The sequence below is a fragment of the Saccharopolyspora rhizosphaerae genome (genome assembly GCF_003931915.1).
Taxonomy (GTDB): domain Bacteria; phylum Actinomycetota; class Actinomycetes; order Mycobacteriales; family Pseudonocardiaceae; genus Saccharopolyspora; species Saccharopolyspora rhizosphaerae.
The window spans coordinates 285590-341628 of record NZ_RSAA01000017.1 but is presented as its reverse complement, the minus strand read 5'-3'; the positions used below and the strand labels follow the sequence as shown (position 1 = coordinate 341628).

55 protein-coding genes and 2 pseudogenes (2 of these 57 running past the window's edge) are annotated in these 56039 nt (G+C 70.8%); 28 read left to right on the top strand and 29 right to left on the bottom strand.

The features are described from left to right. On the top strand, positions 1-569 hold the 3' end of the coding sequence (locus tag EIL87_RS19715) for a bifunctional [glutamine synthetase] adenylyltransferase/[glutamine synthetase]-adenylyl-L-tyrosine phosphorylase (RefSeq protein ID WP_125092028.1). Its footprint begins 2473 nt before the window's first position; the window shows 569 of its 3042 coding nt (coding positions 2474-3042); its start codon lies off the left edge, out of view; its stop codon occupies positions 567-569. 150 nt (positions 570-719) lie between these two features. Next, positions 720-1580: an SMP-30/gluconolactonase/LRE family protein gene (locus EIL87_RS19710; RefSeq protein WP_125092027.1), complete on the top strand. Its 861-nt coding sequence runs from the start codon at positions 720-722 to the stop codon at positions 1578-1580. 258 nt (positions 1581-1838) lie between these two features. Here the strand turns inward: EIL87_RS19710 and glnA are convergent, their stop codons facing one another. After that, complete coding sequence (gene glnA / locus EIL87_RS19705; RefSeq protein WP_125092026.1) at positions 1839-3263, bottom strand: type I glutamate--ammonia ligase; 1425 nt, start codon at positions 3261-3263, stop codon at positions 1839-1841. A 263-nt stretch (positions 3264-3526) separates the two neighbouring features. Here glnA and EIL87_RS19700 point away from each other — a divergent pair, with 263 nt between their 5' ends. Then, entirely contained in the window at positions 3527-3952 is a 426-nt protein-coding gene (locus EIL87_RS19700) for an RDD family protein (RefSeq protein WP_233576387.1), read from the top strand. Positions 3953-4018: 66 nt separating this feature from the next. Here the strand turns inward: EIL87_RS19700 and EIL87_RS19695 are convergent, their stop codons facing one another. Continuing rightward, complete coding sequence (locus EIL87_RS19695) at positions 4019-4747, bottom strand: DUF4191 domain-containing protein (protein ID WP_125092024.1); 729 nt, start codon at positions 4745-4747, stop codon at positions 4019-4021. Positions 4748-5105: 358 nt separating this feature from the next. Continuing rightward, positions 5106-6110 (bottom strand): lipoyl synthase, encoded by a 1005-nt coding sequence (gene lipA / locus EIL87_RS19690; protein ID WP_125092023.1) that lies wholly within the window; start codon positions 6108-6110, stop codon positions 5106-5108. A 202-nt stretch (positions 6111-6312) separates the two neighbouring features. On the opposite strand from lipA, the gene EIL87_RS19685 reads away from it, so the two are divergent. Then, positions 6313-7071: a hypothetical protein gene (locus tag EIL87_RS19685; RefSeq protein ID WP_125092022.1), complete on the top strand. Its 759-nt coding sequence runs from the start codon at positions 6313-6315 to the stop codon at positions 7069-7071. A 30-nt stretch (positions 7072-7101) separates the two neighbouring features. Here EIL87_RS19685 and EIL87_RS19680 read toward each other — a convergent pair whose 3' ends face one another. Then, positions 7102-7593 carry a hypothetical protein gene (locus tag EIL87_RS19680; protein ID WP_125092021.1) on the bottom strand — a complete coding sequence of 164 codons (492 nt, stop codon included), beginning with the start codon at positions 7591-7593 and terminating at the stop codon, positions 7102-7104. A gap of 110 nt (positions 7594-7703) precedes the next feature. On the opposite strand from EIL87_RS19680, the gene EIL87_RS19675 reads away from it, so the two are divergent. From EIL87_RS19675 to EIL87_RS19665, 3 genes are all read left to right on the top strand, one after another. Beyond that, complete coding sequence (locus EIL87_RS19675) at positions 7704-8306, top strand: TetR/AcrR family transcriptional regulator (protein WP_125092020.1); 603 nt, start codon at positions 7704-7706, stop codon at positions 8304-8306. Positions 8307-8414: 108 nt separating this feature from the next. Continuing rightward, on the top strand, positions 8415-9359 hold the full coding sequence (locus EIL87_RS19670) for an LLM class F420-dependent oxidoreductase (RefSeq protein WP_125092019.1): 945 nt from the start codon (positions 8415-8417) through the stop codon (positions 9357-9359). 200 nt (positions 9360-9559) lie between these two features. Continuing rightward, positions 9560-12400, top strand: coding sequence for an FAD-binding and (Fe-S)-binding domain-containing protein (locus EIL87_RS19665; protein WP_199740518.1), 2841 nt, complete (start codon positions 9560-9562; stop codon positions 12398-12400). 138 nt (positions 12401-12538) lie between these two features. Here the strand turns inward: EIL87_RS19665 and EIL87_RS19660 are convergent, their stop codons facing one another. The 6 genes from EIL87_RS19660 to lpdA form a co-directional block, all read right to left on the bottom strand. After that, on the bottom strand, positions 12539-13003 hold the full coding sequence (locus tag EIL87_RS19660) for an ArsR/SmtB family transcription factor (RefSeq protein ID WP_199740509.1): 465 nt from the start codon (positions 13001-13003) through the stop codon (positions 12539-12541). 14 nt (positions 13004-13017) lie between these two features. Further along, the gene (locus tag EIL87_RS19655) at positions 13018-14100 is read right to left on the bottom strand and encodes a serine hydrolase (RefSeq protein WP_125092017.1); all 1083 of its coding nucleotides are present in this window, start codon (positions 14098-14100) and stop codon (positions 13018-13020) included. A 56-nt stretch (positions 14101-14156) separates the two neighbouring features. Beyond that, positions 14157-14903: a lipoyl(octanoyl) transferase LipB gene (lipB, locus tag EIL87_RS19650; protein WP_125092016.1), complete on the bottom strand. Its 747-nt coding sequence runs from the start codon at positions 14901-14903 to the stop codon at positions 14157-14159. 45 nt (positions 14904-14948) lie between these two features. Further along, positions 14949-15836, bottom strand: a complete 888-nt coding sequence (locus EIL87_RS19645) for a TIGR01777 family oxidoreductase (RefSeq protein ID WP_199740508.1) — start codon at positions 15834-15836, stop codon at positions 14949-14951. 115 nt (positions 15837-15951) lie between these two features. Continuing rightward, positions 15952-17745 (bottom strand): 2-oxoglutarate dehydrogenase, E2 component, dihydrolipoamide succinyltransferase, encoded by a 1794-nt coding sequence (gene sucB / locus EIL87_RS19640; RefSeq protein WP_125092014.1) that lies wholly within the window; start codon positions 17743-17745, stop codon positions 15952-15954. Positions 17746-17806: 61 nt separating this feature from the next. Then, the gene (gene lpdA / locus EIL87_RS19635) at positions 17807-19177 is read right to left on the bottom strand and encodes a dihydrolipoyl dehydrogenase (protein WP_125092013.1); all 1371 of its coding nucleotides are present in this window, start codon (positions 19175-19177) and stop codon (positions 17807-17809) included. A 249-nt stretch (positions 19178-19426) separates the two neighbouring features. Between lpdA and EIL87_RS19630 the strand changes: the two genes are divergently transcribed. Beyond that, on the top strand, positions 19427-19777 hold the full coding sequence (locus EIL87_RS19630; protein WP_125092012.1) for an oxidoreductase: 351 nt from the start codon (positions 19427-19429) through the stop codon (positions 19775-19777). 71 nt (positions 19778-19848) lie between these two features. On the opposite strand, the gene EIL87_RS19625 is transcribed toward EIL87_RS19630, so the two are convergent. Both EIL87_RS19625 and EIL87_RS19620 read right to left on the bottom strand, forming a co-directional pair. Further along, on the bottom strand, positions 19849-20349 hold the full coding sequence (locus tag EIL87_RS19625) for an OsmC family protein (protein ID WP_125092011.1): 501 nt from the start codon (positions 20347-20349) through the stop codon (positions 19849-19851). Between the two features lie 110 nt (positions 20350-20459). Next, complete coding sequence (locus tag EIL87_RS19620) at positions 20460-21947, bottom strand: leucyl aminopeptidase (protein WP_125092010.1); 1488 nt, start codon at positions 21945-21947, stop codon at positions 20460-20462. A 407-nt stretch (positions 21948-22354) separates the two neighbouring features. On the opposite strand from EIL87_RS19620, the gene EIL87_RS19615 reads away from it, so the two are divergent. Together EIL87_RS19615 and EIL87_RS19610 are read left to right on the top strand one after the other, a co-directional pair. Then, positions 22355-23611: an APC family permease gene (locus EIL87_RS19615; RefSeq protein WP_125092009.1), complete on the top strand. Its 1257-nt coding sequence runs from the start codon at positions 22355-22357 to the stop codon at positions 23609-23611. Between the two features lie 7 nt (positions 23612-23618). Continuing rightward, a complete protein-coding gene (locus EIL87_RS19610; protein WP_233576386.1) occupies positions 23619-24284 on the top strand; it encodes a DUF402 domain-containing protein in 666 nt (221 codons plus the stop codon). A gap of 91 nt (positions 24285-24375) precedes the next feature. Here EIL87_RS19610 and EIL87_RS19605 read toward each other — a convergent pair whose 3' ends face one another. Next, the gene (locus EIL87_RS19605; protein ID WP_125092008.1) at positions 24376-24672 is read right to left on the bottom strand and encodes a hypothetical protein; all 297 of its coding nucleotides are present in this window, start codon (positions 24670-24672) and stop codon (positions 24376-24378) included. A gap of 135 nt (positions 24673-24807) precedes the next feature. Here EIL87_RS19605 and EIL87_RS19600 point away from each other — a divergent pair, with 135 nt between their 5' ends. Beyond that, positions 24808-25911 carry a branched-chain amino acid aminotransferase gene (locus tag EIL87_RS19600; RefSeq protein WP_125092007.1) on the top strand — a complete coding sequence of 368 codons (1104 nt, stop codon included), beginning with the start codon at positions 24808-24810 and terminating at the stop codon, positions 25909-25911. 73 nt (positions 25912-25984) lie between these two features. Here the strand turns inward: EIL87_RS19600 and cobS are convergent, their stop codons facing one another. The 3 genes from cobS to cobU are packed head-to-tail and all read right to left on the bottom strand — an operon-like array spanning position 25985 to position 28383. Further along, on the bottom strand, positions 25985-26725 hold the full coding sequence (gene cobS, locus EIL87_RS19595; protein WP_407690559.1) for an adenosylcobinamide-GDP ribazoletransferase: 741 nt from the start codon (positions 26723-26725) through the stop codon (positions 25985-25987). Then, positions 26722-27795: a nicotinate-nucleotide--dimethylbenzimidazole phosphoribosyltransferase gene (cobT, locus tag EIL87_RS19590; RefSeq protein ID WP_125092006.1), complete on the bottom strand. Its 1074-nt coding sequence runs from the start codon at positions 27793-27795 to the stop codon at positions 26722-26724. The genes cobS and cobT overlap by 4 nt, the downstream gene beginning before the upstream one ends. A 48-nt stretch (positions 27796-27843) precedes the next feature. Next, entirely contained in the window at positions 27844-28383 is a 540-nt protein-coding gene (gene cobU, locus EIL87_RS19585; protein ID WP_233576385.1) for a bifunctional adenosylcobinamide kinase/adenosylcobinamide-phosphate guanylyltransferase, read from the bottom strand. Between the two features lie 184 nt (positions 28384-28567). On the opposite strand from cobU, the gene EIL87_RS19580 reads away from it, so the two are divergent. Further along, the gene (locus EIL87_RS19580) at positions 28568-29005 is read left to right on the top strand and encodes a cytidine deaminase (RefSeq protein ID WP_199740507.1); all 438 of its coding nucleotides are present in this window, start codon (positions 28568-28570) and stop codon (positions 29003-29005) included. A 4-nt stretch (positions 29006-29009) separates the two neighbouring features. Here the strand turns inward: EIL87_RS19580 and EIL87_RS19575 are convergent, their stop codons facing one another. Next, a complete protein-coding gene (locus EIL87_RS19575) occupies positions 29010-30155 on the bottom strand; it encodes a glycerol dehydrogenase (RefSeq protein WP_125092003.1) in 1146 nt (381 codons plus the stop codon). A 139-nt stretch (positions 30156-30294) separates the two neighbouring features. Beyond that, on the bottom strand, positions 30295-30933 hold the full coding sequence (locus EIL87_RS19570) for a DUF3043 domain-containing protein (RefSeq protein ID WP_125092002.1): 639 nt from the start codon (positions 30931-30933) through the stop codon (positions 30295-30297). Between the two features lie 211 nt (positions 30934-31144). On the opposite strand from EIL87_RS19570, the gene EIL87_RS19565 reads away from it, so the two are divergent. Then, positions 31145-31507 carry a HesB/IscA family protein gene (locus EIL87_RS19565; RefSeq protein ID WP_125092001.1) on the top strand — a complete coding sequence of 121 codons (363 nt, stop codon included), beginning with the start codon at positions 31145-31147 and terminating at the stop codon, positions 31505-31507. A 78-nt stretch (positions 31508-31585) separates the two neighbouring features. Here EIL87_RS19565 and EIL87_RS19560 read toward each other — a convergent pair whose 3' ends face one another. Then, positions 31586-31801: an RNA-binding S4 domain-containing protein gene (locus EIL87_RS19560; protein ID WP_125092000.1), complete on the bottom strand. Its 216-nt coding sequence runs from the start codon at positions 31799-31801 to the stop codon at positions 31586-31588. 146 nt (positions 31802-31947) lie between these two features. On the opposite strand from EIL87_RS19560, the gene EIL87_RS19555 reads away from it, so the two are divergent. The 3 genes from EIL87_RS19555 to EIL87_RS19545 all read left to right on the top strand — a co-directional run bounded on the left by EIL87_RS19555 (position 31948) and on the right by EIL87_RS19545 (position 35795). Then, positions 31948-32880 carry a carbohydrate kinase family protein gene (locus tag EIL87_RS19555; RefSeq protein ID WP_125092066.1) on the top strand — a complete coding sequence of 311 codons (933 nt, stop codon included), beginning with the start codon at positions 31948-31950 and terminating at the stop codon, positions 32878-32880. A 171-nt stretch (positions 32881-33051) separates the two neighbouring features. Continuing rightward, on the top strand, positions 33052-34500 hold the full coding sequence (locus tag EIL87_RS19550; RefSeq protein WP_125091999.1) for an alpha-amylase: 1449 nt from the start codon (positions 33052-33054) through the stop codon (positions 34498-34500). 122 nt (positions 34501-34622) lie between these two features. Beyond that, positions 34623-35795, top strand: coding sequence for a YncE family protein (locus EIL87_RS19545; protein WP_199740506.1), 1173 nt, complete (start codon positions 34623-34625; stop codon positions 35793-35795). Between the two features lie 270 nt (positions 35796-36065). Here the strand turns inward: EIL87_RS19545 and EIL87_RS19540 are convergent, their stop codons facing one another. The 5 genes from EIL87_RS19540 to EIL87_RS19520 form a co-directional block, all read right to left on the bottom strand. Then, positions 36066-36824 carry a class I SAM-dependent methyltransferase gene (locus EIL87_RS19540; RefSeq protein ID WP_233576384.1) on the bottom strand — a complete coding sequence of 253 codons (759 nt, stop codon included), beginning with the start codon at positions 36822-36824 and terminating at the stop codon, positions 36066-36068. A gap of 82 nt (positions 36825-36906) precedes the next feature. Further along, positions 36907-37800 (bottom strand): homocysteine S-methyltransferase, encoded by an 894-nt coding sequence (gene mmuM, locus EIL87_RS19535; RefSeq protein ID WP_125091997.1) that lies wholly within the window; start codon positions 37798-37800, stop codon positions 36907-36909. A gap of 67 nt (positions 37801-37867) precedes the next feature. Next, complete coding sequence (locus EIL87_RS19530) at positions 37868-38764, bottom strand: sugar ABC transporter permease (protein ID WP_125091996.1); 897 nt, start codon at positions 38762-38764, stop codon at positions 37868-37870. Further along, positions 38764-39681, bottom strand: a complete 918-nt coding sequence (locus tag EIL87_RS19525) for a carbohydrate ABC transporter permease (RefSeq protein ID WP_125091995.1) — start codon at positions 39679-39681, stop codon at positions 38764-38766. Before EIL87_RS19525 ends, EIL87_RS19530 begins: the two co-directional genes overlap by 1 nt. Positions 39682-39683: 2 nt before the next feature. Next, entirely contained in the window at positions 39684-40919 is a 1236-nt protein-coding gene (locus EIL87_RS19520) for an extracellular solute-binding protein (protein WP_125091994.1), read from the bottom strand. 189 nt (positions 40920-41108) lie between these two features. On the opposite strand from EIL87_RS19520, the gene EIL87_RS19515 reads away from it, so the two are divergent. The 3 genes and pseudogenes from EIL87_RS19515 to EIL87_RS19505 form a co-directional block, all read left to right on the top strand. Beyond that, positions 41109-42131, top strand: a complete 1023-nt coding sequence (locus EIL87_RS19515) for a LacI family DNA-binding transcriptional regulator (RefSeq protein WP_125091993.1) — start codon at positions 41109-41111, stop codon at positions 42129-42131. 47 nt (positions 42132-42178) lie between these two features. Then, complete coding sequence (locus EIL87_RS19510) at positions 42179-43735, top strand: glycoside hydrolase family 13 protein (RefSeq protein ID WP_125091992.1); 1557 nt, start codon at positions 42179-42181, stop codon at positions 43733-43735. A gap of 77 nt (positions 43736-43812) precedes the next feature. Beyond that, positions 43813-44322, top strand: a pseudogene (locus EIL87_RS19505) (M23 family metallopeptidase); the annotation flags it as partial. A gap of 112 nt (positions 44323-44434) precedes the next feature. On the opposite strand, the gene asnB reads toward EIL87_RS19505, so the two are convergent. Then, a complete protein-coding gene (asnB, locus tag EIL87_RS19500) occupies positions 44435-46363 on the bottom strand; it encodes an asparagine synthase (glutamine-hydrolyzing) (protein WP_125091990.1) in 1929 nt (642 codons plus the stop codon). Positions 46364-46771: 408 nt separating this feature from the next. Between asnB and ctaC the strand changes: the two genes are divergently transcribed. Then, positions 46772-47710 carry an aa3-type cytochrome oxidase subunit II gene (gene ctaC, locus EIL87_RS19495; protein ID WP_125091989.1) on the top strand — a complete coding sequence of 313 codons (939 nt, stop codon included), beginning with the start codon at positions 46772-46774 and terminating at the stop codon, positions 47708-47710. Positions 47711-47752: 42 nt separating this feature from the next. Further along, on the top strand, positions 47753-48151 hold the full coding sequence (locus EIL87_RS19490; RefSeq protein WP_125091988.1) for a cytochrome c oxidase subunit 4: 399 nt from the start codon (positions 47753-47755) through the stop codon (positions 48149-48151). A gap of 51 nt (positions 48152-48202) precedes the next feature. On the opposite strand, the gene EIL87_RS26875 is transcribed toward EIL87_RS19490, so the two are convergent. Further along, positions 48203-48340, bottom strand: coding sequence for a hypothetical protein (locus EIL87_RS26875; protein WP_158628669.1), 138 nt, complete (start codon positions 48338-48340; stop codon positions 48203-48205). 107 nt (positions 48341-48447) lie between these two features. Between EIL87_RS26875 and EIL87_RS19485 the strand changes: the two are divergent. Both EIL87_RS19485 and EIL87_RS19480 read left to right on the top strand, forming a co-directional pair. Then, positions 48448-48651: pseudogene (locus EIL87_RS19485) on the top strand (helix-turn-helix domain-containing protein); the annotation flags it as partial. A gap of 41 nt (positions 48652-48692) precedes the next feature. Beyond that, positions 48693-48977: an Lrp/AsnC family transcriptional regulator gene (locus EIL87_RS19480; protein ID WP_125091986.1), complete on the top strand. Its 285-nt coding sequence runs from the start codon at positions 48693-48695 to the stop codon at positions 48975-48977. Positions 48978-49023: 46 nt separating this feature from the next. Here EIL87_RS19480 and trpD read toward each other — a convergent pair whose 3' ends face one another. From trpD to EIL87_RS19465, 3 genes are all read right to left on the bottom strand, one after another. Next, positions 49024-50058: an anthranilate phosphoribosyltransferase gene (gene trpD, locus EIL87_RS19475; RefSeq protein WP_407690558.1), complete on the bottom strand. Its 1035-nt coding sequence runs from the start codon at positions 50056-50058 to the stop codon at positions 49024-49026. A gap of 184 nt (positions 50059-50242) precedes the next feature. Next, positions 50243-50650: a hypothetical protein gene (locus tag EIL87_RS19470; RefSeq protein WP_125091984.1), complete on the bottom strand. Its 408-nt coding sequence runs from the start codon at positions 50648-50650 to the stop codon at positions 50243-50245. 119 nt (positions 50651-50769) lie between these two features. Next, positions 50770-51207 carry a hypothetical protein gene (locus EIL87_RS19465; protein ID WP_407690557.1) on the bottom strand — a complete coding sequence of 146 codons (438 nt, stop codon included), beginning with the start codon at positions 51205-51207 and terminating at the stop codon, positions 50770-50772. Positions 51208-51293: 86 nt separating this feature from the next. On the opposite strand from EIL87_RS19465, the gene ctaE reads away from it, so the two are divergent. The 5 genes from ctaE to EIL87_RS19440 all read left to right on the top strand — a co-directional run. Beyond that, entirely contained in the window at positions 51294-51905 is a 612-nt protein-coding gene (gene ctaE / locus EIL87_RS19460; RefSeq protein WP_125091983.1) for an aa3-type cytochrome oxidase subunit III, read from the top strand. 87 nt (positions 51906-51992) lie between these two features. After that, the gene (gene qcrC, locus EIL87_RS19455) at positions 51993-52799 is read left to right on the top strand and encodes a cytochrome bc1 complex diheme cytochrome c subunit (protein ID WP_125091982.1); all 807 of its coding nucleotides are present in this window, start codon (positions 51993-51995) and stop codon (positions 52797-52799) included. Further along, entirely contained in the window at positions 52796-53926 is a 1131-nt protein-coding gene (gene qcrA, locus EIL87_RS19450) for a cytochrome bc1 complex Rieske iron-sulfur subunit (RefSeq protein ID WP_125091981.1), read from the top strand. Before qcrC ends, qcrA begins: the two co-directional genes overlap by 4 nt. Further along, the gene (qcrB, locus tag EIL87_RS19445; protein ID WP_125091980.1) at positions 53923-55578 is read left to right on the top strand and encodes a cytochrome bc1 complex cytochrome b subunit; all 1656 of its coding nucleotides are present in this window, start codon (positions 53923-53925) and stop codon (positions 55576-55578) included. Before qcrA ends, qcrB begins: the two co-directional genes overlap by 4 nt. A gap of 92 nt (positions 55579-55670) precedes the next feature. After that, positions 55671-56039 carry the 5' portion of a PPOX class F420-dependent oxidoreductase gene (locus EIL87_RS19440; protein WP_125091979.1) on the top strand. It continues 57 nt past the right edge of the window, so the window shows 369 of its 426 coding nt (coding positions 1-369); the start codon lies at positions 55671-55673; its stop codon lies off the right edge, out of view.

Genomic DNA, 56039 nt, shown 5'->3' with positions numbered 1-56039 from the left:
AGGCGTTGCTGCGGGCCCGGGCGGTGGCCGGTGACGCGGACCTGGGGGAGCGGTTCTGCCGCGTCATCGACCCGATCCGCTACCCGGAGGGCGGTCTCGACGAGGCCAAGACGCGCGAGATACGCCGGATCAAGGCCCGCGTCGACGCCGAACGACTGCCGCGCGGTGCCGATCCGGCGACCCACACCAAGCTCGGTCGCGGCGGCCTGGCGGACGTGGAGTGGACGCTGCAGCTGCTGCAGCTGCAGCACGCCCACGAAGTCCCGGCTCTGCGCACGACGTCGACGCTGGACGGCCTGCGCGCCGCGGCCGACGCCGGGCTGCTCAGCGAGTCGGACGTCCAGCACCTGATCGACGCGTGGACGCTGGCGACCCGGTTCCGCAACGCGGTGATGCTGGTGCGCGGCAAGCCGGGCGACCAGCTGCCCAAGAACGCGCAGGAGCGCGTCGCGGTGGCCGCCGCCCTCGGACATCCGGCCGACGTCGACACCGGCGAGGTCGTCGACGACTACCTGCGCGTGACCCGGCACGCCAGGAACGTCGTCGAGCAGGTCTTCTACGAGGACTGACCCCGACCTGGGGCCGTGGAACTGGGCCGGTCGAGTGGTTCAGACCTCGATCAGGGCGGGTGGGTGTGGAAACCCGCCGGTCGGCGGTCCCCCGGGCCTCGAACGGGTCCCTAGCCTGATCACGGCACCGCGGTCGGGATGGGGGACGGGATGTCCGAGGACTTCGAGCTGCTCGTCGACCGGCAGGCGCTCTGCGGGACCAGCCCGCTGTGGATGTCCGCCCAGAACTGCGTGTACTGGGTCGATCTTCTGCGCCGCGAACTGCACACCTACTACCGCGGCACCGGTGTCGACGAAGTCCGCGTGCTCCCCGGCAAGGTCACCGCGCTGGGCACCACGCGGCAGGGACAGCTCATCGCCGCGGCCGACGGCGGTTTCTCGCGGGTGCACCTCGGCCGCTCCGGTCTGGAACCGGTCGTGCAGGTGCGCAACGGCGACCGGATGAGCGCCGGAGGCTGCGACCCGGCCGGCCGTTTCGTGGCCTGCACCCTCACCCACTCCTCCGACCTGCGCGCCAGCGGCTGCTACGTCCTGGAGGGCCACCGCGCCCGCCTGCTCTTCGACGGGCTGACCGCGCCCGGTGGGGTGGCGTGGAGCCCGGACGGCAGCCGGATGTACGTGGTGGACCTGCGCACCATCTGGACCTACGACTACGACGCCCAGCGCGCCCGCGCCTACGCCGGGCGCAAGTGGGTCGTCTGCGCGGAGACCGAAGGCAACCCGGAAGGCATCGCGGTGGACTCCGACGGTTGCGTGTGGGCCGCGATGCACTGGTCCGGGCGGATCCACCGCTACTCCCCGAGCGGGGACCTGGAGACGGTCCTGTGGGCACCCACCCGTCGCGTCACCGGCCTGGCCTTCGGCGGTTCGCGGCTGGAGGAGCTGTACGTGACCTCGGCGTGCTTCGGCTACGACGAACCCGCCCTCACCGCGGACCCCTACGCGGGTGCGCTCCTGCGCTTCCGGCCCGGCGCGACCGGAACGCCGCTGACCCCGTGGCAAGGGATGTGACCACCGGCTCCGGTCCGGGTTTGCCTCTCCGTGGCGGGTCGGGTCCGGAAGGCACACCACAGCGGCTCCCGGGACTCCGTGCGCCAGACCCGGTGCACGGAGTCGCGGCGTCCTCGCCACCGAAGCCTGCGGCGGGAGTCCCGCGCCGGGAACAGCGGCTATCGCCGCAGTCGTGGGAACAGCGGTTCATAGCACTGGTGGGCATGAACGACAACGGCCCGCCGGCGAACCGGCGGGCCGTTGTGGCTGGTCATCGACTCACACGTCGAAGTACAGCGCGAACTCGTGCGGGTGCGGGCGGAGGCGGATCGGGTCGATCTCCTCCTCGCGCTTCAACCGGATCCAGGTCTCGACCAGGTCCGGGGTGAACACGCCACCCTCGAGCAGGAAGTCGTGGTCGGCTTCCAGGTTGTCGATCGCCTCGGCCAGCGAGGTCGGGACGGTCGGCACGTTCTTGGCCTCTTCCGGCGGGAGCTCGTAGAGGTCCTTGTCGATCGGCTCAGCCGGCTCGATCTTGTTCTTGATGCCGTCGAGACCGGCCATCATCATCGCGGCGAACGCCAGGTACGGGTTGCCGGACGGGTCCGGGCAGCGGAACTCGACGCGCTTGGCCTTCGGGTTCGAGCCGGTGATCGGGATGCGCATGCAGGCGGAGCGGTTCCGCTGCGAGTACACCAGGTTCACCGGGGCCTCGTAGCCGGGGACCAGGCGGTGGTAGGAGTTCACCGACGGGTTGGTGAAGGCCAGCAGCTTCGGCGCGTGGTGCAGGATGCCGCCGATGTAGTAGCGCGCGGTGTCCGACAGACCGGCGTAACCGGCCTCGTCGTAGAACAGCGGGCTGCCGTCCTTCCACAGCGACTGGTGCGTGTGCATGCCCGAACCGTTGTCCTCGAACAGCGGCTTCGGCATGAACGTCACGGTCTTGCCGTTGTCCCAGGCGGTGTTCTTGATGATGTACTTGAACAGCTGCAAGTCGTCCGCCGCGTGCAGCAGCGTGTTGAACTTGTAGTTGATCTCCGCCTGGCCGCCGGTGCCGACCTCGTGGTGCGCGCGCTCGATGGTGAAGCCCGAGTCCTGCAGCTGCCGCACCATCTTGTCGCGCAGGTCCGCGAAGTGGTCGTACGGGGAGACGGGGAAGTAGCCGCCCTTCATCCGGGTCTTGTAGCCCCGGTTGCCGCCCTCCTCGTCGCGGCCGGTGTTCCACCAACCCTCGACGGAGTCGACCTCGGCGAAGGTCTTGTTCGGGGCCTCCCCGAACTTCACCTCGTCGAAGATGTAGAACTCGGCCTCGGCACCGAAGAACGCGGTGTCCGCCACGCCCGACTCGGCCAGGTACTGCTCGGCCTTGCGCGCGATGTTGCGCGGGTCGCGGCTGTAGGGCTCCAGCGTGAACGGGTCGTGCACGAAGAAGTTGAGGATCAGCGTCTTCTCTTCGCGGAACGGGTCCACTCGCGCGGTGTAGGGGTCCGGCAGCAGCAGCATGTCGGACTCGTGGATCGACTGGAAGCCGCGCACGGAGGAGCCGTCGAAGGCAAGGCCGTTGGTGAAGGCGTCCTCGTCGAACGCGCCGGCGGGCACAGTGAAGTGCTGCATGATGCCCGGCAGGTCGCAGAACCGGACATCGACGAATTTGACGTCCTCATCGGCGATGAAGCGGAGGACCTCGTCTGGATTCTTGAACAAGCTCGGTGGCTCCTTCATGCAGTCGTACAGCTCACCGGTGCCACGTCGTTCAGTCGCCGCCGGCTCGGATCTCACGGTATGTCAGCGGTGTTGCCCCGGCGTCTCCTGAATGTTTCGCGGGCGTTAACTGCCACCCGAACGGGTGGTCCCGGTTACACCCCGCGGCCGAAGTTGATGCTCTGGGCGGGGTGCCGAGAGCGGTGCGTACCCTGGATGACGTGCGAAATGTCCTCGGCTCTTGGCTGGACGGCCCGCGAAGCGCAGTGAACCACGCGCGTGAGCAGGCCAACGATGACAGGCCCGCCTACCGCGGGGAGAAGATCGGGCTCCCCGAGTCCGGGGCCGGCTCGGCCGCGCCGCTCGGCAAGCGGCTGCTGGCCTTCGTGGTGGACCTCGTGCTCGCCGCGATGATCACCGCAGCCTTCACCGCACCGGCCTACCCGGGTGACTGGAGCCTGCTGACCTGGCTGGTCATCACGGTCGTGCCGGTGTCGTTCTTCGGCGCGACGCCCGGTATGGCGCTGTGCAAGATCTGGGTCGCGCGGATGGACTCCACCGGCATGGTCGGTCCGCTGCGCGCTGTCCTGCGCGCCCTGCTGACCGTGCTCGTCGTCCCCGCGGTGATCTGGGACTTCAACGGCCGCTCCTGGCACGACCGGCTCACCGGCACCCTCGTCCTGCGGCGCTGAGCGGCGGAACTGCAACGGGCCCGGGGATGAGGTCCTCGGGCCCGTTCCGTCGTGAGTCGTTCGGCGTCACTTGGCGCGGCGCATCGCGCGCGACACGTTGCGCATCTTGGCGCCCTGCGGCACCGGCCCCTTGGGCATGGCGTTGCCGCGGCTGGCGAGCGCGGACAACCGGCTCTCGATGTTGTCGATCTGCGCGGGTCCGATGTTGCGCGGCAGTTTCATGATCCGCTGCTGCAGCTTCGACAGTGGGATCTGGTCCCCCTCGTTGCCCACCATGATCTCGTAGATCGGCGTGTCACCGACCAGGCGCGCCACGCGCTTCTTCTCCTGGGCGAGCAGGTTCTTCACCCGGCCCGGAGTGCCCTCGCCGACCAGCACGATGCCCGGGCGACCGATGACCCGGTGCACCGCGTCGAGCTGCTGGGTGCCGGCCACAGCCTGGGAGACCACCCAGCGTCCGCGCAGGTTGTCCAACGCCCAACCGGCGGCCCCGGGCTGCCCTTCCGCCTTGCGGAACACCGTCGCCTGGACCCGGCGACCGAAGATGATCACGGCGGCGAGCAGGCCGAAGGCGAGACCCACCGGCAAGAACACCCAGTGCAGGCCCCAGATCATGCCCAGCAGGAAGACCACGACGGTCACACCGACGAACGCCCCGAGCATCAGCGGCAGGAGGAGCTTGTCCTCCCGGCGCTGCATCTTGAACGCCTCGAAGATCTGCTTGACGCGGCCCACGGAAGCCTGACGTCGCTGTTTGGCCGCCTCTTTCTTGGCGGCCTTGTCCTGCTTGGCCATGCCCCTCAGGATACGGCTCTGGTCTGTGGGGTTGTAGGCGCGTCCTCGGTGGCGTGATCGAGATGTGTCCCGGTGGCCGGTGGGTTGAGGTCCGCTGGTGGAGCTCTGCGCTCGTGCTGCGTAGCGGTGCGGGTAGCGGAACCTGACACGCCTTCTGGCTCCGGATCGGCGACCCGAGCACGCCGATGCGCGGCGCTGCGGCCGTCCTCCCAGACGACGTGTCAGAACCCGCGGCGTGCCGGTTGATCAGGTGCGGTGGTGCGGGACCGGCTTCGCCGGTCGCCTGCCCAGGGGGCTGGTGCGCAGGAAGGAGGGGCGCTCCCGCCGGGAGCGCCCCTCCTTGTCCACTGCTGTTCCGTCAGCTGCGGTTGAGGAGGGTGCTGGCCTCTTGGGCTGCTGTGCCGGCTTCGGCGAGGTGGGCCATGTTGTCCGGGAGCGGCATGCCGCGGTGGACCGTGGCCTTGGCGAACAGGCGGCCGGCGCGGTAGCTGGAGCGGACCAGCGGTCCGGCCATGACGCCCGGGAAGCCGATCTCCTCCGCGGCCTGGGTGTGCTCGACGAACTCCTCCGGCTTGACCCAGCGGTCCACCGGATGGTGCCGCGGGCTGGGGCGCAGGTACTGGGTGATCGTGATGATGTCGCAGCCGGCGTCGCGCAGGTCCTGCAGCGCCGGGCGCACCTCGTCGGGCGTCTCGCCCATCCCCAGGATCAGGTTCGACTTGGTGACCAGGCCCGCGTCGCGCGCCAGGGTGATCACCTCGAGCGACCGCTCGTAGCGGAAGCCGGGGCGGATCCGGCGGAACACGCTGGGCACCGTCTCCAGGTTGTGCGCCAGCACCTCCGGCCGGGAGCTGAAGACCTCGTCGAGCTGCTCGCGGTCGGCGTTGAAGTCCGGGATCAGCAGCTCCACACCGGTGCCCGGGTTGAGCTTGTGGATCTGGCGGACCGTCTCGGCGTAGAGCCACGCCCCGCCGTCGTCCAGGTCATCGCGGGCCACACCGGTGACCGTGGAGTACCGCAGGCCCATGGCCTGCACCGACTCGGCGACCTTGCGCGGTTCGGAGGTGTCCAGCGGGGCCGGCTTGCCGGTGTCGATCTGGCAGAAGTCGCAGCGCCGGGTGCACTGGTCACCACCGATGAGGAAGGTGGCCTCGCGGTCTTCCCAGCACTCGAAGATGTTCGGGCAGCCCGCCTCCTCGCAGACGGTGTGCAACCCCTCGCGCTTGACGAGTCCCTTGAGCTCCTTGTACTCGGGACCCATCCGCGCGCGGGTCTTGATCCACGACGGCTTCTTCTCGATCGGAGTCTGGCTGTTGCGGGCCTCCAACCGCAGCAGCTTGCGACCCTCAGGCGCCACAGTCACGGGCCCAGGCTACGCCCTCCACCCCCGGTCGTGGTCAAGGGCGTGGCGGCTGATCAGCGGACATTCGCGCAGGTCGTGATGGCTGTCACCTTCGGGCTGCCGGCTGTGCGGAATGCTGATCGGGCCGGACGCGAACCGGGCATACTGCACAGCCGTGTCGAAGAGCTGGTCTGTGCGCCTCGGGGTCTCACCGTGGACGCGGGTGGTCCGGACGCGGCCGGTGCTGGACCGGTGGCCGCGGCTGAGCGAAGGGCCGGTCTCGATCGCGTTGCGCGGCCTGTGGCTCCCGGTGGCGGTGATCGCGCTGGTGGCCTGCGTCGCGGAGCTGCTCGTGATCGCCGTGGTGCTGCCGTGCGCGCTGGTCGCACGGGCGTCGGGTCTGCGGTGGCGGGTCGAGGTGCGCGGCCGCGGGGAGCTGGTCGCGGTGGTGCGGGTGGCCGGACTGGGCGCCGCGCGGCGGCTCCGGCGTGCACTGCGCGAGCACCTCGACCGCGAGGCCTCGCGGTCGGAGCTGCAGGCGCTGCTGCGCGGTTCCGACGTGACCCGGGTGGAGGTCGGCGACTCCCGGTGGCGGTGGCGCGTGCGGGCGCTGAGCCCCTACGGGCGGCGCAGGTGGTTCCTGTGGCGACGGAAGACGTCGTTCGAGGACGCCCTCGACTCCCTGCCGGACGGCGGCGGCGATGATCCGATCTCGTTCCTCATCGCGGTGCCGTTCCTGCTGTGGGCCGGGTTGTTGCTGCTCCTGGCGCTGCTGGAGGCCGCGGTGCAGCTAGCCCTGTCGCCGGTGGTCCTGCTGCTGCGGCTGGTCCACCTGCTGCCGTGGCCGGTGGAGCTGGTGAGCAGCGGTGTGCCGCACCTGCGCGCTCGGGTGCGGGGCGTGGCTCCGTCGATCCGGGAGCGTCGCGCGCTCACCGCGGACCACGCCCTGCAGTGGAGCAAGCCGGCACTACCGGAGCTGTGACCGCGGGACGAGAAGCGCCCCGCGGAGTGATCAGAAGCTCGGGATGAGCTTGCGGAGCCGGCTGGGTCGGGCCTGCTGCTCCGGATCGGGAGTGGCCCGCAGGAGCTGGAGGAACGCGCGGCCGACGCGAGCGATGTCGTGCGGCGGCTCGTGCTCCTCGGCGAGGCCTGCGGCGACCGCGAGCACCCGGTGCTCGCGCGCGGTGGGCTCGTCCAGCGCGGGGTGGTCGGCGTGGACGTCGAGCGCGGCGCGCAAGCCGGAGTTCTCCTTCGCGGCGTTCCGCCACGCGCGGGTGACCGCTTCGACGCGGTCGCCGTGCGGAGCGCTCTCGGTGTCGGTCAGCGCGACGTCGACCCGCCCGGTCAGCTGCTGCATCCACTTGTGGTGCAGCGCGGCGAGCAGCTCGTCGACGTCGCGGAACGGTCCTGGAACGGTTGCGAAAGCCGCGGCGAGGTCGCGGCGAGCGTTGTCGAGGACCTCGGCCAACGCTTGTTGCCGCTGGTAGAAGTCGTTCCAACTCATGGCGCTCCTCCAGGTTTCGGGGATACCCCAGGTGCGGGACATACTGTCGGTATGTCCCGCACCCACGGTAGCACGGCGTCGTACCGTCGGTATGTCATAAGGTTGTGAACATGCCTACAGCCCGTCCCCGACGCGTCGAGTACTCCGAAGCAACCCGGCAGGCGTTGGTGGATTCGGCTGTGGACCTCTTCACCGAGCACGGGTACTCGCAGACGTCGCTGGACGAGATCGCCAAGCGGGCGCGGGTCACCAAAGGGGCGCTGTACCACCACTTCGGCGGCAAGCAGGCGCTCTTCGAGGCCGCGTTCAGCGCTGTGGAGGCGGGGGTCGTCGCGCGCCTGTCGGAGGTCGTGTCGGACTCCGAAGACCCGTGGGAGGCCACCCGTTCCGGGCTGCGGGCTTTCCTCGAGGTCTGCCTGGAGCCCTCATACCAGCGCGTCGTCGTGCAGGACGGGCCCGCCGTGATGGGCTGGAACCGCTGGCGCGAGGCGGAGGAGGCCTACACCTTCGGGGTGCTGCGCGCGGTCGTCGCCAACCTGGTGTCCTCCGGCGAGATCGGTGATGACCTGCCCGTGGACGCCCTCGCGCGGATCATGTTCGGTGCCCTGTCGGCCGGGGCGACCGCGATCGCCGGTTCCTCCTCGCCGATGCAGGAGCGCGCCGACATCGCGGTGTGCGTCGAGCGGGTGCTCAACGGCCTCCGCCTGTCCTGACCGCCTCGGCGGGGGAGGGCCTCGTGCCGGACGCACGTGCCCGGTGCGCGGCCTCGCGGCGAGCAGTGGCTGCGCCGCATCCGTGCACAGCTTCTACCCTCGGGGGTCGTGACAGCGAACTTCACGTTGCGGATCTTCACCGAGCCCCAGCAGGGCGCGAGCTACGACGACTTGCTGCGCGTCGCCAAGCGCGCCGAGGACACCGGCTACGACGCGTTCTTCCGCTCCGACCACTACCTGAAGATGGGGTCGGTGTCGGGTGAGCCCGGCCCGACGGACGCCTGGGTGACGCTCGGCGGCCTCGCCCGCGAGACCAGCCGCCTCCGGCTGGGAACCCTGATGACGGCGGGCACGTTCCGGCTGCCCGGACCGTTGGCCATCGCCGTCGCGCAGGTCGACCAGATGTCCGGCGGTCGCGTCGAGTTCGGACTGGGCAGCGGTTGGTACGAGGAGGAGCACACCGCCTACGGCATCCCGTTCCCGGCGCTGGGGGAGCGGTTCGACCGCTACGCCGAGCAGCTGGAGATCATCACCGGTCTGTGGGAGACCCCGGAGGGACGGACGTTCTCCTTCGACGGGAAGCACTACCAGCTCACCGACTCCCCGGCGTTGCCCAAGCCTGCCCAGCGCCCGCGCCCGCCGGTGCTGATCGGGGGCGGGGGCAAGAAGCGCACGCCGGCGCTGGCCGCGCGGTTCGCGGACGAGTTCAACGTGCCGTTCGCCGACGTCCACACCGCGGCCGCGCAGTTCGAGCGCGTCGACGCGGCTTGCGAGGAGATCGGCCGCGACAGCGGTGAGATCGTCCGGTCGGCCGCTCTGGTGCTGTGCGTGGGTGAGGACGAGGCCCAGCTCGCCCGCCGTGCGGAAGCGATCGGCCGAGAGGTCGACGAGCTGCGCGCCAACGGTCTGGCCGGAACCCCGGACGAGGTCGTCGACACGATCGGGACCTGGCGGCAGCGCACCGGCATCAGCCGGCTGTACCTGCAAGTTCTCGACCTCACCGACCTCGACCACCTCGACCTCGTCGCCGAGCGGGTCGCCCCGCAGCTGTGAGACCTCCTGCGCGGTGCGCGGTTCCGCCAGGGGCCGCGCACCACACCGGGGGCGCGGGGGTTCCCCGCCTGATGCCGCGAACATAGGGTTCCCGCCGGTGCTCGAGCCTCGGGCTCGAGCGCGCGGTGCAGGTGGTGTCAGCGGTGCAACCGGCGGGGCGGGTCGTCCCGCGGGTGCGGTGGGAGGTCGTGGTGTCGCACGTGGACGCGGGGTCGTTGCAGCGGGAGCTCGGCGCAGCGCTGCCCGGCAAGGTGCGGACCGACCGGACCGCCCTGGCGGCCTACGCCTCCGACGCCTCGATCTACCGGCGGGTGCCGCTCGCGGTCGTCGAGCCCGAGACCGAGGCCGACGTCGCCCTCGTCGTGCGGGCGGCGGCCGACGCCGAAACCCCGGTGACCGCGCGAGGCGGCGGGACGTCGGTGGCGGGCAACGCCATCGGATCCGGTGTGGTGCTGGACTTCTCGCGGCGGATGGACCGCATCCTGGAGATCGACCCGCAGGCCCGGACCGCGCGGGTGCAGCCGGGCGTCGTGCTCGACGACCTGCGAGCCGCCGCCGCGGTGCACGGGCTGACCTTCGCGCCTGATCCCTCCACCCACTCGCGCTGCACGATCGGCGGCATGATCGGCAACAACGCCTGCGGCGCGCACTCGGTCGTGTGGGGCACCACCGCTGACAACGTCGTGGCACTGCGGGTGATCCGCGCGGACGGCTCCGCGATGAGCGCCACCGCGACCGGCAGCGACGACCCGGAGCTGGACGCGCGGTTGCGGGAACTGGTGTCGAGCAACCTCGCGGTGCTGCGCACCGAGCTCGGTCGGTTCAGCCGCCAGGTCTCCGGGTACGGGCTCCAGCACCTGCTGCCGGAACGCGGGTTCGACCTGGCCAAGGCCCTGGTCGGCAGCGAGAGCACCTGCGGGGTCCTCACCGAGGCCACCGTCCGCCTCGTTCCCGTCCCGGCTGCGCGAGCGCTCGCGGTGATCGGCTTCCCGGACGTCTACCGGGCGGCCGCAGTCGCACCCGAACTGGCGGCAGCCGGAGCGCTGACCGTCGAGGGCATGGGTGCAGACCTGCTCGCGGCGCTGCGCTCCCGGCCCGGCCGGGAGGACGCCGACGAGGAACTGCCCCACGGTCACGCGTGGCTGTACTGCGAGGCCGGGGGCGAGACCCAGGAGGAAGCGGAGCGGCGTGCGCACGAGCTGGGGCGGCTGGCGGTCTCGCGGATCGACGGGGCGGACTCACTGGTGGTGACCGACCCCGACCGGACCCGGGAGCTGTGGCGGATCCGGGAAGGTGGCGCGGGCATCGTCACGCGCCTGGCCGACGGCGGTGAAGCGTGGCCCGGGTGGGAGGATTCCGCCGTCCCGCCCGCGAACCTGGCCGCCTACCTGCGAGACCTCTACGCGCTGCTGGACTCCCACGGTCTGCGGGGGGTGCCGTTCGGGCACTTCGGCGAGGGCTGCCTGCACCTGAGGGTGGACTTCCAGCTGGGCACCGAGTCCGGGCTGGACGCGTACCGCTCGTTCATCACCGAAGCCGCCCGGCTGGTCGCTTCCCACGGCGGTTCGGTGTCGGGCGAGCACGGCGACGGGCGGGCGCGCTCAGAACTGCTGCGGCACATGTACTCCCGCGAGGCACGTGCCTGCTTCGACGAGTTCAAGCAGGTCTTCGACCCGCGCGGGGTGCTCAACCCCGAGGTGCTGGTGGATCCGGCGCCGCTCGACGTCGGGGTGCGTCCGGGCCCGGGGCACCGGTCGCTGGAGGTCACCCCGGTGCACGCGCTGAGCCGGGACCGGGGGTCGTTCTCCGCGGCCGTGAACCGGTGCGTCGGCGTCGGCGCCTGCCGCAAGCTCGACACCGGCAGCATGTGCCCGTCGTTCAAGGTGACCCGCGACGAGGTGCACTCGACCCGCGGGCGGGCGCGGGTGCTGGCCGAGATGCTGCGCGGTGAGTCCGTCGTGGACGGTTGGCGCTCGTCGGAGGCCTTGGAGGCGCTCGACCTGTGCCTGTCGTGCAAGGCCTGCGCCACCGACTGCCCGGTCAACGTCGACATGGCCACCTACAAGGCCGAGTTCCTGCACCACCACTACAGCGGCCGGCGGCGGCCGAGGGCGCACTGGTCGATGGGCTGGCTGCCGGTGTGGACCCGGTTGGTGTCGGCGGTTCCCGGCCTTGCTGCGCTGGTGAACCTGCTGCTGGCCATGCGGCCGGTGTTGGCGGTGGTCAAACGACTGGGCGGGATCGAGCCGCGGCGGGACGTCCCCCGCTTCGCGTCCCCGTCGCTGGCCCGTCGGCTGCGGCGCCGTGACGCCCGCGGGGGCGAGACGGTGGTGCTGTGGCCGGACACCTTCACCAACTACCTGAGCCCCGAGGTCGGCGAAGCGGCGGTGGAAGTCCTGGAAGCGCTGGGGTACCGCGTGGTGCTCCCGGACGGGGGCGTCTGCTGCGGTCTGACCTGGCACTCGACCGGTCAGCTCGGCACGGCCCGGGAGGTCCTGGCCCGCTCGCTGGCGTCGCTCGCGCCGCACCTGAACGCCGGCCGCGTCGTGATCGGGCTCGAGCCGTCCTGCACGGTCCAGCTGCGCGAGGAGGCGATCGAGCTGCTGCCCGGGGACTCGCGGGCCGAACGGCTCGCCGCGCAGACCAGCACGTTCGCGGAGTTCGTCGCCGCCCACGGCGGGCCGTTGCCGTTCGAGCGGCTCGACGTCGAGGCGATCGCCCAGGTCCACTGCCACCAGGAGGCCAAGGGCAGCTGGGAGCCCGACCGGTCGCTGCTGGCGCGGCTCGGCGTGGACCCGGACGTCATCTCGGCCGGGTGTTGCGGTCTCGCGGGCAACTTCGGCTTCGAACCGGGCCACTGGGAGGTCTCCCAGGCCTGCGCCGAACGCGAGCTCTACCCGAAGGTCCGCCAGGCGGGCGAGGAGGCGCTGGTCCTCGCCGACGGCTTCTCCTGCCGCACCCAGATCGCCCAAGGCACCTCTCGCCGAGCCGTCCACCTCGCCGAAGTCCTCCGCGCGGCCCTGCCCACCAGGCGGCCGTAGCGCGGACCACGATCGCGCCGCTCCAGGCGCAGGACTCAGCGCGCTCGTCACCCGTTGAGGGGGTGGGCAGACATCTCGCGCGACATGTCTCACCACCCCCTCAACGGGTGACTCGCGGCGATGCGCCGGCTTGGCGCGTCAGCGGAGCTGGTCGGCGATGTCCGAGGCGGCGGTGAGCAGCAGCAGGGCGGGGATGGCGGCCTGCGGGCGCAGGCGGTAGGAGCCGCGCTTGTCCTGCTCGACGAGGTTCGCCGAGGTGAGGGCCTTGAGGTGGTGGTAGAGGCGGCCCGTCGAGCCGAGCTCGGCGGCCTCGTGCAGAGCGGCCGCCGGTTGCGGACCCCGGGTCGCCAGCAGCCGCACGATGGCCGCGCGGGCCGGGTGGCCGAGCGCGGCCAGGACGTCGGTGCGCGGACCGTCGGGCAGGTCGAGCACCCGGGCGGGGTCGACCTGGATGCTCCAGTCCAGCTCGACGGGCTCGGTCAGGTGGCCCTCGTAGCGCAGGTGGCCACCGCTCGGCTCGGCGGGCTCCGCATCCGCGGAGCGCCCGGCTTCCAGAGCGGCCACGCGGGCTTCGAGGGCTTCGACGCGCTGTTGCAAGTCCACGCGACGAGCTTGCCTCAGCGACCCAGCGCCGCCGCCAGCCGGTCCCGCCAGCGCGCGTCCTCGATCGCCAGCAGCAGCGGAAGTCCGGGGTCACCGGTGCTCAGCTGCTCGGCGTTGATGTCGCCGTGCGCCAGCAGTGCGCCCCAGCCCAGCGTCCGGTCCTCCCGCCGCACCGAGATCCCGCTGGTCAGCACACCGGGAAGGCTGCCGCCCTTGAGTCCGATGCCGAGCACACCCGGTGGCAGGGAACCGGCCAGCGGACGCTCCAGGTGTTCCCGCGCGAGACCGCCTCCGGTGCTGAGCGCGCGGTGCACCGCGGCCAACTGCTCGGCGGATCCGGCCGAGGTTGCCGACGCCCACACCACCTGCGCCGGGTAGCCGGGCACACCGGCTTCCAGCCGCCGCACCGCCTCCGCGCGCAGCGCCGGATCGTCGCGGTACCGCTGTTCGAGGGCGAAACCCCAGGCCCGCCGCGCGTCGACGGGAAGTCCTGCAGGAGGCGCGGTTTCGGGCAGTGCCAGGAACAGGTGCTCGGCGGAGAACGACCGCACGTCGGCGTCCGGCCAGCCGCGCACGGTCGCGGCCCGGGCCACGGCGTCGGCACCCAGCCGGTCGCGCAGCAGGTCCGGCACGGCGCTGTCGCTGAACAAGATCATCACCGCTGCGAGGTCGTCGAGCGCCACCCGGTGCTGGGGATCCGCCGCGTGCAGGCCGTTCTCGTCGAGCGGCACGCCGAGGTGGCGCAAGCTCGCGGGGTGAGCGCCCCCGTCGGTGGGCACGTAGTAGCGCTCCCAGTCACCGACCCGCACCTGCTCGCGGGGGTCGAGCCGGCCTGCCGCGACCGCGTCGGCGTAGGCGGCGAGGTGCAGCACCTTCACCGCGGAGGCCAGCGGTCGTGCGAGGTCCGCGCGGTGGTGCAGCCGGCCGCCGCGACCGTCGTCGAGCACCACGCTCAGCTGGTCGCGGTGAGCGGCGATCCAGGACAGCCACCCCTCGGGAGTGGTCAGGTCCGGTGGGGCCGCGTGTGCGGGGCGGGTCAGCAGCAGGGGAGCCGTGGCTCCGGCGGCGGCGAGCAGGCTTCGACGGGACAGCGACATGCCACTCCTCCAGTTCTCCGTTGTTCCGGAATACTAGAGGAGTGGAGTCAGGTGTGTCAGCGCAAGCTCGGGTCCAGTGCCAGCGTGACGCCCGCAGCGGCGGGGCGGCTGCGCGGGATGTTGCGCTCGGTGAGTCCCAGGCGGCCGTCCAACGCGTCCTGCACGGCCTGCTCGACCAGCGGGTACGCCTCGCCCACCGGCACGTCGCGGCCCAGTTCGGCCGACAGCGACGTGGTCCCGGCATCGGCGATGCCGCACGGGACGATCCGCTCGAACTCGCGGAGGTCGGCGTTGCAGTTGAGCTCGAGCCCGTGCATCGTCACGCCGCGCTGCACGCGGATGCCGATGGCGGCGATCTTGCGCTCCGGGCGCCCGTCGACCGCGGGCAACCACACGCCGCTGCGGCCCTCGACCCGGCCGGCGTCCAAGCCGAACCGGTCGCAGACGTGGATCAACGCCTGCTCGAGGCGGCGCACGTAGTCCACGACGTCGATCGGGTCGGTCAGCTGCACGATCGGGTAGCCGACGATCTGACCGGGGCCGTGCCACGTGATCTTGCCGCCCCGGTCGACGTCGATGACCGGCGTGCCGTCGGTGGGACGGTCCTCCGGCTGGGTCCGCTTGCCCGCCGTGTAGACCGAGGGGTGCTCCAGCAGCAGGAGGGTGTCCGGGTTCTCGCCTTCCACGCGACCGCAGGCCAGCTCGCGCTGCAGGTCCCAGGCGTCCAGGTAATCGATGGTTCCCAGGTGGCGCACGGCCATCGGTTCGGCCGAGGTGCGACACGAAGTGTTGGCACGACTCACGGCGTCAGGCTACGCCTCGCGCACCGCCTTCCAGCCGAAGGTCGGCTACTTCCCGGTAGCCGCGGCCAGGGCCGCACCGAGCGTCGGGTGCTGGAAGCTGAACCCGTGGGCCTCCAGCACGGTCGGCATCGCGCGCTGGCCGGTCAGCGCCGTGTCGGCCAGCTCGCCCATGATCAGGCGCAGCGCGAAACCCGGCACGATCCACGGAGCCGGGCGACCCAGGGCCTCGCCGAGCGCGCGGGTGAACTCGGCGTTGGTGACCGGGGCCGGGCCGGTGAGGTTCACCGGACCTGAGATGTCGGGGGTCTCCACCGCGAAGCGGAGCGCGGCCACCTCGTCCTCCAGCGAGATCCACGGCATGTACTGCTTCCCGGCGCCCAGCCGCCCGCCCAGCCCGAACGTGAACAGCGGCTCGAGCTTGCCGAGCAGACCTCCCGACGGGGCGATCACCAGGCCGCTGCGCAGCAGCACGACCCGTGCTCCGGCCGCGACGGCCGGAGCGGTCGCGGCCTCCCAACGCCGGCACAACCCGGCCAGGAAATCCGCACCGGGAGGCGAGGTCTCGGTGACCGGGTGAGATCCGGTGTCGCCGTAGTAGCCGACCGCCGAGGCGTTGGCCAGCACCGGAACGCCGGACTCGGCCACCGCCTTCGCGATCACCTCGGTGGCCCGCACGCGGGCCTGGAGCAGGTGCCGCTTGCGCTCGGGGGTCCAGCGCTGGTCGCCGATGCCCGGACCGCTGAGGTTGATCACCGCGTCGGCGCCCTCCAGGGCGTCGGCGTCCAGCTCGCCGGTGCCGGGGTCCCAGCCGCGTTCGTCCGCGGCGGCGGGCAGGCGCCGGACCAGCCGCACCACGTCGTGCCCGGCCCGCCGGAGCCCGGCCACCAGCGACGTACCGATCAACCCCGACGAACCGGCGACAACCACGCGCATGCCCGGCATCGTGCCGCACCGGCAGGTCGGGTGCGAGCCCTCCGGAGACGAGAAGAGCGACCGCCCACCGGAACCGGTGAGCGGCCGCTCCTCGCCTCAGTCCTGCGACCTCGGCTCAGAGGCCGAGGTCGGCCTCGAAGGCCCCCTCTTCCAGGCGCTGCTTGAGCGTGCTCAGGAAGCGGGCGGCGTCGGCGCCGTCGACCAGGCGGTGGTCGTAGGACAGCGCCAGGTAGACCATCGAGCGGATGGCGATCGTGTCGCCGCCGTTCTCGTCGGCTACCACGACCGGCCGCTTGACGACCGTGCCGGTGCCGAGCATGCCCACCTGCGGCGGGTTCAGGATCGGCGTGTCGAACAGCGCACCCCGGCTACCGGTGTTGGTGATGGTGAAGGTGCCACCGGAGAGCTCGTCGGGCTTGATCTTGTTGTTGCGGGTGCGCGCCGCCAGGTCCGCGATCTTGCGGGCCAGGCCACCGAGGTTGAGGTCGCCCGCGTCGTGGATGACGGGGGAGACCAGACCGCGCTCGGTGTCCACCGCGACGGAGAGGTGCTCGGCACCGTGGTAGGTGATCGAGCTGTTCTCCTCGTCGATCGAGGCGTTCAGCTTCGGGTGCAACTTCAGCGCCTCGGCCGCGGCCTTGGCGAAGAACGGCAGGAACGAGAGCTTGACGCCCTCGGCCGCCTCGAAGTTGCTCTTGGCGCGCTCGCGCAGCCGCGCGATGCGGGTGACGTCGACCTCGATGACCGTGGTCAGCTGGGCCGCCGTCTGCAGCGACTCGACCATGCGGCGGGCCAGCAGCTGCCGCAGCCGCGACATCTTCTGCGTGGTGCCGCGCAGCGCCTTGGCCTCCTCCGACGGCTCGACCGCGGGGGCCGAGCCCGAGGCGGCCGCAGCCGGGGCGGCCGGTGCGGACGGAGCCGCCGGGGCCGCCGGGGCCGTCTGGGCCGGGGCCTGCTTGGCGTCGATCGCGGCCTGCACGTCCTGCTTGCGGATCCGGCCGCCGACACCGCTGCCCTTGATGTCGGTCAGGTCGATGCCGTGCTCGTTGGCCAGCTTGCGCACCAGCGGGGTCACGTAGGGAGCGCCACCGCCGTTGGCCGGGGCCTCCTCCTGAGCCGGAGCGGGCTGCGCCGGTGCCGCCGGAGCCGAGGCCGGAGCCGAGGCGGCCGGGGCGGGCGCGGGCTCCGAGGGCTGCTGGGGCTCGGGAGCCGGTTCGGGCTCCGGGGCCGGCTCGGGCTCCGCGGCGGCCGGGGCGGAGGCGGCTGGAGCCGAGGCACCCTCGGCGCCGATCACGGCGAGCTTCGCGCCGACCTCGACGGTGTCGTCCTCACCGGCGACGATCTCCAGCAGCGTGCCCGCCGCCGGGGAGGGGATCTCGGTGTCGACCTTGTCGGTGGAGACCTCCAGCAGCGGCTCGTCGACCTCGACCGAGTCGCCGATCTGCTTGAGCCAACGGGTGATCGTGCCTTCCGCGACGCTCTCGCCCAGCGCGGGCATGGTCACGTCGGTGCCCTGCGCGCCTCCGGCGGGAGCGGACGCGGGCTCGGCCGCCGGGGCGGGAGCCGACTCGGCGGCCGGAGCCGGTTCCGGCTCGGCCGGAGCGGACTCCTCGGCGGGCGCGGACTCGGCCGCCGGAGCGGAACCGGTGGACTGAGCCGCGGGCGCCTCACCGGCGTCGCCGATGACTGCGAGCTCACCACCGACCTCAACGGTGTCGTCCTCCTGCGCGACGATGCGCTGCAGCACACCGGCGGCCGGGGACGGGATCTCGGTGTCGACCTTGTCGGTGGAGACCTCGAGCAGGGGTTCGTCGACCTCGACGGTGTCGCCCTCCTGCTTGAGCCACCGGGTGATCGTGCCTTCGGCGACGCTCTCGCCGAGCGCCGGCATCTGAACGGAGAAGGCCATCTGTTGCTGACTCCTCGTGGGTGTGGCGGGGTGCGGCTGTCTGTCGCTGGGTGCGGCTGCCTCAGCCGTGCACGTGCAGCGGCTTGCCGGCCAGGGCGAGGTGGGCCTCGCCCAGGGCTTCGGTCTGGGTCGGGTGGGCGTGGACCAGCGGAGCGACGTCCTCCGGCAGCGCCTCCCAGTTGTAGATCAGCTGCGCCTCGCCGATGAGCTCACCGACGCGGTCGCCGACCATGTGCAGGCCGACGACCGGGCCGTCGGTCGCGCGGACCAGCTTGACCGCGCCCTGCGTCTTGAGGATCTGGCTCTTGCCGTTGCCCGCCAGGTCGTAGGTGAAGGTCTCCACCGAGCCGTGCTGCTCCTTGGCTGCGGCTTCGGTCAGACCCACCGAGGCGACCTCGGGGTGGGAGTAGGTCACGCGCGGGATGCCGGCCTCGTCGATCGGCTGCGGGTTCCGGCCTGCGATCTCCTCGGCGATGAAGATGCCCTGCTGGAAGCCGCGGTGGGCCAGCTGCAGGCCCGGCACGATGTCGCCGACGGCGAAGACGCCCGGCACGTTGGTGCGCAGCCGCTCGTCGGTGCGGACGAAGCCGCGCTCCATCGTGACGCCGACCTCTTCGAAGCCGTGACCGGCGGTGTTCGGGCCGCGGCCGACGGCCACCAGCAGCAGGTCGGCGTCGTAGGTCTCGCCGTTCTCGAGGCTGACCGACACGCCGTTGTCGTTCTGGGTGGCGCCGGTGAACTTCACGCCGGTCTTGAACTTGATGCCGCGCTTGCGGAAGGCGCGCTCCAGGCGCTTGGAGGCGAACTCGTCCTCGTTCGGCACCAGGTGCGGCAGCGCTTCCACGACGGTGACCTCGACACCGAAGGAGGCCCAGACGCTGGCGAACTCCACGCCGATCACACCGCCGCCGAGCACGACCACCTTGTTCGGGACGTGGTCCAGGTTGAGCGCCTGCTCGCTGGCGATCACGCGGCCGCCCAGCTCCAGGCCGGGCAGCGTCTTGGAGTACGAACCGGTGGCCAGCACCACGTTCTTGCCGGTGTAGCGGGTGCCGTCGACCTCGACGGTGTTGGCGTCGACCAACGTGCCCGCGCCTTCGACCAGGTTCACCTTGTGGGCCTTGGCCAAGCCCTGCAGACCCTTGTACAGGCCCGAGACGATGTTGTCCTTGTACTTGTTGACACCGTCGATGTCGATGCCTTCGAGGGCCGCACGCACCCCGAACTGGTCGGCGTCTCGGGTGGAATCGGCGACCTCGGCCGCGTGCAGCAGGGCCTTGGTCGGAATGCAACCTCGGTGCAGGCAGGTCCCACCGAGCTTGTCCTTTTCAATGAGGACGACGGACAGGCCGAGCTCGGCCGCGCGGAAAGCGCAGGCGTAGCCGCCCGAACCGCCGCCGAGAATGACCAGATCGGCGGACGTGTCGGTCACTTCGCACTCCTCGACAGGGCGTCATTGACTTGCAGGCGGTTGCGTGACCTGTGGTGGTCATGCACACCACAGGCCATCTTGTCACCACCCGACCGGCCGATGCGCGGTGGGCCGGGTGATCTGTGCTGCATTCGACGCCGCGATCACACCGTTGCCGCGCATTCTCAGCCTCTTTTCACACTCAGCACGTGTTCACGGTGGCAAAATCGAACCCGACCAGCCTGGAACGGCATCGGGGAGGGCAGTGCGGTGGGAATTTTCGACCGGTTCCGCGGCCGCCGTTCCGGTACCGGGAGGCGCGCCACTTCCGCGGACACCGATCACCTCCGGGACTGGGCTGCGCAGCGCCGCGGCGTCGAGGGCTACCTGGAACCCCGCACCCTGGTCACCGAGACCACGCTGCTGCTCATCGCGCACGACGGGGAGTGGACGCGGCGCCGCGTGGCGTCCCCGGCGGCGGCCGGTCGCTTCACGAGCCGGCTCGGTGTTCCGCTCTACGAGGTCGCGAAAGTCGGATATCCGCAGCGGATGCGCGATTACCAGGCCCGGCAGCGCATTCTTCGCCGACGTGCGCAGCAGGCCGCCGACGAACGGCCGTGAGCGCGCGATCACGCAATCACGGATGCGTCGAGCTCACGGCCGCGTCGGCTGCTGAATCGATCCGCCGCCGATCAGTTCGCCACGCGGGTCGACGGCGTGCACCGGACCGGGAAGGTCACGGACTTGGCGATGTAGCAGAGCTCGTGCGCCCGCTCGTGCAGCGCCTCGGCGACGTCGAGTGACGCGCGGTCGCAGACGGTGACCTCGGGTGCCAGCTCGACGGCCTCGAACTGGCCGGTGCCGTCGGCGTTCTCGGCGAGGATGCCGCGAGCCCGGTCGTGGTAGCCGGTGACGACCACGCCGGAGTCGGCCGCCAGGTGCAGGAACCACAGCATGTGGCACTGCGACAGTGAGGCGACCAGCAGTTCTTCGGGGTTGTAGCGGTCCGCGTCCCCCAGGAAGACGGGGTCGGCGGAGGCGTCGATGGAGTCCTTGCCGACGGCGCGCACTTCGTGGGTGCGCTCGTAGCTGCGGTAGGAAGTGGTGCCCTCGCCGGTGTTACCGGTCCACACCACGTCGACCTGGTATCCGTGCCTGGTCGCGGTCAGCGTGGCCGGTTGTGGTTCGGTCATGCACCCATCGTGACATCGGTGTCCCCCGCAGTGGTGACCTTTTCGTGACCCGGGTCACAAAAAACCGGGCTGGGGCGCCCGTGGGAGCCCCAGCCCGGCAACGCAGGGTGTCAGCCGTTCTCGGCGATGTCGGCCAGCACCGCGGCGAGGGTGCGGACCGGCACACCGGTGCCGCCCTTCGGGGTGTAGCCCCACGGCGAGTTGGTGTTGTAGGCGGGACCGGCGATGTCGATGTGCGCCCACTGCACGTCGTCGGCCACGAACTCCCGCAGGAAGATGCCGGCGGCGAGCATGCCGCCCCAGCGGTGGTTGGTCACGTTGGCCAGATCGGCGAGCTTGGAGTCCAGGTCGGCGCGCAGCTCCTCGGGCAGCGGCATCGGCCAGCCGCCCTCACCCGCGGCCTGCGACAACCGGGCCACGCGGTCGCGGAAGGAATCCTCGCCCATCACGCCCGGGGTGCGGTTGCCCAGCGCCACGACCTGCGCGCCGGTCAGCGTCGAGGTCTCGACCAGGTAGTCCGGCTCGTCCTCGCAGGCCCGCACCATCGCGTCGACCAGCACCAACCGGCCCTCGGCGTCGGTGTTGAGCACCTCGACGGTCTTGCCGCCGTACATCTTCAGCACGTCGCCGGGGCGGTAGGCGGTGCCGGAGGGCATGTTCTCGGCCATCGGCACCGTCGCGGTGATGTCCAGCGGGTAGTTCAGCTTCGCCGCCAGCACCATCGTGGCGATCACCGAAGCGGCCCCGGACATGTCCGAGGTCATGTTCTCCATGTTCGCGCCCGGCTTGAGCGAGATGCCGCCGGTGTCGAAGGTGATCCCCTTGCCGACCAGCGCGACCTTCTTCGCCGCCTTCGGGCCCTTGTGCCGGATGCGCACCAGGCGCGGCGGGCGGGACGAGCCCGAGCCGACGCCGAGGATGCCGCCGAAGCCCTGCTTGCGCAGCGCGGACTCGTCGAGGACCTCGACCTCCAGGCCGGCGGACTTGGCCAGCTCGGTGGCGCGCTCGGCGAAGGAGGCCGGGAACAGGTCGTTCGGCGCGGTGTTGATCAGATCGCGGGCGGTGTTGACGGCCTCGCCGATCGCGCTGCCGCCCTTGAGGGCGTGGGTGGCGGTGTCGGCCTTGGCGTCGGAGACGACGAAGTCCACCGCCCCCACCGGCCCGTCACCCTCGTTCGACTTGTACTCGGTGAAGCCGTAGGCGCCCATCACGGTGCCCTGCACGGCGGCGGACAGCTCGTGGGTCGACAGGGTGGTGGCGGCGTGCTCTACGCCGGAGAGCGCGCGGGCGGCGGCACCGGAAGCGCGGCGCACGGCCTCCGCGGTCGGGCCGTCGGCACCCGGCTTGCCCAGGCCCACGGCGACCAGCACGGTCGCGGCCAGCCCGTTGGCGGGCAGCTTGACGACCTCGTCGGCCTTGCCCTTCGCACCCAGCGACGTCAGCACCTTCACGAGATCGCCGTCGAAGGCGGTGGCGACCGGTTCGGCGCCGGGCGCGAGCTCCAGGCCATCGGCTCCGGCGAAGGTGCCGATCACGAGCGCGTCCACGCTCAGCTTGGCCACCGCGGTGTCGGTGAGGGCGAGTTTCGGGGTCGTCACGTGGTCATCCTCCGGATCAGTGCTGTGGTTCTCCCAGAGCCTTCCCGCACTCTAGAACGCCGCGTCCTCCGGCGATCGGCGTGTTCACCGTGGGCGTGGCGCCGCGGCGGTGGTCCCTCACCCGTGATGTGAGGGCCGCCGCCGTGACCAGCGGCACCGGTGTTCAGGACGGCTCGGGGTGGCGGGCGTGTGGCCTGCCTCCGACCCGGAGTGCCCCAGCGGCGGAGCCCTCACACGCCTCCGGCGTGTCCTCGCGCCGGGTGATCGACTGATGTGATCACCTCGGCCGGTGACGGTGCAGCGCACCCCTGTCAGGACGGCTGACGGGCGCTCGGTGACCGGCGTCGCGCTCGCGAGTCAGCCGACAGGAGGCTGATGTCCCCGCACTCGTCTGCAAGGGTGGGCCGGTGACCCGACAGGTTGAATCGGACGATCGGTTGACGACCGGCCGCGACGCGCTGCCGCTCGCGCTCAGCGGCATGGTCGGTGTCGGCGTGCTGCTGGGCCCGGCGCCCGCAGCGGCGGCGGCAGGGGCCTGGGCGCCGCTGGGGCTGCTGGTGGCGCTGCTGGCGGCGGTGTGCGCGGCCTCGACGACGGCCTACCAGGGCAGCGCCTACCGCGGTCCGGGATCGGCCTACACGTGCGTGCGCGAGCGGATGGGACTGCTTCCCGCCCGCGTCGGCGCCTCCGCGCACCTGGCGGCCCAGGTCGCCGCGGTGGCCGCGATCGCGCGCGTGATCGGCGAGTTCTTCCTGCCCTCGGCCAGTGCCCTCGTGGCGGGGGCGGTGATCGTCCTGGTGGTGCTCGCGACGACCACCGGTCTGCGGATCCGCGGGGCCGCAGCATGGCTGTGGGTCGCGCTGGTGCTGGCGGTGATCGCCCTGGTGGTGGCGATCTGCTTCGCGATCGCGCCGGTCGGCAGCACGTTGGCGCACCTCGATCCCGCGGACTCGGCGGACAGCCCGGTCGGGATCATCGGTGCGGGTGGTGTGCTCTTCCTCGCGTTCACCGGGTTCGAGCGGCTCGCCGCCCCTGCCGACGACACCGACCGCGCGCCCTGGGCGTCGGTCCAGCGCGGCGTCCGGACGGCGCTGGTCGTGGTGGTGCTGCTCGTCGGGCTGGTGATCGCGGCCCTCGTTCACCAGTTGGGGTGGGAACGCCTGGCGCTCTCGCCGATGCCGATCCGCGACGTGCTCACCGCCGCCGCTGCGGCGGACCTGGTCCCGCTGGTGTGCGTGGGCGCGGCTGTCGCGCTGCTCCCGGTGCTGCTCGGGGCGCTGGAAACCGCCCGCTCCACCGGGCTCGCGCTGGTGCGCGACGGTGAACTGCCGCGAGTGCTGGGCCGCACCGGCCCGTTCGGGACCCCGTACTTGCTGGACCTGATCACCGGGGTCACCGCGGTGGTCGTCTCGCAACTGGTCGACCCGATCGCGTTGCTGTCCTTCGCGGCCTGCGCGCTGCTGCTGCACTACGCTTTCGCCAACGCAGGCGCCCGTTTGCTGCTCTCCGATGGGCCCACTTGGCCGATGCGGGGTGCGTGCCTTGGGATGGGCTTGTCGGTCGTGCTGGCGATGAGCATGCCGATTTCTGCGATGCTGACGACGCTCGGTGTGGTTGTTGTCGGTCCGTTGCTGGCGGGAGTCGTTTCACGCCGGTGGAAATGAGGCGGTCATGCCCAACGCGATGGTGGACGCTGTGACCAGTGGTGCTCGGCAGCACCAGTGGGCGCCGGGCGACGAGGCGCTCTACAGCTTCTGGCGCCTGGACGGTTCGCTCGGCACCGTGCACCCGGCCCGCGTCGTCGCCGACGACGGCGAAGAACTGCTGTGCTGGGTGCTTCCGGACACCCCGATCCGGATCACCACCTCCCCGGACGGGCGAAGTCCGCGGGAAATGCCGCTCGCCGAGCGGTTCTCGGGTCCGCGGATCCCCGCGCGCTCGACGTGGCGCGGCACCTCGACGCTGCGGCTGGTCCACGAGCACCGCTGGTCGTCCGTGTGGTGGTTCTTCGAGCCGTCGGGCGAGTTCCGGAACTGGTACGTCAACCTCGAGATCCCGCTCGGACGGGACGAGCACGGCGTGCGCCGGGTCGACGGCGTGCTGGACGTCGAGGTCATGCCCGACGGCAGTTGGGCCTGGAAGGACGAGGACGAGCTCGACGACGCGCTCGCCGCAGGGCGTTTCAGCCCGGCCGAGCTGACGGAGCTGCGCGCCGAAGGCGAGGAGATGATCGCGCTGGCCAAGGACGGCGCGTTCCCGTTCGACGGGACCTACTGCGACGCCAGCCCGGACCCGGCCTGGCCTGTTCCCGACCTCCCGCCGCAGCTGCTGCGGTGATGCCGGGCGGCGCCGTCCGGTGAGGACCCGGAACCCGGGGAGCGCTCACGTACCCCGCCGGCACCGCCGCGCGGGGTGAGGTCGGTCCGCGTCAGCTGATCGACACGAACAGCAGCAGGGTGATCAGCGCGACCAGCGCGGTCTGGCCGACCACGCTGCCGGTGGTCAGCTGCTGCGGGAACCACCCCTGGTGCTTGTTGTGCCACCTGAAGGCCCACCCCGCGGCACCGATCGCCGCGAGGACGACCCCGAAGACGCCGATCCACGCGTAACCGAGGGTCAGCAGCATGCCCGCGCCGAAGGGCATCAGCGCGGCCAGCACACCTGCGCGGACGTCCTGCTGGACCGAGGTGGGCTGCGGCGCGGGGGTGTTGTCGGCCTGCGTCATGCGCCCATCATATGCCGCGGGCGGCCGGGGCATGAGCAGAATCATCCCTTCCGCTCAGCACGGGTCCTTTAGTTGGATGACCAACTGACGCCAAGCCGGTTTTCACTGCTCGAACGCACGCGATACCGTACGCGCATGAACGGAGAACTGTCTTTCACCCGGAACCCCCACCCGCAACCGGCCTCAGCGGAGCGCCGCGCGGAGGTACTGGCGAATCCCGGGTTCGGCAAGTTCTTCACCGACCACATGGTGACCATCAAGTGGTCCGAGGAGCAGGGCTGGCACGACGCCCGCCTGGAGGCGTACCACTCGCTGGAGTTCGACCCGGCGACGTCGGTCCTGCACTACGCTCAGGCGATCTTCGAGGGCTTGAAGGCCTACCGGCAGCCCGACGGCTCGGTCGCGGCCTTCCGCCCGGACGCCAACGCTCGCCGCTTCCGCAGCTCCGCGAGGCGGATCGCGATGGCGGAGCTGCCCGAGGAGGTGTTCCTCGATTCGCTGCGCGAACTGGTCGCGGTCGACCGCGAGTGGGTCCCCAGCACCGGTGAGAGCTCGCTGTACCTGCGGCCCTTCATGGTCTCCACCGAGGTCGGCCTGGGCGTGAACCACCCGTCCGGGACCTACCTGTACTCGCTGATCGCCTCGCCGGCCGGCTCCTACTTCGCTGGTGGCGTCAAGCCGGTGACGGTGTGGCTGAGCCACGAGTACGTGCGCGCCGCCCCCGGTGGCACCGGCGCCGCCAAGTTCGCCGGCAACTACGCCGCGTCGTTCCTGGCGCAGAAGCAGGCCGTCGAGCAGGGCTGCGACCAGGTCGTGTGGCTCGACGCCTGCGACCGGCACACGGTCGAGGAGATGGGCGGGATGAACCTGTTCTTCGTGTTCGGCTCTGGCGCCGACGCGAAGCTGGTCACCCCCGCGCTGAGCGGCAGCTTGCTGCCCGGCGTGACCCGGTCCTCGCTGCTGGAGCTGGGCAAGGAGCTCGGCATGCAGGTCGAGGAGCGCAAGATCACCGTCGAAGAGTGGGAGAAGGCCGCCACCACCGGCGAGCTCACCGAGGTCTTCGCCTGCGGCACGGCCGCGGTGATCACCCCGGTTGGCCACGTCAAGCACCGCGACGGCGAGTTCGGCATCGCCGACGGTCAGCCTGGTGAGGTGACCATGAAGCTCCGGGAGCGCCTCACCGGCATCCAGTACGGCACTGTCGAGGACACCCACGGCTGGATGACCAAGCTCGCCTGATCAGGCTCAGGTGACGCGCCCCCTGCGATCGTCGATCGCAGGGGGCGCTCTCACGTGCGGGGAACGCTGCGCGTCACACCGGGCCGCCGCCGAGGGGCGCACCCACCAGGACGATCGTGGTGGCCAGTTCCGAAGCCGCACCGAGGACGTCCCCGGTGATCCCGCCGAAGCGCCGGCGGACGTGGCGGGTGAACAGCACCAGCACGCCCGCGGCGACGACGACCGAGACCGCGGCCGCAGGGCTGATCAGCACGGCAGCGGCCGAGGCCACGAGCCACCAGGCGACCACCAGCCACAGCGGTTGGCTGCCCGCCACGAGCGCGCCCATGCCTTCCGGTCGCGCGGGCGGAAGACCCGCTCGGCAGCACAGCACGAAGGCGGCCCGACCCGTCGTGCAGGCGAGGAGCAGCACCCACGGGGTGTGCGCGAGCGTGCCGATGCCGACCGCCTGCGCTCCGATCACCAGGATCAGCGCGACCACCGCGAACGGTCCCGCACCTCCGTCGCGCATCACCTGCAGCGCGCGTTCCGGCGGTCCGTAGCAGCCGAGCCCGTCGACGGTGTCGGCCAGCCCGTCCACGTGCATCCCCCGGGTGACCAGCACCCACAGCGCCACGACCAGGATCCCGGCCAGCAGCGGGGGAGCGCCCACCGCGCTGAGCCCCCACAGCACCAGCGCTCCGAAACCCCCGACGAGCGCGCCCACGACCGGGGCGAACGAGATGGCCCTCCGGCACGCGCGGTCGTCGACCTGGCCCGCGGGGACCGGCAGCACCGTCAGCCAGGACAGCGCGAGCCGCAGCCCGTCGATCACGCCCCGGCCTCGCCGGCGACGCCGGCTTCGTCGAAGGTGGCCATCTCGGCGAGCACCTTCACCGCGGCGGTGAGCACCGGCAGCGCGGTCAGCGCGCCGGACCCCTCACCGAGACGCAGTCCCAGGTCCAGCACCGGCTCCAGATCGAGGTGCTGCAGCACCAGGGGACCACCCGGTTCGGCCGGCCGGTGCCCGGCCAGCCACCACTGCCGCGCTCCGGGCGCGAGCTCCTCGGCGACCAGCGCGGCCGCGCCGACCACGACCCCGTCCAGCAGCACGGGTGTCTTGCGCACTGAAGCCTGGGCGAGGAAGCCGGCGAGCGCGGCGATGTCGGCGCCCGTGACCGTGCGCAGCAGTGCGACCGGATCGTCGTGGACCTTGCGGGCGCGACGCAGCGCGTCGCGGATCGCCGCGGTCTTGCGCATCCACGCCTGGTCGTCGATGCCGGTGCCGCGGCCGACGACGGCGACCGGCTCGGTGCCGGTGAGCAGCGAGATCAGCACCGCGGCGGGCGTGGTGTTGCCGATGCCCATGTCCCCGGCGATGAGCAGGTCGGCGCCCGAGTCGACCTCCTCGTCGGCGACGGTCCGCCCGGCCCGGATGGCGGCTCGGACCTCCTCGTCGGTCAGCGCGTCCTCGCGGTCGATCACCCCGGAGCCTCGGCGCACCTTGTGCGCGCTGACCACCGGCGGGGTGTCGACGGTGACCGACATGTCCACCACCCGCACGGTCGCCCCGGCGTGCGCGGCCAGCACGTTGACGGCGGCGCCACCGGAGAGGAAGTTGCCGACCATCTGCCCGGTGACCTCGGGCGGGTAGGCGGACACGCCGTGCTGCGCGATGCCGTGATCACCGGCGAAGACGACGACCCGCGGGCGTGCGGGCGGGCGCGGCGGGCACGCGCCCTGCCGCCCGGCGAACCACACGCCCAGCTCCTCCAGCCGACCCAGCGAACCGGCCGGCTTGGTCAGCTGAGCCTGCCGCGCCACGGCGTGCCGCGAGGCCTGCTCGTCGGGCGCCGGGACCGGCGGGAACTCGATCCGGCCGGGGTCGTTCTGTTCGGTGGACAAGCGAAACCTCCGTGTTGAAAACCGCAGCTCAGCAAGGCCCTCCGGTGCTCACCGGATCCGCAGTGGACATCCGGCGACCAGCAGCAGCACCTCGTCGCACACCGCCGCCAGCCGGGCGTTGAGCGAGCCGAGCTCGTCCCGGAACAGCCTTCCAGACCGGGTCTCGGGCACGACGCCGAGGCCGACCTCGGCCGACACCAGGACCACGTGCCCGGACCCCTCGGACACGGCGGTGACCAGCGCGTCGCAGTGCTCCGCGACGACGGCCAGCGCGGCGCGGTCGCGCTCCCACGCCCCCGCGTCGTCGAGGACACCGGTCAGCCAGGTGGCCAGATCATCCACCAGAACGTGATCACCGTCGCCGGCCTCGGCGAGAACCCGCCGCGGCGAGGCGGGATCGGGCGCCTCCACGGTCCGCCACGCCGCCGGCCGTCGCGCCACGTGCGCGGCGATCCGCTCGTTCCACTCGGCGTCGGAGGGATCCCGCCGCGCGGTGGCCACGTAGGTCACCGGCGCGTCCTCCGGCACCAGGCCCTCGGCGTGCGCCGACTTCCCGGACCTCGCCCCGCCCAGCACCAACGACCGCACACGACCTCCTCGATCAACGACCGACGAGACGGTACCCGCACACCCCGCTCCGGAGGGGCGAGCCGTGTGCGGTGTCATGCGCGCTGAGTCCGATCTTCGCCGAGCACGGGTGGGGCGGACCGAGGTTGGCCATGATGGGGGCGCTGGGACGAGGGGCCCGCGGGTCTGGACGAGGGGAGAGCGCGTGGTCAGCGGAGAGCTGCTGGAGAGGACCGCGGCCGAGTGCCGCCGGCTGATCGCCGACCGCTTCCCCGGCGGAGGGCCCGCCGGAGCGGCAGCGATGCTGCTCGACGACGGGACCGTCCTCACCGGGACCGGTCCCGACCCGATCAACCCGAGCACGAACCTGTGCCACGAGGTCGAGCCCTACTGCGCGGCGCACCGGCTCGACCGCGCGATCGTGGCGTCGATCTGCCTGCACCGGGCCGAGGACGGGTCGCACCTGGTGCTGAGCCCGTGCGGGATCTGCCGGGAACGCCTCGCCGACCACGGCCCGGACGTGCTCGTGGCCGTCCCCGGCCCCTCAGACCCGACCGAGGTCCAGTGGCTGACCTTGCGCGAAGCGCTGCCGCGCCACTGGGCGGCGGGGGCGTTCCCGGAGGACGTCCCGCAGTGGGCCTGAAGCGTCAGTGCTTCGCGGTGTAGGGGGTCGGGGCGGGCAGGTGCGCCCGCTCGCGGATCTTCGTGGCGTGGCGGTCGATCGAGGCGAGGGCGGCGGCCACGTCCTCGGCGGTGACCTCGAAGGGCATCGAGTGGATGGTCTCGCCCTCGGCGGCTGCCGCGGTGGCGACCGCGCGCACCGACTCGGCGTCGTCCGGCTTGATGCCGACCTCGACGAGCGTCGTGGGCAGTCCGACCTCGGTGGTGAACTCGACGAACTCGCGCAGCTCGGCGGGCGGCGCGCCCTCCAGGACGAGCTGGGCGACCGAGCCCAGGTTGACCTTCTGCCCGTGCGCGAGGCCGTGCGTGGCGGCGACCGAGGTCAGACCGTTGTGGATGGCGTGCGCGGCGGCGAGCCCGCCCGACTCGAAGCCCAGCCCGGACAGCAGCGTGTTCGCTTCGATGACCTTCTCCACGGCGGGGGTGACCTGGTGGTCGCGGACGGCGTCGATGGCCGGCAGCGCGTTCTCCCACAGCACGTCCCAGCTCAGCTTCGCCAGTGCGGTGCCGGTGAGGGTGGGCAGCCCACCGGCCATGGTCGTGGAGCCCGACCGGGAGGTGGCGCGCGCCTCGAGCCAGGTGGCGAGCGCGTCGCCGACACCCGCGACCAGGAACTCGGCGGGCGCGTTGGCGACCACCTGCGAGTCGACCAGGACCAGGTCGGGGTTGCGCGGGAAGAACCGGTACGCCTCGAACTCGCCCTCCTCGGTGTAGATCACCGACAGGGCGCTGCACGGAGCGTCGGTCGAGGCGACCGTGGGCGCGTTGGCCCACCGGACCCCGGCGAGGTGCCCGGCCGCCTTCACGGCGTCGATGGTGCTGCCGCCGCCGATCGCGACGAGCACGTCGGCTCCTGCCGAGGTGACCTCGCCGACGAGCCGGTCCACCTCCTTGGCGCTCGGGACCCCGCCGAAGGCACGGCGGTCCACGGGTAGCTCCGCCTCGGTCAGCGAGGCCTCGACGTCGTCGCCGACGAAGCCCCACACCACGTCGTCGGCGACCAGCACCGGCTTCGAGCCGATCTGGCTGAGGTGGTGGCCGAGCTGGTGGATCGCGCCTTTGCCCTGGACGTAGCGCTCGGGGCTGATCATCGTCCGGATCGACTGGGCCATGGTGCCCCTCCTCGGTTGCCGTGGTGCTTGACCGACCGAGCCTAGGAGCGGTGGACCCGGCAACGCAGTGCGAGCGGGTGGCCGCGACGACGAGCGCCCCGCTCACGACGTGGGCGGGGCGCGTCCAGGAGCAGCCGGATCAGCCGATCTTGGCGATGTCCTTGGGGGTGTAGCGGGGGCGCGGTACCCGCAGCTTGCGGATCTGCATGGCGCGGGTGAAGGCGTACCAGCCCAGCGAGAACGGGCGGTCCTGGTGGTCCGGGAACTTGGCGCGGACCCGCTTGTTGACGTAGCGGCCCAGCAGCGTTCCCTCGACGACCATCATGATCAGCAGGGCCAGGCAGAACAGCGTCGCGTACTGCTGGATGAGCAGGTTCTGCGCCAGCGTGGTGGCGAAGACGATCAGCACCAGCGGCATGAACAGGCCCATCAGGTGCCTGCGGGTGTCCACCAGGTCGCGGACGTGGGCGCGCACCGGGCCCTTGTCGCGGGGCATCAGGTAGCGGTCGTCACCCTGCATCATGCGCTCGCGGCGCTCCTGGGTGGCCTTGCGGCGCTCCTCCTTGTTGCCCCGGGCCCGCTTGACGGCCTCGCGCTGCGTCATCGGCGGAGGCGGCACCGGACCGCGGCGCCTGCCCTCGGCCTCACGCCGCTTGGGCGTGGGCTTGCCCTTCTTGGGGGTGTGATGTTGCGCGCGCTCCTCCGCGGTCTGCTCGACGCCGTCCTCGGCGTCCGTGCTCGCGGTCTGCTCTGCGCTGCTGCGGCGAAGGAACCTCACACCTCCAGGTTATTCGACGTGCTCGGCGGGCTTGCAGGAGACCGCCCGGTTCGTCCTGGGACTGCGACGTCACACCTGATCCGCGCGGTGTTGTGCCACCATGGGGAGAGGAGACCGAACCGTCCCCGGGTTCGCCCGCGGGAACACCCCGGATCCGGCCGTGGTTGACAGTCACGCCGGAATCGGAGAGCGAGACCACGAGGGAGTGTCCATGACCGCCCCGAACACGACTGAGACCGAGGCGCCTGCCCACGGTGTCACGCTGACCGACTCTGCTGCCCAGAAGGCCAAGGCCCTGCTGGAACAGGAGGGTCGTGACGACATGCACCTGCGCATCGCCGTCCAGCCGGGTGGCTGCGCGGGCCTGCGCTACCAGCTCTTCTTCGACGAGCGCACCCTCGACGGTGACGCGAGGCGGGACTTCGAGGGCCTCGGCGTGGTCGTCGACCGGATGAGCGCTCCGTACCTGGAGGGCGCGGTCATCGACTTCGTCGACTCCATCGAGAAGCAGGGCTTCACGATCGACAACCCCAACGCAGGCGGTTCGTGCGCCTGCGGTGACTCGTTCCACTGATCACGAGCACACCGTTTCGGAAAGAGGCCGGCACCCGCTCGGGTGCCGGCCTCGTCGCTGTTCAGGCGGGGTGACGACTCACGCTGTGCTGACGACGCGGACGACCTCGTCGTCGAGCACGACCTCATCGCCGTCGACGAGCTGGCGGCCGCGTCGGGTCTCCACCGCGCCGTTGACCTGGACCAGGCCCTCCTCCAGCACGTCCTTGGCTTCGGCACCGTGCTCGACCAGTCCGGACAGCTTCAGCAGCTGGCCCAGCCGGATCATCTCGTCGGAGATCTCCACTTCGCGCATGCCGACATTCTCCGCCGCCACCGGTCGCGGAGTGGGGCCGGTGCGGCCCGGGAGCGCTACCCTCGACACTCTCGTCACCCCGCGTAGTGGAACGGAGGCTCGCTGTGTCCGTGGCAGTGACCGGCAGCATCGCCAGCGACCACCTGATGCACTTCCCCGGCAGGTTCACCGAGCAGCTCGTCGGTGACAGCCTGCAGCAGATCTCGTTGAGCTTCCTCGTCGACGACCTGGTCGTGCGCCGCGGAGGCGCCGCGGCCAACATCGCCTTCGCGCTGGGCCTGCTCGGCAGGCGCCCGGTGCTGGTGGGGGCCGTCGGGGCGGACTTCGCCGACTACCGGTCGTGGCTGGAGCGCAACGGGGTCGACTGCGGCGGCGTCCACGTCTCCGAGTACGCGCACACGGCGCGGTTCGTGTGCACCACCGATCAGGCCTTCAACCAGATCGCCTCCTTCTACGCCGGCGCGATGGCGGAGGCGCGCAACATCGAACTCGCGCCGGTCGTCGCTGAGCACGCCGTCGACCTGGTGCTGATCAGCCCGAACGACCCGAAGGCCATGCTGCGCCACGCCGACGAGTGCCGGCAGCGCGGCTACCGCTTCGCCAGCGACCCGTCGCAGCAGCTCGCGCGGCTGAGCGGCGATGAGATCCGGCGGATGGTCGAGGGCGCCGACTACCTGTTCACCAACCAGTACGAGTGGGGTCTGCTGCGGCAGAAGACCGGCTGGAGCGAGGACGACGTGCGCGCCCAGGTCGGCGTCCGCGTGACCACCCTCGGTGCGGACGGCGCCGAGATCGTCGGCCGCGACGGGCAGCGGCTGGAGGTCCCCGCCGTCCCCGAGGTGGCCCGTGCCGACCCGACGGGCGTGGGGGACGGCTTCCGAGCCGGGTTCCTGGCCGCTGTCGAGAGCGGCCTGTCGCTGGAGCGGGCCGCGCAGCTCGGCTCGCTGATCGCGGTGCACGTGCTCGAGGTGACCGGCACCCAGGAGTGGACGCTCGACCACGGCCGCGCCCGCACGCGCTTCGCCGCCACCTACGGGGAGGACGCCGCGGCCGAGGTGGCCGCCGTGCTGCCGCTCTGAGAGCCGGGCTCGGTCGGCTGATCGCGCCCGGTCGTTCCCACTGCGGTGCAAAGTTTTGCGAGGTGTTATTGCTGGTAAATCCCTGGGTCCGTTGGCGTATTGACTTTACCTTCGCAAGAAAATGTGATCGTAGGCGTTCGCTCGTCGCAGGTTGTGCGAAGGAGGAAGGTCATGCGATTACCGGCAATGGCGCTGGCCGCGGTCGTGGTCGGCGCTGCCGCGGTGCCCGCCGCGTGGGGCCAGGAACGCGCTCCGGCACCGGCCACCGCACCGGTGGCCGGCCCGATCATCCAGATGTTCCAGTGGCCGTGGGACTCGATCGCCAGCGAGTGCACCGACTTCCTCGGGCCGAAGGGGTTCGGCGCCGTCCAGGTCTCGCCGCCGCAGGAGCACATCGTGCTGCCCGAGGCCGGTCACCCCTGGTACCAGGACTACCAGCCGATCAGCTACCAGCTCGAAACCCGCCGCGGGAACCGCGAGCAGTTCGCGAACATGGTCAAGACCTGCAACGACGCCGGCGTGCAGGTCTACGTCGACGCCGTGGTCAACCACATGGCCGGCTCGGACGGCGACCACCCGGGCAGCGCCGGCTCGGAGTTCACCAAGTACGACTACCCCGGCACCTACTCGGACGCGGACTTCCACGACTGCCGCCGCGACATCGCCCACTACGAGGACAAGTGGGAGGTCCGGAACTGCGAGCTCGTCGGGCTCGCCGACCTCAAGACCGAGAGCGACTGGGTCCGCCAGTCCGAGATCAACTACCTCAACGACCTGATCAGCCTGGGCGTGTCCGGGTTCCGGGTCGACGGCGTCAAGCACATGCCGCCGGAGGACGTCGGCGCGATCTTCGGCGGGCTCGACGAGGTGCCCGGGACCGGGCAGAAGCCGTACGTGTTCCAGGAGGTCATCGCCGACTCCACCACGACCGCGGGGGAGTACACCGGCAACGGTGACGTCACCGAGTTCGCCTACCAGGGCAAGGTCAGCGACGCGTTCAAGAACGGCTCGCTCGCGCAGCTGGCGAACCTCGGGGACTCGATGACGCTGCCGGGTGGCCAGGCCGTGGTGTTCGTCGACAACCACGACACCCAGCGAAGCTCACCGACGCTGACCTACAAGGACGGCACGGCCTACGACCTGGCCGTGGCCTTCGAACTGGCCCACCCCTACGGCACGCCGCAGCTGATCTCGAGCTTCGCCTTCGACGACACCGAAGCGGGCCCGCCGGCCGAGGCCGACGGCACGACGAAACCCGCCTCCTGCGACGACCCGGCGTGGGTGTGCGAGCAACGGCACCCGATCATCGCGGGCATGGCCGGGTTCCACGGCGCGGTCGCCGGCACCGGGCTCACCGACTGGTGGGACAACGGCGGCGGGCAGATCGCGTTCGGCCGGCAGGACAAGGGTTTCGCGGTGATCAACCGCGAAGGCGGCGAGCTCTCGCGGACTTTCCAGACGTCGTTGCCCGCGGGCAGCTACTGCGACGTCATGTCCGGCGAGGTCGTGAACGGCTCGTGCACCGGACAGACCGTCGAGGTCGCTGACGACGGCACGTTCACCGCAACCGTGGCCCCGAACTCGGGTCTCGCGCTGCACGCCGGAGCTGCGCTCGGCTGATCGCTGCCCGGCGCGTGGTCTGTTCGGACGCATTCGCCGAACTCCTGCGCGCCGGGCACATCCGGGTTGATCTCACGTTCGTTGAGCGGTTGATCCCACATGTGCGGAGAAGGGCGATTCGGATGCGACGCAGGACCTGGGCTCTCGGCGCGGCAGCGCTCGTCGCGCTCACGGCGCTCCCGGCCTCGGCGGTGGCCGACGAGCGCCGCGACGTGATGTTCGTCGGCAACAACTGGGAGGGCACCGTCGACCTGGTCGACGCCGTCGACTTCGACAAGCACCAGCGCATCGACGTGGTTCCCGACCTCGAGCAGCGGAAGCGCGAGATTACCCCCGACCAGCACGCGGCGATGCTGGTCATCCGCGAGACCGCCGGCGAAGGCCACGACCAGCTCGTCGACGACATCGCGGTCTCGCCGGACGGCACGACCATGTACGTCTCGCGGCCCAGTCTCGGGGACGTCGCCGCCTACGAGATCGCCACCGGCGAGCAGATCTGGCGCACTCCGGTCGAGGGCTACCGCTCCGACCACATGGCGCTCTCGCCCGACGGCGCCGAACTGGCGGTCTCGGCCACCACCGCCAACGTCGTGCAGCTGCTCAACCCCGCCGACGGCAGCGTCACCGGCAGCTTCCCGACCGGTGACTTCCCGCACGAGAACCGGTACTCCGCCGACGGGAGCACGCTGTACAACGCCACCATCGGGCGCGTCGTCATGCCCGACGACCCGGCGCTGGACGCGCTCAAGGGCAAGCGGCAGCTGACCATCGTGGACACCGCCACCAAGCAGGTCCGCGACACCATCGACTTCGGCGTCGGCATCCGGCCGTTCATCGTGACCCCGGACGGTCGGACGATGTACGCGCAGCTGTCGTTCCACAACGGCTTCGTCGAGTACAGCCTCGACGAGAAGCGCGTCACCCGCACCGTGCACCTGCCGCTGTCCGAGGACGCGCAGAAGATGAAGCGCGAGGACTACCCGCTGGACTCCGCGCACCACGGCCTCAGCGCCAACGCCGACGGCACCAAGCTGTGCGACGCGGGCACGATCTCGGACTACGCGGCCATCGTGTCGGTCCCGTCGCTGACCACCGACGCCATCGTGCCGGTCGGCAAGAAGCCCTACTGGGCCGCCACCAGCCCGGACGGCCAGCGCTGCTTCCTGTCCAACAGCGACAGCGACGACATCTCGGTGATCGACTTCAACGGCACGGAGGAGACCGCCCGGATCCCGGTGGGCGACCACCCCCAGCGGGTCCGCGGCTACTCCGTCCCCACCTCAGTCCTCCACTAGGGAGCTGCGCGGAAAGGCTCTGAGCGCCGGTGGCAGGTAGCAGGACCTCGCCGGCTCCGCGGACGCCATGCGCCGCTCCGAAACCCAGCGCGATGCTCCGCGTGTCGGGCCGACGGACATCCCGCGCGCGATGTCATTGCGTGGGCGAACGACATGTCGGGCGAAGTGTCGGCACCCACGGCGTGGAGACATGCCGGGGTGTGAGGCGGGTTGGCTGCGAGTGGGGGGTGGCGGTGATGTCGCGCGAGGTGTCTTCGGGTGGGAGCGGGGTCAGCGGGTGGCTACGGCGATCATGCGGCGGTGCTGGCGGGTGAGGGGTTCGCCGTCCTCGCCGTGGAAGGTGACGTCGGTGAAACCCGCGTCGTGCAGCCAGTCCCGGAGCTCCGGGGCGGTGAAGAGCCGGATCGCGTAGGGGATGCGGCGCACCCGGCCCGCCCGGACGATGAGGCGTTCGGCGTGGGAGCGCATGGTCAGCGGGTCCAGGCGGTGGTGGTCGATCAGCAGGTCGTCGCCGACCTCGTGCACCGCGTGCTCCCGGAAGCGGGGGAGCAGCTCGACCAGGTTGATCAGCTCCAGCGCGAACCGGCCGCCCGGCCGCAGCGCTTGGCGCACCTCGGTCAGCACCCGGCGGTTGCCCGCGTCGGAGAAGTAGCCGAACGCCGTGAACCAGTTCAGCACGCCGTCGAAGCGGTTCGGCCAGGGCAGCTCCCGCATGTCGCCCTCGACGTAGTCGACGTGCACGTCGCGCTCGGCGGCGTCCGCGCGGGCGTGCTGCAGGAACGGGGTGGAGCTGTCCAGGCCGGTGACCACGCACCCCCGCTCGGCCAGGCGGTTGGCGATCCGGCCGTGCCCGCACGCCACGTCCAGGACCTCGCTGCCCGGTGCGAGCCCGAGCAACCGCCACACCAGCTCCGCGTCTTCCCGATCGCGCTCCTCGGTCAGCGCGCTGTCGTAGAAGTGCAGGTAGTCCTCGTCGAACAACCCCTCGGCGTCGAACTCCGGTTCCTCGTCCACGGCTCGGCCGTCCACCGGCACACCCCCAGGTCTCGCAGGAGTGCCCTCGACCATGCCGGACGACCTCGCCCGACGCCACCGTTCTCCGGCCGCCGGCTCAGGACTCCGGGTCGAGCAGGGCTTCCGCCACGGCGGTGATGTCCTCCGGGCGCACGCGGCAGCAACCGCCCACGAGCAGGGCACCGGCCTCGCGCCAGCGACGGGCTTGGCGGGGGGACAGGCGGGGGTCGCCGGTCCACGCGTGGTGCTCGGAATCCCAGCCCTCGCCGCTGTTCGGGTAGGCGACCAGCGGCTTCTCCGTTGCCGCGCGGGCGGTTTCGAGCGCGGGCAGGACGTCGTCGGGGTCCGAGCAGTTGATCCCGACCGCAGTGATCGCCTCCGACTCGGCCAGGGCGAACGCTTCGGAGAGCGGCTGCCCGGCCCGGGTGCGGTCGCCCTCGACCGTGAACGACAGCCAGGCGGGAATGCCCAGGCCGGAGAGCGCCTCGACCAGCACCTCCGCCTCCACGAGGTCGGGGATGGTCTCCAGCGCGAGGATGTCCGGCCCCGCCTCGGCGAGCGTTTCCAACCGGGGCACGTGGAACTCGCGCAGCTGCTGCAGGGTCAGCCCGTAGTCACCGCGGTACTCCGAGCCGTCGGCGAGGGTCGCGCCGTACGGGCCGACGGAGGCGGCGACCCACCGGTGCTCGCCCGGCTCGACCTCGCCGGCCAGCCGAGCCAGCTCGACGCTGCGGTGCATCAACCGCGCCGCACCGGCCCGGTCCAGACCGCGCTCGGCGAAGCCCTCGAAGGACGCCTGGTAGCTGGCGGTGGTGGCGATGTCGGCGCCCGCCCGGTAGAAGGCGGCGTGGGCCGCGACGATCTCCTCCGGGGCGTCGGCCAGCAAGCGCGCCGACCACAGGGCGTCGGCGAGCTCGTGGCCCATCGCTTCCAGCTCCGTGGCCAACCCCCCGTCGAGCACCAACGGTCGGTCGAGCCTGAGTTCCTGCATGCCGTCCAGCGTAGTGGTGTTCCCGTGCCTCGACCCCTTCGAAAGCCGGTGCGGCAAGATCGGGTCGTCAGCCCTTCACGCTGCCCGCGGCCAGCCCCGAGACCAGGAAGCGCTGCACGGCGTAGAACACGACGACGGCGGGGACTGCCACCAGCACCGACGCTGCTGCGAGGTGCCCCCACTCGGCCCGGTTCTGCTGGACGAACACCTGCAGGCCGACCGCGAGCGTCTTCGACTCGTCGGCGGCCGACAGGAACGCCGAGGCGAACGCGACCTCGCTCCAGGCCACGATGAACGAGTAGAACCCGGTCACCGCGAGTCCGGGCCTGGCAAGCGGCAGCACCAGCCGCCAGAACACGCCGAACGGGGAGAGCCCGTCGACCCGCCCCGCCTCGTCGATGTCGGCCGGGATCCCGTCGAAGTAGCCCTTGAGCATGAACGTGCAGAACGGGATCGCGGTGCTGCAGTAGACCAGCACCAACCCCGGCGCGCTGCCCTGCAGGCCCAGCGTGAGCAGGATGTTGTAGAGCGGCACGATGAGCACGGCGAACGGGAACATCTGCACGACCAGGAACGACAGCAGCAGCCAGTGCCTGCCGGGGAAGCGGAACCGGCTCAGCGCGTAGGCGGTGGTCGCCGCCGACAGCACCCCGAGCACCGTGGTCAGGGCCGCGATGAGCACGGAGTTGCCGAACCACGCCAGGAAGGACCCCTTCGCCCCGGTGAGCACGTCGACGTAGTTGTCCAGGCTCGAGTCGTTGAACAGCGACGGCGTCGCCTCGACCGCCTTCGCGTCCGGCTTGAACGACACGACCACGACCCAGAACACCGGGAACACCGCGATCAGCGAGGCCACGACCAGCGCGGCGTGCAGCGCGGTGCTGGCCAGGGTGGACCGTCGTCCCCGGCCGCGCGGGCGGGCGGCGGCCGAGGACGCGCGCAGGGACGCTGCGTCGATGCTCATCACAGCACCTCTCCCTGCCGCGCCATCGCGCGGCGGTAGATCGCGGCGAAGACCAGCAGCACCGACAGGATCAGCACGCCGTAGGTGGAGGCGATCGCGTAGTCCCGGGTGGCGCCGGAGAAGAACCGCTCGAAGGCGTAGGTCACGAGGATCCGGGTGTGGGGGTTGTTCCCGGTGATCAGGTAGATGACCGGGAACATGTTGAAGGTCCAGATCACGCCGAGCAGCACCACGCTGCTCGACACCGGCCGCAGGCCGGGCAGCGTGACGTGGACGAACCGCTGCCAGGGCGTGGCGCCGTCCACCTCCGCGGCCTCGTAGAGGTCCGACGGGATGGCCTGCAGTCCGCCGAGCAGGGCGACCATCATGAACGGCACGCCCAGCCACACGTTGACCACGATCACCGACACCAGCGCGAGGTCGGACTGCCCGAGCCACACCTGGCCGGGCAGTCCCACCGCCTCGAGCACCCAGTTCACCAGGCCGTAGTCGGCGTTGAGCAGGTACCGCCAGGCGAAGGCGCTGATGAACACCGGCACCGCCCACGGCAGGATCAGCAGCACCCGGTACAGCCCGCGCCCGCGCATCCTGCGGTTGAGCAGCACCGCCAGGCCCAGCCCGATGCCGTAGTGGCAGGCCACGCACGCGAAGGTCCAGATCACGGTGCGCCCCAGCGTCGCCCAGAACGAGCCGTACGCCGCCGAGCCGGACAGCACGTTGAGGTAGTTGTCCCAGCCGGTGAAGGAGTACCGCGCCTCCCGGTCCAGGACCGGGTTGGCGATGTTGGTGTCGTTGATGTCGGTGAACCCGAAGTGCACGCCCTGCAGCAGCGGCAGCACGACCAGCACGGCGAGGACCACCAGCACCGGCAGCACCATCGCGTAGGCGAACCAGTACCGGGCGAGGGAGTTCCGCATGATCAGCGCTTCGCGTAGTCGGTGAGGATCGTGGACTGGTAGGTCTGCGCCAGCTCGTCGAGCGCGACCTGGGCCGGCTTGCGGCCGGAGAGCACGTCGCCGTAGGCGGTCTGCAGCGGCTCCAGCAGCTCGCTGTTCTGCGGGATCCAGGCGCGGGCGTGGGTGGTCGCGGCCAGCGGACGGAACGCGGTGACGATCGGGTTGGCCGCCACGGCCGGGTCGTCGTAGGCGGACTTGCGGGAGGGCAGAAGGCCCAGCTCCGCGGCGACCTCGGCCTGGTTCGCGCTGCTGCTCATGCATGCCACGAACTTCGTCGAGGCTTCCGTGGCGTCGCTGCCCTGCCGGATCACGTAGTCGTGCCCGCCGACGGGGGAAGGGGTGGCCGAGCCGGGCACGGGTGCGATGCCGAGGTTGGCGGGGTCGGCGAACTCGGGTGAGGCGGTGTACTCCGAGACCGCCCAGGGCCCGTCGATGACCATCGCGGTCTCGCCGGTGGTGAAGGCGGTCTTCATGCTCGTGTAGGAGTTGGGCTGGTCCAGCGAGGTGCGAGCGGCCCCGGCGTCGAGCAGGTCCTTGGCCACCTGCACGCCGCGCACGGTCTCGGGCGAGTTGACGGTGATCAACCGCGCGCTGGTGTTCACCAGGTCCCCGCCGTGGGTGTAGATGAACGGCAACGCGTAGTACTCGTCGTTGTTGAGGAACAGCGCGTTCTCCCCGCCGAGCTTCGGCGCGATCGCCTTGAGCTCGTCCCAGGTCTGCGGCGGTGCCACACCGGCAGTCTCGAGCTCGCGCTTGTTGTAGAACAGCGCCAGCGCGTCGGTGACCTGCGGGACCGCGTAGGTCCTGCCCTCGAACTTGGTCGACTGCACCGCGTTCGGCAGGAAGTCGGCGGTGTCGGTGCCGAGCGGGGTGTCGGAGAGGTCCTGGATGAGCCCGGCCTGCGCGAGTTGCGAGACCCAGCCGACGTCGGCGCGCAGCACGTCCGGGCCCTGCCCGCCCTGAGCTGCGGTCTTGTAGTTGTTCAAGGCCTGGTCGAAGGACACCGACTCCACCCGCACCTGGTACCCACCGGTGCGTCCGCACTCCTGCGCGATCTCGCTGAACACCGCGCTCTCCGCGGATCCGCTGGTGTCCCAGTACACGACCTGGTTCGCGTCACCGGTCGATCCGCCGCACGCGGCGAGGGTGAGCGCGCTGACCACGCCGAGGGCAGCGGTGACCGTGGCCTTGGGTCTCATGCCGGACCTCCAGTGTGCAAATCCTTGCGAATCTTTGGCGTCGAATTGCACCTCTGGATGTGATCTACGTCAAGTAGTGTGACCAGAAGTGGACAACACCGCGATGAACGGGAACAGAGGTCCGTTGCAAAGATTTGCTGCGACGTGCAGGATCGTTCCGGAAGCACGGGCAGTGGAGGGAGTCCAGCGTTGGCGGGTCTGGCCGAGATCGCGGAAGCGGCCGGGGTGAGCGTGTCCACGGTGAGCCGCGTGCTCAACCGCAAGTCCGGCATCGCTGAGGAGACCCGGCAACGAGTGCTCGACGTGGTCAACCAGCTCCCGCACACCGCCCGGGGCGTCGGTGCGCTCCGGCGCACCGGCGTGATCGGCCTGCTGGTGCCCGAGCTGTCGAACCCGGTGTTCCCGGCCTTCGCCGAGGCGCTGGAAAGCCGTGCCTCGCAAGCGGGTTACGCCTCGCTGCTGTGCAACACGCGGGCGGCGATGAGCGAGCGCGAGTACGTCCAGATGCTGCAGGCGCGCGGTGTCGAAGGGATGATCTTCGTCTCGCCGGAGATCGCCAACCCGGACAACGACGAGCGCCGGAGCCGCGGCTACTACGAGAAGCTCAGCCGCGACGGCGTACGGATGGTCTTCGTCAACGGCGGTGCTCCCAGCCTCGACGTCCCCGACATCACCGTTGACGAGCACCTGGCCGGGCACATCGCCGCCCGGCACCTGCTGGAGCTGGGGCACCGGCGGATCGGCTTCGTCAGCGGCCCTTCGCGGGCGCTGCCGTCCCGGCTCAAGCGCGCCGGCTGGGCCGCCGCCCTGGAGGAAGCGGACGTCGAACCGGGAGCGGACCTCGTGGCGCACGGCTCGTTCTCCGCCGCGGGAGGGGCCGAGGCGATGGCTCGGCTGCTCGACGGTCCGCAGCCCACGGCGGTGCTGTGCTCGTCGGACGTGATGGCGCTGGGTGCGATGGGCGAGGCCAAGCGCCGCGGGCTGAGCACCCCGGAGGACGTTTCCGTGGTCGGGTTCGACGACATCCCGATGGCGGCCTACTGCCAGCCGTCGCTGACGACGTTGGCCCAGCCCATCCGCGACATGGCCGCCGCGGCGGTCGACGAGCTGCTCCGGCAGCTCGACCCGGACGGTGCCGAGCACGGGTCGACCAGCTTCAGCCGCATGTTCCGCCCGAACCTCGTCGTCCGGGAGTCCACCCGGGAGCGGTGAGTCCCGTGGCCGGGCGGTGCGGACCGCCCATTCCTGAGGGGAGCAGCATGTCTTGGTGGCGTGAGGCCGTGGTGTACCAGATCTACGTGCGCAGCTTCGCCGACTCGGACGGCGACGGGGTCGGTGACCTCGCCGGTGCGCGCGAGCGGCTGCCGCACCTCGTCGACCTCGGCGTGGACGCGATCTGGTTGACCCCCTTCTACCCCTCGCCGATGGCCGACGGCGGTTACGACGTCGCCGACCCCTGCGGTGTGGACCCGCTCTTCGGCGACCTGGAGGACTTCGACGCGCTGCTGGCCGAAGCTCACGACGCCGGACTGAAGGTGCTGGTCGACGTGGTGCCCAACCACACCTCCGACCGGCACCCGTGGTTCGCCGAGGCGGTCGCCGCCGGGCCGGGATCGGCCGAGCGCGGCCGCTACCTGGTGCGCGACGGACGCGGCGACGAGCCGCCGAACGACTGGGAATCCGTCTTCGGCGGTCCGGCGTGGACCCGGCTGCCCGACGGGCAGTGGTACCTGCACCTGTTCGCGCCCGAGCAGCCCGACCTGAACTGGCGGAACCCGCAGGTGCGCGCGGACTTCCGCAAGGTCCTGAAGTTCTGGCTGGACCGCGGGGTCGACGGCTTCCGCATCGACGTCGCGCACGGCATGATCAAGCACCCCGACCTGCCCGACACCGGCCTGACCGAGCAGATCTCCTTGCTGGGCCATGGTGAACTGCCGTACTTCGACCAGGACGAGGTGCACGAGATCTACCGCGACTGGCGGGTGCTGCTCGACTCCTACTCCGGCGGGCGGATCGGTGTCGCCGAGGCGTGGGCGTCGACGCAGGAGCGGCTGGCCCGCTACGTCCGACCCGAAGAGCTGCACCAGGCGTTCAACTTCGCGCTGCTGGAAGCTCCCTGGTCGGCGGCCGAGTTCCGCGAGGTCGTCACCGACTCGCTGGCCACCACCGGCCAGGTCGGTGCGACCACGACGTGGGTGCTGGGCAACCACGACGTCCGCCGCCCGGTCACCCGCTACGGCGGCGGGGAGCTCGGCCTGGCGCGGGCCCGCGCGGCGGCGCTGTTCAGCTTCGCGCTGCCCGGCTCGGTGTACGTCTACCAGGGCGAGGAGCTGGGGCTGCGCGAGGTGCTGGAGCTGCCCGACGAGCTCCGCCAAGACCCGATCTGGAGCCGCTCCGGCGGTGCCGACCTCGGACGCGACGGTTCCCGGGTGCCGATGCCGTGGTCCGGTGAGCAGCCGCCGTTCGGCTTCGGACCGGGCGGGAGCTGGCTGCCCGCTCCCGCGGAGTGGTCGGCGTCCACGGTGGAGGCCCAGCGCGGGGACCCCGGCTCGGTGCTGCGGCTCTACCGCGAGGCGCTGGCCCGACGCCGCGCGCTGCCCGCGCTGGGCGACGGCGACCTGACCTGGCTGGACGCCCCGGAGGGCGTGCTGGCCTTCGCCCGCGAGCCGGGCTTCACCTGCGCCACCAACTTCGGCGACACCCCGGTGAGCCTCGACCTGCCCGGCGACCTGCTGATCCGCAGCGACAGCGCGGAGGAGTGGCGGGGCACGCTGCCGCCGAACACCGCGGTGTGGTTGAAAACTGGCAAAAGTTGACCTTCGTGTGGGTCTATTTCCGCCCAACTGGACGTGATCACATGTGAATCACCAACAACAACTCGGAGGTGGTTCGCATGAAGCGATTAGGGACGACCACGGCAGCAGTGGCACTGGCTGCGCTCGCCGTGGTCGGATTCCAGGCGCCGGCCTCGGCCGCGCCGAACTTCCAGGTGCCCTTCAAGTGCGGCGTGAAGGTCACGGCCGCCACCTTCAGCGGGCACAGCCCGGCCAACGCGGTCGACTTCCAGCGCGACGGCATCACCGGCATGGCCGTCCTCGCCTCGTCAGGCGGCACCGTGACCAGGTCGGAGAACGAGGGTGACACCAGCTACGGCCGGTGGATCGAGATCGACCACGGCAACGGCTGGCGCACCCGCTACGCCCACCTCTCGAAGCAGTCCGTCTCGGTCGGCGACGAGGTCTCGCTCGGCAAGAAGATCGGCGAGGCGGGTTCCAGCGGCGGGGTGACGGGCCCCCACCTGCACTACGAGCAGATCCTCGACGGCGCCGACCGCGAGGTCGTGCTCAACGGCAAGGCCGTCCCCTACTTCGACCACACGTCCTTCACCAGCAAGAACAACTGCTGACGGGACCGCGTCCGCACCCGCTGGGGCGGGGCGCCGCGACCCCTGGGGCGGAAGCGCGGAAGGCCTGCTCCTCGAGGTGGGGAGCAGGCCTTCCGCGTGCGTTCGAGCCTCAGAGGCGCACGGGGTAGTGCGGCTCCGGGACCTCGGGCGCGAGGCGGCCTTCGATGAAGATGGCGTGCCAGAGCATGAAGACCAGCAGCGCCCACAGGCGCCGGCTGTGGTCGAGGACGCCGGAGCGGTGCTCCTCCAGCAGCTGCAGGATCGCGCGGCGGTCCAGCAGGTGGTCGGTCTGCGACTGCTGGATGATGTTGCGCGCCCAGTCGTGCATCTCGTCCTTGAGCCAGTGCCGGATCGGCACCGGGAAGCCGAGCTTGCGGCGGTTGAGCACGTGCGCCGGGACGACCTGGTACAGCGCCTGGCGCAGCGCGTACTTGGTGGTCTCCGGGGTGATCTTCTGCTCGAGCGGCACCGTGCTGGCCACCCGGAAGACCTCCGGGTCCAAGAACGGCACCCGCAGTTCCAGCGAGTTGGCCATGGTCATCTTGTCGGCCTTGACCAGGATGTCGCCGCGCAGCCACGTGAACAGGTCCACGTGCTGCATCCGCGTCACCGGGTCCCAGTCCTTCGACAGGCTGTAGGGGGCGCCGGTGATGTCCTTGTGCGACACACCCGGGTCGAAGGCGCGCATGATGCCGCGCAGCTGGTCGTCGCGGAAGATGCGCGCGTTGCCGTAGTAGCGCTCCTCCAGCTCCAGCGAGCCGCGGCGCAGCAGGTCCTTGCCCCGCACGCCCTCCGGGATGCGGCTGGAGACCTTGCCCATCGCCTTGCGCAACGCGCCCGGCACCTTCTCGAACGGCGCCAGCGACAGCGGCTCGCGGTAGATCGTGTAGCCGCCGAAGAGCTCGTCGGCGCCTTCGCCGGAGAGCACGACCTTGACGTGCTGGCGGGCCTCGCGGGCGATGAACCACAGCGGGACCAGCGCAGGGTCGGCCACCGGGTCGTCGAGGTACCAGGTGATCAGCGGCAGCGCCTCCATCATCTCCTCGGCGGAGACGGTGCGGACGACGTGCTTGACCCCGATCGCCGCGGCCGACTCGGCCGCCACGTCCACCTCCGAGTAGCCCTGGCGCTCGAAGCCGGTCGTGAAGGTGATCAGGTTCGGGTTGTGCTCCTTGGCCAGCGCCGCGATCGCGGTGGAGTCGATGCCGCCGGACAGGAACGAGCCGACCGTGACGTCCGCGCGCATGTGCTTGGCGACCGAGTCGCGCATCACATCGACGATCTCGTCCTGCAGCCGCTTGACGTCGGCCTCGGTGTTGGCCGGGCGGGGCCGGAAGTTCGGCTGGAAGTACCGCTCGGTGACCAGCTGCCCGCCGGGGGAGATGGTGAACGAGGTGCCCGACTCGATCCGGCGGATCTGCCGGTGCAGCGACTCGGGCTCCGGCACGTACTGCAGCACGAAGTAGTGCTGCATCGCCTTGTGGTCGATCTCCTCGCTGATCTTCAGCGTGTTGGCCAGGCTGAGCAGGCTCTTCTTCTCGCTGGCGAAGGCCGTGCCGCCGGGGCCGGAGGCGTAGAACAGCGGCTTGATGCCGAACGGGTCGCGGGCGCCGTAGACGACCTTGCGCTCGTCGTCCCAGATCATGAAGGCGAACATGCCGCGCAGCCGGCCGACCGAGTGCGGCCCCATGTAGTGGTAGGCGGCGACGATCACCTCGGTGTCGCCGTCGGTGGCGAAGCGCGCGCCGTACTGCTCGATGAGCTCCGCGCGCAGCTCCAGGTAGTTGTAGATCTCACCGTTGAAGGTGATCGTGTAGCGCTGCGGGTTCTCCGGCGGACCCCAGGTCAGCGGCTGGTGGGAGTGCTCGAGGTCGATGATGGAGAGCCGGTTGAAGCCGAGGACGACCTCACCGCCCTGCCACGTGTCGCTCTCGTCCGGGCCCCGGTGGCGTTGACACGGCAGCGCGTTGGCCACGGCGTTCACGCTGTAACCGGCAAGTTCTTCGGTGGGACAGATGAGTCCAAGCAGGCCGCACACGCGTCTCGTGCACCTCTCCGAGTCGGGGGGAAAAGGCTCGCTCCAGTATGCAGAACCCTGGCACGCGCGCTGCACGCGCGTGCGGCCGTGGTCGTTGCGCTCGGCAGCGCCGGTGGGCACCCGTCGGCTCCGCCGGACTCCCGCCAGCCACGCCCGCGGGAGGCTCGGGACGTGCTCGCGCGGGCCGCTGCCGTGCGGGCTGTTCAGGTGGTCACCGGAACGAGGGAGCCGCTCGGCCGCGCCGGGACGAGGCCCGGGGGGAGCGATCAACGCCCCCGGAGCAGTATCGCGGCTACACCTGGGCTAGGCTCTGCCCAGGATTCCGGCGGCGGATCCGCGGTCGCCTGCGGGTGAGCGGGGATCGACACGAGCCGCTTCGGTGAGTTTTGCACGAGGAGGCGTCGCGCAGTGGGCCTGAAGGAGGGGACCCGAGTGCCACGGCTGGTCAAGGTCGCTGGTCTGATCGGCCTGGTTGGTGTCGCGGCCACTGGCTGCACGACCGACGAGGTCCTGCGGTTCGGATGGCCAGAGGGTGTCACCCCGCAGGCCGAGGCGATGCGGAACCTGTGGACCTGGTCGGTCATCGCAGCACTCGCGGTCGGTGTGTTGGTGTGGGGGCTGATCTTCTGGTCGGTCGCTTTCCACCGCAAGAAGAAGAACGACGAGGAGCTGCCGCGGCAGTTCCAGTACAACCTGCCGCTGGAGCTCATCTACACGGCGATCCCGTTCGTGCTGGTGGTCGTGCTCTTCTACTTCACGGCGGTCACCCAGAACACGGTCATGGCCAAGCCGGCCAAGCCGGACCAGACCGTGAACGTGGTCTCGTTCCAGTGGAACTGGGAGTTCAACTACCCGGGTCACAAGACGCCGGACGGGCAGCCGGTGCGCACCGTCGGCAGCAGCAGCGAGATCCCGCTGCTGGTCGTGCCGGTCGGCGAGCGCGTCGAGTACCACATCCGCTCCACCGACGTGATCCACTCCTTCTTCGTCCCGGAGTGGCACTTCAAGCGGGACACCTTCCCGTACCCGGAGAAGAACAACCAGGACAACGTCTTCCAGAACACCATCGAGCGTGAAGGTTCGTTCGTGGGTCGGTGCGCCGAGCTGTGCGGCACCTACCACGCGATGATGAACTTCGAGGTCCGCGCGCTGTCGCCGGACAAGTTCGACCGGTACATGCAGCTGCGAACCCAGGTGAACCCGCAGACGGGTCAGACCTACACGGCCGCAGAGGCGCTCGGCGCGATGAACTGCGGTGAGCTGTGCACGCCGCACGCCGTGACCGGTGTTCCGTTCAACACCGATCGCACCGGTGGTGCGCCTTCCGGCATCGGGACGAACAGCTAGGGGTGCCCTCGACAGGGCGTACGGCGTGAGAGCGAGGACTCCATGAAGGTCGAAGCGAAGATCTTCAACATCATCACCGTTTTCTTCTTCCTGTCCGCGGTCGTGTACGGGCTCTGGGCCAAGGAGCCGGTGGGCACCGTGGCGCTGATCCTGGTCGGCGGCCTGTCCCTGATCATCGGCAGCTACCTGTCCTTCGTGGCTCGCCGGATCGAGGACCGTCCCGAGGACAACCCGGACGCGGAGATCAGCGACGGTGCCGGCGAGCTCGGCTTCTTCAGCCCGGGCAGCTACTGGCCGGTCGGCCTGGCCGCCGGTGCGGCCTTCGCGGGCGTCGCCCTGGCGTTCTTCCACGTCTGGATGATCGTGCTCGCGGTCGGCTTCCTGCTGATCATGGTCGCCGGGCTGGTGTTCGAGTACCACACCGGTCCGAGCAGCCACTGACGCAGAACCCCGGAGGGCCCCTCGGTTGCGACCGAGGGGCCCTCCGCGCGTTCAGCGCACCTTCTGGCCGAGCACGGCGCCGAGGATGGCGACGATGCCCGCCAGCTCCGCGAGCGTGACCCGCTGACCGAAGGCGAGCACGTCGACCGCCAGCGCGACGGCCGGGTACAGCAACGAGACCCCCGCCACGGTGCCGACCGGGCTTGCCGACGCTGCTGCAGATCAGCGCGTAGGAGAACGCGGTGCACCGCGCCCAGCAGCACCGCCACAGCCAGGCGTGAAGGACGACACCGCACCGCTGGGTCACCACCCGCCGGCTGGACCGGGCCCAGCGGTTGCTGGAGGACACGGACCTCAGGGCGGAGGACGTCGCCGCGGGGTGCGGGTACGGCTCGGCGGCCTCGCTGCGCCACCAGTTCCTCCGCGTCCGCGGAGTCCCGCCCGTCGCGTACCGGCGAACGTTCACCGGCCGCGCCGCCCGGCCCGCGCTGCGCGATTAGGATCTCGATCGACGAACCACCACGCAGCAGGAGGACCCCTCGTGATCACCGCGATCGTGCTGATCCAGACCGCCGCCGACCGCCTCGCCGAGGCGGCACAGGAGATCGCCGACCTCGACGGTGTCGACGAGGTCTACTCCTGCGCGGGGGACGTCGACCTGATCGCGATGCTGCGCGTCGCCAAGCACGAAGACCTGGCTGACATCGTCCCCGGCAAGATCAACAAGGTGTCCGGCGTCGTCGACACCGACACCCACATCGCCTTCCGCTCGTACTCGCGCAGGGACACCGAAGCGGCCTTCGCCATCGGCCTCGAGGAGGAGTGAGCTCCGCTCGCCGCGTGCGCCTGACGAGGGCGTCAGGACCGCCGGGTCAGCGGAGTTCGGCGCAGAGGGCGGTCCAGCGGTCCAGGAGGGCGGCAGCGGCGCCGGAGTCGATGGCCTGGGCGACCCGCTCCACGCCCGCCTGCACCTGGCTCCGCAGGTCCGCTCCGGGGCCGTCGTAGGCGACGCAGGCGCCGGCGGCGTTGAGCAGGACCGCGTCGCGGACCGGGCCCCGGGCGCCGGCCAGCAGGTCTCGCACGACCTTCGCGTTGTCCTTGGCGTCGCCGCCCTGGAGGTCCTCCGGGCGGCTGCGGGGGATGCCGAGGTCCTCGGGGTCGAGCACGTCCTCGCGGACCGTGCCGTCGTGGACCACCCAGACCGTGCTGGCGGCCGTGGTGGTGATCTCGTCCATGCCGTCGTCGCCGCGCACCACCAGCGCGGAGTTGTCGCGGGCGGCGAAGACCTCGGCGATCACGGGAGCCATCCGGCGGTCCGCGCACCCGATCAGGCCCGCAGCGGGCTTGGCGGGGTTGGTGAGCGGGCCGAGCACGTTGAACGCGGTCGGGATGCCGATCTCGCGGCGCGGCGCGCCGGCGTGCTTGAACGCGGGGTGGAACACCGGCGCGAAGCAGAAACCGATGCCGACCTCCTCCACGCAGCGCGCCACGCCCGCCGGCTGCAGGTCGATCACCACGCCGAGCTCTTCGAGGACGTCGGCGGTGCCACACTTCGACGAGGCCGCGCGGTTGCCGTGCTTGACCACGGTCACCCCGGCCGCCGCCAGGACGATCGAGGCCATCGTGGAGATGTTGACGCTCCCGCTGCGGTCACCGCCGGTGCCGACGATGTCCACCGCGCGCTGGGTGATCTCCAGCGTGCGGGCGTGCCCGAGCATCGCGTCGGCCATGCCGCGCACTTCGGCGGGCGTCTCGCCCTTCGCGCGCAGGGCGACCACCAACCCGGCCACCTGGGCCGGGGTCGCCTCGCCGGACATGATCAGGTCCATGGCCCAGGCGGTGTCCTCCGCGGACAGGTCCGTTCCCGCGACCAGGCTGCTCAGCAGCCCTGCCCAACTTCCCGCCATGGTTCCCACGATCTACTCCGTCGGTTCTGCTGTCTGGAGAACCTATCGTGCCGCGCCGGCCGCGGTCGGATCCGCCGGGTATGGCGCGGATCGCAACGCCGCGAGCGGAACCGGTCAAGACGGGGTCGAGGAGTCCGGTCCGCTCCGGCGCGAGGTGGTCCGCTCCTCCAGGAGCGGCGCGGGGTCAGGCCGGGACGGCCTTGCCCTGCGTGCGCAGGACCTCGGCGACCGTCTCCGCGGACGCCAGCGGGTCGAGCGGGTGGACCAGGACCGCGTCGGCCTGGGACCACGTCGCCAGCCACCGGTCGTCCTTGCGGCGCACCGCCACGATCACCGGGGGGCACTGCGCGATCTCGTTCTTGAGCTGCCGGGAGACGCCCATGCCGCCGGTCGGCTGGGCCTCGCCGTCCAGGATCATCAGGTCGACCTTGCCCGCGTCGACCTCGCTGATGACGTCGGCGACGGTGCTCGCCTCGGTGTAGCGCAGCCGGTCCAGGTCGGGGGCGGGACGCCGCCCCACGGCGGTGATGATCGCCTCCCTGACCTCGGCGCGGTGGCTGAACACGAGAACGTTCGTTGTTGCGGTGCTCATCACTGGCTCCTCGGCGAGCTTGCGGGACACCCGCACCCGGTCTGCGCAGCACGGGGCTTCACTGATCCGAATGCTAGCCGTCCGAGCGGGTGTGACAGTAGCCACCCGACACGATCCGATCATCCCGGTCCGCGTTGCAGCGCGTCCCAGCCGAAGGTCTCGCCACCGTGCCGCTGGGCCAGTCCGGCCATCCGGGAGGTCTCCTGTGAGCAATGCAACGCGTCCAGCTGCTGCACACGGAGCGCGACCAACGGGGTCAAACCCGACACGCTGAGTTCATCCGCGCGGCCTCCGGGCCGCAGGATCCAGTCGTCCTGGGCCAGCACGGCCGCCGCGGTGTCGACCACGTCACCGGGAAGTGCCAGGTGGTGGCGCAGCACGGCGGGGTCGTCGGGGTTCCAGTCGGTAGCCCTGGCCAGCGCCGCCGACGCGGCCTCGGTGTCGTCGTAGGACCACACCACCACGCGCAGGTCGGGGTCGTCGATGCTGATCACGGGCTTGCGGGGGCTGCTGCGGCCGAGCCCCAGGGTCGCGAGCAGCGACCGGAAAGATCTCACGGTGGGTCACCTCCAGATCGCGATCCGATCACCCCGCGGGCGTAGGGGAGGACCCGAGGGCGCGAGCGGAAAAGCTGCAAGACATAATGCGTCGCGTGACAACGGCAGCGCCCTCAATCAGTCAACGCGTGCACTCGCTGAACCGGCCCAACATGGTCAGCGTCGGCACCATCGTTTGGTTGGCCAGCGAGCTGATGTTCTTCGCTGGGCTCTTCGCCATGTTCTTCACGGTGAAGGCGCAGAACGAGGGCGAGTGGCCACCACCGCCCACTCACCTGAACCTCCCGTACGCCCTCCCGTTCACGATCATCCTGGTGGCGTCGTCGTTCACCTGCCAGTGGGGCGTGTTCGCGGCGGAGCGGGGTGACGTCTTCGGTCTCCGCCGGTGGTACGTGATCACGCTGATCATGGGCACGATCTTCGTGCTCGGGCAGGCCGGTGAGTACTTCCAGTTGATCACCGAGCACGCGACCACGATCGCCTCGTCGGCCTACGGAACGGTCTTCTACATGACGACCGGCTTCCACGGGCTGCACGTGATCGGCGGGTTGGTCGCGTTCGTCTTCCTGATCATCCGGACGAAGCTCAGCAAGTTCACGCCAGCCCAAGCCATCGCAGCGATCGTCGTGTCGTACTACTGGCACTTCGTGGACATCGTGTGGATCGGCCTCTTCGCCGTGATCTACCTAGTCCCGTGATCGCTCCTCCAGCGAGGACCTCGGTCGCCTGGCACGAACGAGGCCGAAACGAACACCCCGAACCGGACAGCAAGGGTTGCCGCACTCATGACCACCACTAAGAAACGGAACCGCGCGGGCTCGAAGCTCAAGCGGCGGATCTCCGGTGTACTGGCGCTGGGCATTGCGTTGGTGGGTGCCGGTGCGTTGTACACCGTCGTGACACCCGAGCCGCAGACCGCGCACGCCGCAGCGGACCCGGCGCTGGTGAGGCAGGGCGAGCAGCTCTACAACAACGCCTGCATCAGCTGCCACGGGTCCAACCTGCAGGGCGTGCAGGACCGCGGCCCCAGCCTGACGGGCGTCGGCGAAGCCGCCGTGCACTTCCAGGTCTCCACCGGCCGCATGCCGATGGTCCGCCAGGAAGCGCAGGCGACGCGCAAGCCGCCGAAGTTCAGCCCGGAGGAGATCGACGCGCTGGGCGCGTACGTCCAGACCTACGGCGGTGGCCCGGAGGCGACGAAGCAGGCCGGCAAGGCTCTGCAGGGCGGCGATCCCTCCCGCGGTGGAGAGCTCTACCGCCTGAACTGCTCGTCGTGCCACAACTTCACCGGCCGCGGCATCGCGATGTCGTCCGGCAAGTTCGCGCCGAACCTCGACCAGGCGACCGAGCAGGACATCTACCACGCCATGCTCACCGGCCCGCAGAACATGCCCAAGTTCTCGGACCGGCAGCTGACGCCTGAAGAGAAGAAAGACATCATCGCCTACGTCAAGTCCGTGACCAACGGCAACAACAACCCGGGCGGCAACTCCCTCGGCGGCTACGGCCCCGGGCCGGAGACCGTGGTCGCCTGGGTCGTCGGACTCGGCGCGCTGATCGGCCTCACCCTGTGGATCGGAGCCAGGGCATGAGTGAGCAAGAGAAGAAGGAATACACCGAGGCCGAGTTGGCCGAGATGAGCCGCGACGAGAAGATGCGGCTCGGGCTGGCCCTCGACGACGTCGAACTCGCCGAGTACCGGGACAACTGGCCGGTCAAGGGGACCCGTGCCGAGCGCCGGGCGGAGCGGAACGTCGCCGCCTGGTTCGCGCTGGCCGGCCTGTCCGCGCTGGCGTTCATCGCGGTGTTCATCTTCTGGCCGTGGGGCTACCAGCCCCCGACCGACCCCACCGCGCACTTCATCTACTCGCTGTACAACCCGCTGATCGGTTTCTTCCTCGGCCTGTCCATCCTGGCCGTGGGCATCGGCGTCGTGCAGTACCAGAAGAAGTTCATCCCGCACGAGGTCGCGATCCAGCAGCGCCACGACGGCCACGGTTCCAGCGAGGTCGACCGGCAGACGACCGCCGCGCTCCTGGCCGACGCGGGCAACCGCAGCGGGATCGCCCGCCGCAAGATGATCACCCGCACCGCGGGCTTCGGCGTGGGCGCCTTCGGCCTCGGCGCCGGCGTGTTCGCGCTCGGCGGCATGGTGCGCAACCCCTGGGCCGAGGAGGGCCAGGAGTCGCTGCTGCACACCGGCTGGATGCCGGAGCACCCGGGCGAGAAGGTCTACCTGCGCCGCGACACGGGCAACCCGCACGACGTCTCGCTGGTGCGGCCCGAGGACATCGAGGCCGGCGGCTTCGAGACCGTCTTCCCGTTCCGCGAGGCCTGGCGGCACGACGAGGAAGAACTGATCACCTCGATGCGCAAGGGCGACGCGCCGGTCATGCTGATCCGGCTGCGCCCCGGCAGCAAGCCGATCAAGCGCAAGGGGCAGGAAGACTTCAACTACGGCGACTACTACGCCTACTCGAAGATCTGCACCCACCTGGGCTGCCCGACCTCGCTGTTCGAGCAGCAGACCGGCCGGCTGCTCTGCCCGTGCCACCAGTCGCAGTTCGACGTGGTCAACACCTACGCCAAGCCGGTGTTCGGCCCGGCCACGCGTGCTCTGCCCCAGCTGCCGATCACGGTGGACGAGGACGGCTACTTCGTGGCGAAAAGCGACTTCATCGAGCCGGTCGGACCGGCGTACTGGGAGCGTGAGTCATGAGTTCGATCACCACGCCCACGAAGGGAGAGAGCAAGCTGTACGGCAAAGTCGCCCACGCGGCCGACGAGCTGGACACGCGCTACCGGCTCGCTCCCGGCATGCGGCGGCAGCTGAACAAGGTCTTCCCGACGCACTGGTCGTTCCTGCTCGGCGAGATCGCGCTCTACACGTTCATCCTGCTGCTGATCACGGGCACCTACCTGGCGTTCTTCTTCGACCCCTCCATGCAGGAGGTCGAGTACCAGGGCGTCTACACCAACCTGCGCGGCGTGGAGATGTCGCGGGCGTTCGAGAGCACGCTGGACATCTCCTTCGAGGTCCGCGGCGGTCTGTTCGCCCGCCAGCTGCACCACTGGGCGGCGCTGCTGTTCATGGCGTCGATGGTGGCGCACATGCTCCGCATCTTCTTCACCGGTGCGTTCCGGCGCCCGCGTGAGACGAACTGGATGATCGGCGTGACGCTGTTCATCCTGGGCATGTTCGAGGGCTTCACCGGCTACTCGCTGCCGGACGACCTGCTGTCGGGCACCGGTGTCCGGATCGCCTCCGGCATCGCCATGTCGATCCCGGTGCTGGGCACCTGGGTGCACTGGATCCTGTTCGGCGCCGAGTTCCCCGGCACCGACCTGATCCCGCGGTTCTACCTGTTCCACGTCTTCCTGCTGCCCGGCCTGATCCTGGGTCTGGTCGCGGCGCACCTGGCGCTGGTCTGGTACCAGAAGCACACCCAGTTCCCGGGCGTGAAGCGCACCGAACGCAACGTGGTCGGCGTGCGGATCATGCCGGTGTTCGCGGTCAAGGCCGGCGCGTTCTTCGCGATGGTCGTCGGCGTCACCGCCATCATGGCCGGCGTCTTCCAGATCAACCCGATCTGGAACCTGGGCCCGTACATCGCCTCGCAGATCTCGGCCGCGTCGCAGCCCGACTGGTACATGATCTGGACGGACGGTTCGTCGCGTCTGTGGCCGGCCTGGGAGGTCTACCTGGGACCGTTCACGATCCCGGCGGTGTTCTTCCCGACCGTGCTGTTCATGGGCATGATCTTCACCACGGCGATCATGTACCCGGCCATCGAGCGCAAGCTCAGCGGCGACGACGCGCACCACAACCTGCTGCAGCGTCCGCGCGACAACCCGGTACGCACGTCGCTGGGTGCCATGGCGCTGACGTTCTTCATGGTCTTGATGATCTCGGGTGTCAACGACATCCTCGCGTTCGCGTTCAACATCTCGCTGAACGCGATGACCTGGGGCGGCCGCATCGGCCTGCTGGTGCTGCCGCCGATCGCCTACTGGCTCACCTACCGGATGTGCCTGGGTCTCCAGCACAGCGACCGGGAGGTCCTCGAGCACGGCGTCGAGACCGGCATCATCAAGCGTCTGCCGCACGGTGAGTTCATCGAGGTCCACCAGCCGCTCGGCCCGGTGGACGACCACGGTCACCCTGTGCCGCTGCCCTACCAGGGCACGTCGGTGCCGAAGAAGATGAACCAGCTCGGTGCCGCCGGCCACCCGGTCGAGGGCAGCCTGCTGCGGCCCGACCCGGTCGACGAGACCGCTGCGCTGGAGCAGGCCCGTCACGACGACGCGGTCCGCGAAGCCGAGGAGCGGGAGCAGCTGACCGCCGGCAAGCCTTCGCAGCCGACGGAGTAAGCACTGCCGAGCGAACGGCCCGGTACCCCGAGCGGGTGCCGGGCCGTTCTGCGTCTCGGCGCGGGCTGTCGACGGTCGGTAGCGTCCTGGGCATGGCTACGCTGCAGGACCCGAAGGTGCGCGAGTTCCTCTCCCAAGGCACCCGCACCGGGCTGGTCGGGTACACCTCCTCCGACGGGCGTCCGCTCGTGGCGCCGGTGTGGTTCGTCGTCGACGACGACGTGCTGGTGTTCAACACCGGCAAGGCCTCCGCCAAGGGCAGGTCGATCCTCCGCGACCCGAGGCTGACGCTCTGCGTCGACCTGCCCGAGCCCCCGTTCGGCTTCGTCCAGGTGCAGGGCACGGCGGAGATCTCCGAAGACCCGCAGGACCTCCTCGACACGGCCACGCGGATCGCAGCGCGCTACGTGGGCCCGGACGAGGCCGAGGAGTTCGGCCGCCGCAACGGCGTCCCCGGCGAG

What these genes read in the sequence shown, in the direction of transcription:
- EIL87_RS19470 (WP_125091984.1), bottom strand. Translation starts at nt 50,650, where the DNA reads ATGAGCACCGCAACAACGAACGTTCTCGTGTTCAGCCACCGCGCCGAG.
- EIL87_RS19675 (WP_125092020.1), top strand. Translation starts at nt 7,704, where the DNA reads ATGCCTACAGCCCGTCCCCGACGCGTCGAGTACTCCGAAGCAACCCGG.
- EIL87_RS19625 (WP_125092011.1), bottom strand. Translation starts at nt 20,349, where the DNA reads ATGACCGAACCACAACCGGCCACGCTGACCGCGACCAGGCACGGATAC.
- sucB (WP_125092014.1), bottom strand. Translation starts at nt 17,745, where the DNA reads ATGGCCTTCTCCGTTCAGATGCCGGCGCTCGGCGAGAGCGTCGCCGAA.
- EIL87_RS19680 (WP_125092021.1), bottom strand. Translation starts at nt 7,593, where the DNA reads ATGAGTTGGAACGACTTCTACCAGCGGCAACAAGCGTTGGCCGAGGTC.
- EIL87_RS19545 (WP_199740506.1), top strand. Translation starts at nt 34,623, where the DNA reads ATGCGACGCAGGACCTGGGCTCTCGGCGCGGCAGCGCTCGTCGCGCTC.
- EIL87_RS19510 (WP_125091992.1), top strand. Translation starts at nt 42,179, where the DNA reads ATGTCTTGGTGGCGTGAGGCCGTGGTGTACCAGATCTACGTGCGCAGC.
- EIL87_RS19550 (WP_125091999.1), top strand. Translation starts at nt 33,052, where the DNA reads ATGCGATTACCGGCAATGGCGCTGGCCGCGGTCGTGGTCGGCGCTGCC.
- qcrC (WP_125091982.1), top strand. Translation starts at nt 51,993, where the DNA reads ATGACCACCACTAAGAAACGGAACCGCGCGGGCTCGAAGCTCAAGCGG.
- qcrA (WP_125091981.1), top strand. Translation starts at nt 52,796, where the DNA reads ATGAGTGAGCAAGAGAAGAAGGAATACACCGAGGCCGAGTTGGCCGAG.
- qcrB (WP_125091980.1), top strand. Translation starts at nt 53,923, where the DNA reads ATGAGTTCGATCACCACGCCCACGAAGGGAGAGAGCAAGCTGTACGGC.
- trpD (WP_407690558.1), bottom strand. Translation starts at nt 50,058, where the DNA reads ATGGCGGGAAGTTGGGCAGGGCTGCTGAGCAGCCTGGTCGCGGGAACG.
- EIL87_RS19575 (WP_125092003.1), bottom strand. Translation starts at nt 30,155, where the DNA reads ATGGCCCAGTCGATCCGGACGATGATCAGCCCCGAGCGCTACGTCCAG.
- EIL87_RS19605 (WP_125092008.1), bottom strand. Translation starts at nt 24,672, where the DNA reads ATGACGCAGGCCGACAACACCCCCGCGCCGCAGCCCACCTCGGTCCAG.
- EIL87_RS19490 (WP_125091988.1), top strand. Translation starts at nt 47,753, where the DNA reads ATGAAGGTCGAAGCGAAGATCTTCAACATCATCACCGTTTTCTTCTTC.
- EIL87_RS19555 (WP_125092066.1), top strand. Translation starts at nt 31,948, where the DNA reads ATGCACTTCCCCGGCAGGTTCACCGAGCAGCTCGTCGGTGACAGCCTG.
- EIL87_RS19565 (WP_125092001.1), top strand. Translation starts at nt 31,145, where the DNA reads ATGACCGCCCCGAACACGACTGAGACCGAGGCGCCTGCCCACGGTGTC.
- EIL87_RS19645 (WP_199740508.1), bottom strand. Translation starts at nt 15,836, where the DNA reads ATGCGCGTGGTTGTCGCCGGTTCGTCGGGGTTGATCGGTACGTCGCTG.
- EIL87_RS19600 (WP_125092007.1), top strand. Translation starts at nt 24,808, where the DNA reads ATGAACGGAGAACTGTCTTTCACCCGGAACCCCCACCCGCAACCGGCC.
- EIL87_RS19610 (WP_233576386.1), top strand. Translation starts at nt 23,619, where the DNA reads ATGCCCAACGCGATGGTGGACGCTGTGACCAGTGGTGCTCGGCAGCAC.
- EIL87_RS19560 (WP_125092000.1), bottom strand. Translation starts at nt 31,801, where the DNA reads ATGCGCGAAGTGGAGATCTCCGACGAGATGATCCGGCTGGGCCAGCTG.
- mmuM (WP_125091997.1), bottom strand. Translation starts at nt 37,800, where the DNA reads ATGCAGGAACTCAGGCTCGACCGACCGTTGGTGCTCGACGGGGGGTTG.
- ctaE (WP_125091983.1), top strand. Translation starts at nt 51,294, where the DNA reads ATGCGTCGCGTGACAACGGCAGCGCCCTCAATCAGTCAACGCGTGCAC.
- EIL87_RS19525 (WP_125091995.1), bottom strand. Translation starts at nt 39,681, where the DNA reads ATGCGGAACTCCCTCGCCCGGTACTGGTTCGCCTACGCGATGGTGCTG.
- EIL87_RS19530 (WP_125091996.1), bottom strand. Translation starts at nt 38,764, where the DNA reads ATGAGCATCGACGCAGCGTCCCTGCGCGCGTCCTCGGCCGCCGCCCGC.
- EIL87_RS19710 (WP_125092027.1), top strand. Translation starts at nt 720, where the DNA reads ATGTCCGAGGACTTCGAGCTGCTCGTCGACCGGCAGGCGCTCTGCGGG.
- EIL87_RS19695 (WP_125092024.1), bottom strand. Translation starts at nt 4,747, where the DNA reads ATGGCCAAGCAGGACAAGGCCGCCAAGAAAGAGGCGGCCAAACAGCGA.
- EIL87_RS19520 (WP_125091994.1), bottom strand. Translation starts at nt 40,919, where the DNA reads ATGAGACCCAAGGCCACGGTCACCGCTGCCCTCGGCGTGGTCAGCGCG.
- EIL87_RS19655 (WP_125092017.1), bottom strand. Translation starts at nt 14,100, where the DNA reads ATGTCGCTGTCCCGTCGAAGCCTGCTCGCCGCCGCCGGAGCCACGGCT.